Source organism: Sporosarcina sp. P17b (assembly GCF_002743115.1).
Lineage (GTDB): Bacteria > Bacillota > Bacilli > Bacillales_A > Planococcaceae > Sporosarcina > Sporosarcina ureae_C.
On record NZ_PDYP01000015.1, the window covers coordinates 1 to 57671 of the forward strand.

Genomic DNA, 57671 nt, shown 5'->3' on the forward strand with positions numbered 1-57671 from the left:
TAAGCGCTCTATCTACTGCGTTGACCGCTCTATTGGCATCGCTGAGTGCTCTATTGGCATCGCTGAGTGCTCTATTCCTCGCCGTGACCGCTCTATCCACCGTGCTCACCGCTCTATCATCCCCCACAACCGCTCATAGCCTTCAATATGTAGCTAATTTCCACCAATAATTATGTGTCGATCAATCTTTCACCACAAGCGCTCTATCCGCTGCGTTAACCGCTCTATTGGCGTCGTTGAGTGCTCTATGCGTCGCCGTGACCGCTCTATCAACCACGCTCACCGCTCTATAGCCCTCCACAACTGCTCATTAGTCCCCCATCGCATAAACCTTTTTAAAAAGTAGAATAAAAAAACCCATGTTAGAAAAGCCCATGGATTAAATAATAAATACCTATTAATTTTTGTTTGCTTTGGTTTTACTACTCACACAGAGTAGTAAATATCATCTTCACTCTCGTAGCGCACAGCAATGGACTGTCCATTATCTGATTGGAACTGCAAGGCAGCGATGTCTAGTTGGCCAGTAAGAATAGAAAATGAATGATGATCATGCTGTGTAGGTAGAAGAGAATAGTGGATAATATCATGAATAAGAGAAGACATATCTTCAAATGAAGTAAAAATATAATACTCATTAACCATATAAGCCGGCATATTGCTCATCTCCTTGTAATTAGCTAAAGAACGGATCGACGGAGGGGCCGAAGCGAATAACTTTCAGGCTAGCAGGTACTTTGCAGCCGGCTTCAAAATGAGCCTGAATTATATTATATGCTTCAAATAGAATATTTGTGAATATAAAAATCATTCTACCGTTATTATAAAGTAGAATGATAGAAATTACTATTGAGTATTGTTAATTTATTGAAAAAGGGTAATTAGATTATTTTCTCAAACTAAACATAGTTTGCATGAAGGCCAACAGTGCATTTTTATCTGCGTCAGATAAGTCTATTCCGTTAAAAGATACTTGTCCGCGTAAAATATTCTCAAGAGCAAGATCTTTAGGTTGTCTCTTGTTTTTTGAAGAAGAGATGGCTTGATCTACTGTTTCGTTAGGTAAGTAACCTGCCAATATTAGTAACTCGTTTTTATCCGTCTCTAACGCAGCTGCCAATGCACAAATCGTTTCACGAGAAGGATTGTATCTACCTTTCTCCAGTGAAGCAATGAAGGAGTAGCTCAAGTCAGCGCGATCTGCCAAATAACGTAAAGTCATTTCACGTTGTTCACGTAATTTCCGTAGACGATTTCCAAACTCGTTCAATAATATCCCCACCTTATCTATCTACAGTTTTTAGTAAAAAGTATGCATTACTATTATAGCCTATTTATATAAAGATAAACAGAACAAAGTCAAAAGTCTAATAGGTAAAAAGACTATTTTATTAAAAAAATTACACTATTCAAATAAACCTTCGATAGATCTCGTCTGATGATAGCTTAGATAAATATAGTTAAAGCGGATACAGCACTGTATTTGAATTTTTGCCTATATAGTTATTTTACTTTATTGAGTGGTGAACTTCTATACTCCATATCCCTTAGTTTTTAAATAGTTTACTTTCTATATGTATTTTTAACGAGCCTACAAAGAAACTCATGTATTAAAAATTCATTTTATTACGCGATAGAATTATCTGACAAATGTGTTGACAAAAAGAACAAATGGGTATAATATGTGTTGTAAGGCTAAACAAAACGTTTTTTTGCTCTCTTTGTTTAGAAAAACAACACAAAATAATTCTTGATATAGAAAGGGGAGTAGAAGGGGTTCCGATGTATACGGCTACCCACATTATATATTCCACAGTTTACCTTTGCATCTGCTTACGTTTATCTTGTGTAGCATTTTAGCTTTTGTATTAGTTTGCTGGACAGTAATTATAAGGATGATTGTAGTGATAGGCGATAGTAAAAACATACGTAACGAAAAGCAGTAGAACTTTTATGTAGTCAGCGAACAGGTCTGAACTTCTTATTAACACGGGTCGTTCGGAATACTTAGTGTAATCTTTGTACTTTATACTAACAAATTTGACTAAAAATGTGGTGACACAGAAAGTGCAGGTGTTGAGAATGCGTTATGAATCTAAGGAATCTCGCAACAAGAGCAAAATGAAGTCTACCACTCTTCTTTTATTTCTAAGTTCTATATTGGTAGTAGGAGGGTGTTCACCTCTATTTGGAAATAGAGCAAATAATGACTCTAATGCAGTCGCATTAGCCAGTGAAAAGGTAGACCACTATGTCGGTGAGAAAAGTGAGGCTCTTTCTTTTGTATGGACTACTAGAAAGGAGTTATCCCTAACATTTAACGGAATGGCTGATAAAAAGACGATGTTGGAACTTTTGGATGCATTAGAGGAAAACAATATTCCTGCTACATTCTTTTTACCTGGTATTCGGGTAGCAGAAGAGCCTGAAATTGCTAAGTTGATTTTGGAACGTGGTCATGAAATAGAAAACAACACATTGAATCAAATGGAAATTCGGAATATGAGTTATGAACAGCTATATAAAGAAGTGAAACTGAGTAATGAAGTAATTCGAAATGAAACCGGCGTTACACCTCGTTATGTAAGGACTAGATCTGGTGATTACAATGAAGAACTGCAAGCAGTCACTGCACAACTGGGAATGGATGCAGTCATTAATTACACAATCAATCCACGTGAAGGGGATATGCAAGGGGCTAAATCAATTGGAGACTATATTGAAAGATATATAACACGCGGGTCCATCATTTCTATGCATACGGACATCAATCCCGAGGTAGTAGGATCCATTCCATATATCGCAAAAGCTGTAGAAAAAACAGGCTATAAATTGGTCCCGCTAAAAGAACTGGTCGATAGGGGAACTGAGCGCAAATCACTGGAGCAAATTACAGGCTATGATCGAATCAAAATCAATCCAAACTATAAAGACATCAAACCCAACATCTTCTACGACGCTCAAACGGAAGAAAAAGTTATTGCACTGACATTCGATGACTGGGCAAGCGACTATACAGTGTCCAAGATTCTAGACATTTTAAAAGAGGAGAAGGTTCCGTCCACGTTCTTCCTGATTGGTAAAGGTGTAGAGAAGAATCCAAACCTAGCACGAGCAATTTATGAACAGGGCCATGAAGTAGCAAGTCACTCATACGGTCATGAAGTTGTAACAGGGATGACCCCTGAAAGGTTACAAGAGGATTTGGTGAAAGCCCATAGAGCGATTACCGAAGCTATTCAAGCAAGGCCCACAATGTTATTTCGTCCTGCTACAGGAGAAATAGATGAAGAAACTGCAAAGATTGCTATGGCTACAGGTTATAAAAGTATTGCATTATATGATGTCACACCGTTTGACTGGGACCTGGAAAATGATGCAGATGAAATTGTAAAACGCGTCATCAATAAACGCGGAGATGGAAGCGTCATCGTACTTCACATCTTAGATGGCACACATACGATCGAAGCCCTACCTAAGGTGATTCATACATTACGCGAGGAAGGCTACACATTTAAACATATGTCCGAATTAATGCGAATGAAGAATAACTAATAGATGGAGATGGTATCAATGGCGAATACATTATACGAGCGAATCGCAGATAAACAGGAAAAGATTGCGGTAGTTGGTTTGGGTTACGTAGGACTACCGGTGGCTATCGCATTTTCGGAAGTGGCTGACGTCATAGGTTTCGATGTTAGTGAAAAAAAGATCGATCAATTATTCGCTGGAATTGACGTGACGGGCGATGTAGGAGACGAACGAGTACGCGATACAAGTATGCTATTCACTTCAGATGAAAAAGACTTACAAGATGCAAAGTTTTTCGTTGTCGCCGTTCCCACTCCTATTCAGTCAGGAAATCTCCCAGATTTAAAATTTCTTCAATTGGCCAGCCAAGCTGTGGGCCGAAATATGAAGAAAGGATCGATCGTAGTCTATGAATCAACAGTTTATCCAGGGGTTACAGAGGAAGTATGCATACTCGAACTTGAAGCAGCATCCAACCTGAAGTTTGGAACAGATTTTACGGTTGGCTACTCGCCAGAGCGAATTAATCCGGGTGATCAAGTACATCGTCTTGAAAATATTGTGAAAATCGTCTCGGGTAGTGATAAAAAAACACTGGATACTGTGGCAAGCGTCTATGAAATGATTATTGATGTCGGTGTATACCGTGCGGAATGTATCAAAGTAGCAGAAGCGGCAAAAGTTATTGAAAATGCACAACGGGATATCAACATTGCGTTCATGAATGAACTTTCCATGCTGTTCAATCAAATGAAGATTGACACACAGGCAGTCTTACGGGCGGCGAAAACCAAGTGGAACTTCTTACCGTTCTCACCGGGCTTAGTAGGAGGACATTGTATCGGAATTGACCCCTACTATTTAACATATAAAGCAGAAGATTGCGGTTACCGATCTAGGATATTACTTGCGGGGCGTCATATCAATGATTCCATGGCAATATACATTTCCCAGCAAATCCTTAAAAATCTGGCGCAGCAGAAAGTGAATATGAACGATATTAAAGTAGGCGTACTGGGCCTAACCTTTAAAGAAGATTGTCCCGACTTCCGTAACACGAAAGTACTCGATATTATCAATGAATTAAAAGAGTATGGAATCGAACCTATTGTAGCAGACCCATTAGCAGATCCCCAAGCAGTGAAAGAAGAATGTGGTATTACACTAACGTCAGTTGATGAATTCAAAGACTTGCATGCGGTGATTGTGGCAGTACCTCATGAAACATACAGGGGACTTAGGCTGGAAGATTTCCAGCAAATGTTCAAGTCAGAGACTACGCAGCTATTAGTAGATATAAAAGGTATCTACAATAAAAAGGAGTTTGAAGAGCAAAATATTCGATATTGGAGTCTATAAGAAAGGAGTGGAATTATGGTGAAAGAAAAACTAACGACCAAAACAGTAGTCAGACACACTAGTGAATCGACACTTCTTCCGAACGTTCCAATAGTTCGAAGAGATGAAGAAGGCAACATGGTCGAAACAAATCGCCTGTTGAAAGATTCCTGCTCATGCGACTTCAACGTCATAATGAAAGAAAAAATGTTCGGCACTAAAATGAAAACAAAAGCTATCGAAATATCTAAAACTGAGCTGATTGTGGACTTCGATTCATCTATGAATGCACTGAAAGCCGGTGATGTTGTAAACTTACGCTTTAAAATTCCCGAAGGAACATTGGGCGAAGGGTACGAGTCGACAGTGAGAATCCAAGGAACAGTTAGCTGGCAAGAAGTGAAGATGCCAAATGGTGAAGTAAGCTGGAAAATGGTATTCAGATTTGTTGAATCTTTGGATACGTACTTCCAAAGAACGAAATGGAGATTTATTACGACTATCACTCTTGCCAGTCTACTGCTCGTATCATTCTTCATTGTATTAATGCGTGTTGAAAGTTTAGTCTACTTTAAATTCAATAAATTCATTTACTTCTATAGTCTCATTGCAGCTACCTTCTTGCTGACTCGTTATATATTTGGAGCCTTATATAAAAATGTCCCAATTAACCCAAATTATCGTCCGGGTGTTTCCATTATCATTCCTGTCTTCAATGAAGAGGAATGGATTCATAAAACGATTTACAGCTGTCTAAATCAGAACTATCCTATCGACAAGCTGGAAGTAATCGTTGTAGATGATCAGTCTACAGATCTCACGGTAGAAAATGTTTGGAAAGCGGTAGAAAAGTTGGGACAAGAAGATGAAGTTTACAAAATAAAAGAGCGATTACAAGTATACGTTATGCCGAAAAACGGTGGGAAACGCGAAGCTTTGGTTGATGGTGTAGCAATGGCTAAGCACGACCTCGTAGTATTCGTTGATTCTGATAGTTTTCTAGAACCAAACGCCATTTTGAATTTAGTCCAGCCGTTTCAAGATCCTAAAATGGGTGGCGTTGCTGGTCGAACGGATGTTGAAAATAAATATGCAAACAGTATTACTAAATTACAAGTTGTACGTTATTACATTGCCTTCCGCGTCATGAAGGCAGCTGAATCATACTTTGATTGCGTTACTTGTTTATCGGGTCCGCTTTCTTGTTACAGAAAATCCTTGATTCTCGAACACCAGGAAGATTGGCTCAATCAAACCTTCTTAGGCCAGCCAGCAACATTTGGTGATGATCGCAGTATGACCAACTTTATTTTACAAACACATCGCACAGCATATCAAGATAAAGCAATTTGTTCGACAGTTGTACCTGATAAATTTGGTGTGTTTTTAAAACAACAAATGCGTTGGAAACGTTCGTGGTTACGTGAATCACTACGTGCAGGAACTTTTATTTGGAAAAAGGAAGTATTCATGGCTTTGTTCTTTTATGTAGGACTGATTGTACCGATAGCCGCGCCAGTAGTTGTACTGTACAACTTAGTATATGTACCGCTGTATCACGGTATATTCCCAGCGACATTTTTAATGGGACTATTCCTAATGGCCTTCATGATGAGCGCGGCTTACTTGTTCTTTAAAAGAAGCAGCTTGTGGATCTTCGGATTTGTCTTCGTGTTGATGTATGAAGCAGTTCTTTTGTGGCAGATGCCGGTTGCCTGGGTAACCTTCTGGAAATCTACTTGGGGAACACGTGATACACCACAAGACATCGAAGCACGAGAGAAGAAATTGGGGAAGAAGTTGAAAAAAGATCCTCTAACTATCAAATCATAACTATATGAATTTGTAGACAAGGAGAATGGCGTATGAAACAAAAAAATAATGAAGTATTAGATTATGAAATGAAGAATCGTAGGAAAGTAAGACGTTCGATTTTTCAATTAGCTATCTTACTGATCGTAGTCTTCCTTGTATTCCAAACGTTTGTCGAAATGAATCGTTATGATGCAACAGATAGTAAGGAATGGAAAAACAAGAAAGGCTTTATTGCACTATCCTATCCTGGTGTATCGAGGGATGGTTCAGATTCACTGTTTGCTAAGAAGCAATTGCAACAGCAGCTGCAAGCGTTAACAGACCAAGGATTCGTGACCATCTCTCAACAAGATGTCTTAGACTTCTATAAGAAAAAGAAACCATTACCCGAAAAGGCATTGTTTCTTGCTTTTGAAGATGGCCGTACGGATACGAGTGTATTCGTCAATCCATTGTTGAAGAAATATAACTACAAAGCAACGTTACTATCCTTTGCCAATAAATTGAATGAGAAGGATAAACGGTTTTTGCAGCCTTCACATTTGAAGCAGATGCAAAAAAGCGGTTTTTGGGAATTAGGCAGTAATGGCAATCGCTTAACATATATCAATATCTTCAATAAAGCAGGCACATTCCTGAACATACGCAATGATGAAGAAGTACTGAGTAAGGATGAAATCGATTCGTACAATCACTTTTCGATGGACTTTATCCGCGATCAGTACTTGATCCCTAGTGAAAATCGTGTAGAGATGGAGCGACGAATTACAAAGGATTACGAAGAGATGCGTCAAACATATCAAAAACAGTTGGGTTCGACACCGGGTGTCTACATGATCATGCACGCCAATGGGCTCTACAATACGGCAAACAATTTGGTTACCGAAGTAAACGACAAGGAAATTAGAAAGACTTTCGATATGCACTTCAATCAAGAAGGAGACGCGTACAACACAAAGGATAATGAATTATATAATCTTACACGTGTCCAGCCCGTGCCTTCCTGGTCAACCAATCATTTGCTAATGAAAATTCAAAAAGATACCAACCAAAAAGTAGAATTTGTAAAAGGGAATGAAAAACAAGCGAAGCAATGGAAGGAAATAGAAGGCGCGGCTGAGTTCAACGAGAACACCATTACACTTACATCAAAAGCAAGAAAGCAAGGGAAATTGATATTGACAGAGAGTAATGACAAAGACATTCAATTTACTGGCAAAGTGGGCGGGGATGTTGAAGGTCAACAATCCATTTTCTTACGGCGTAGTGATAATGGTGATGGATATGTGAAAATAGCATTTGAAAATGATCAAATAATTATTGAAGAAAAAGTAGAAGGTCATTTGAATGAATTGCTTGATACTCAGTCAATAGAGATAATCAATCACGCTCAAGCGACTGATAGTGATGAGTCCACTTCAAGAAATGAAAATGAAGTGCAACAAGAAAAACTACCCAACGAAAAGTATATAGAAATGAAGCTTCAAGATAATAAGTTATCCATTTGGATAAATGACAAAAAAGTTATCAATAAGCTAGCTATCAATCCAGATATTCAAGCTGGCAAACTAGCACTTGGTTCTACATGGATAACAGGTGACTTTAATGATCCAATCCATGATGCACACTTCAGTGATATCACAATCACTTCATTAGCAAATAAAGACGTTGCGCAAACTACATTATTCACAAATGAAATACAAAAACCACAGCAAGTCATGTATACGTTTGTCGGTTCTATCAAGTCTGCAATGAACTGGGTTGTTGATAATTTCTAATGACTGGCATGAGCTGAAAAGGCGGAGATTTCAATGCTAACTACTAAAAACATCATATTCATTGTGATTTCCTGCCTCTTTTTCAGTGGATGTCAGGAAAAGAAACAGCAAACTATGGATTTATCAGTTCTAGATGAATTGAAGTTTTCAGCTTGGGTTACAGAATGGCAATGGCAAAGCGGAGTGGAGGATCTACGACAAGTTGAAGGTCTTGATAGAGCGCAGGTTTTTGCAGCATATTTCGATGGGGAAGATCACATTTACTTCCGCGATAAAATGGACGATGCCATTGCTGGTATGAAGAAGCTATCAAAAGAACGTAATATCCCGCTGGATTTAACGATTGTGAATGATCTGTTTCTACCCGATGGAACAGTTGTCCACAAAGATTCAGAGTTAATTGGACGATTGATAGAAACGCCTGAAAGTCGTAAACAACATATTGATAATATTTTGGAGTACATCGATACCTATCAATTTGAAGGTCTTGAAATAGACTACGAAAATATAAACGAAGAGGACTTGCCGAATTTGATCCAGTTTTATCAAGAACTGCATGTCGTTCTTGAAGCACAAGGAAAACCATTGCGTATTATATTGGAGCCTAACTTACACGTGGAACAATACAACTTTCCAACAGGACCGGTTTACGTCATGATGGCTTATAACTTACATGGGGGGCATTCCGAGCCGGGCCCAAAAGCGGATGACGAGTTCATCCGTAAAGTAGTGAATAAAATGAATACTCTTCCTGGGCAACCGGTTATCGCCTTATCAGCTGGCGGTTTTAGTTGGCAGCACGGAAATGGGGAAACGAAAACCCTCACAGAGATGGATGCAGAGGGTCTTGCTGAAACAGCGGATGTTGTACCTATGCGAGATCCATCGAGTGGCAGCATGTACTTTGATTACCAAGATGCACATGGTGATACGTTTACTGTTTGGTATGGAGATCAGCAAACCTTGTATCAATGGATGAAGATTTCAGCTGAAGAGGGACAGACGAGGGTTTCTTTATGGCGAATGGGGGGAATGGAAACATCCACATTGGAATTCCTGAATAAAGCCGTCAATTATAAAGCGAAGGCGAGAGGAGAAAACGAGATGTTTGCCAATCATATAAAAGAACTCAGGAAACAAATGAATCTGACGCAGGCAGAGTTGGCCGAGCGAGTGGGGATCGGACGTACAGCCTTATCCAAAATAGAGAACGGTGCGTACTATCCAAGTGCCAAAACAATGAAAAAGATTTCGGATGTACTTAATAAGCCAATTGGGGAAATATTTTTCAATACAGATATATCTTCATGACAAGTGAACAGTATGTACCGTCCATATCCTAGTGTGAGTCGTAAAGCGACCGAGGGGAGAGAAGATTCATGAAAGTACATGGAGCAGATGAAAAAATTAAAACGCCACTAGCAAATGAAGAAATAATCTTCAGAAAAGACATAGAGGTTCCTATTCATATGAGGGTAGTGCGACTTACTATTATTCGTGCACCAAAGGGATACGGAAAGACGATGTTGCTAAGTAAATCCCTCTTCGAGACAAAAGACTCAACGGCTTGGCTCACATTGGATGGAATGGATAATGATCCGGTTCGGTTTTGGACGTACGTGATTACCGCACTAGGTGGAATTGGGAAAGCGTTCGATACAGAAAAACTATTGTCATTCGTTAAAACTAGCCCACCTCATTTCATGATCGTCGATATGTTGTTGAATGAACTAACTAACATGCATGGTAAAACCGCACTTATTCTAGATGATTATCATATGATCACGAATCCAGTCATCCATAAAATGATGAACAGATTCATCGATTACTTACCACATCACGTAAAGCTGTTCATAGCGAGTCAAAATGAAGTACCACTAACTGTTTCAAAGTGGCGGACAAAAGGTTGGGTATATGAAATTGGTATTCAACAACTACAATTTCAACTGCATGAAATTCGAGAGCTATATAGCAAGCATTCATCTGAAATGAGTCATTCTATATTTTTTTATCAGCAAGTATTACGTATTACAGAAGGTTGGGCTTTAGGGATCCAATTAATCCACTTGGCGGGAATAGAGGATGATCGTCAATGGGAGTCAAAGGACTCTTCCATATTATCACCCGTGGTAGCAAATCACTTACTCTATGAAGTTTTATCGAGCCTCAAGCCTTCGATGCAAGACTTTCTTATACGTACATCCATGTTGAATGAATTAACACCTGAAAAATGTAATCAGGTATTGGGTCGTAGTGATAGTGAAGATATATTGAAAGATATAGAAAAAAGAGGGCTGTTTATTCATCGGTTAGATAACAGTCATTTGACATACAGATATCATAGTCTATTTTCAACTGCTTTACAAAACGAGATGCATCAACGTTTTTCCAAAGACTCTATCACTGAAATTTATACCAAAGCAGCGTACGTCGAATATGAACAAGGTAATTATGCTCTAGCAATAGAGCTAGCGATAAAAGGAAAACTCTTCACCGTAGCGGATCATTGGATCGAAGAGAATCTAGTAAACATCGTTTTATCTAAACAAATAGAAATGTTTATGTGGTGGGTTAAGACGCTTCGTAAAAACTCCTTTGAAATTCATGTCGAAACGCTTACCATATACGCATTCAATCTAGCCATGCAGTTTGAGATGGAAAAGGCAGGATCGATTGTTAGAGAGCTTGATCGTAGACATGAAAAAGATGGTTGGAAAAATGAGACCGCATTGGATGATGCATCACTAATTTTAGAGGTCGTAAAAGTCTTTATGTTGTGTACGCAGTGTGGACCGACAGATAAGAGAGTCCTGTATTTACAGCAAAAGATTCACAATCACCCATTTTCAACAGATTCTCGATGGAAACATGTGTCCATCATTTATAACCACTTTGAACCACAGTTGTTACGCACTAGTTTAGGCAACAGAGGTAAACTGTGCTCCATCAAACAATTATCTATATATAATGACACGTTGCGAAGTGATAAATTCCTCGCCCACAATTTAGCCGGGTATAGTTATGGTCTGCAAGCCGAAGTTCTTTATGAAATGAATCTACTGCCCGAATCAGAGCAATATATAGAAAAGGCAATGGAATATACTTACCGTCATGCCGACGCAGGCTTGTCTGTCCCCATGTACATTTTACAAGCGAAGATTTATCTAGACGATAAACAGTTTATCAAAGCACAAGCCATACTCAACCACGCGATAGAGTCAGCGGTTAATCCCAACTGGCAATGTATTTTAATTACAATGAAAGCACTTGGTTATATTCGGGAAGGGTCTTTAGATCGGGCGGAATTTGAATTGAACAGATCATCAAGTCTAACCTACAAGCAGGCAGAGCCCCGCTTGGAATTCTGGATTCTCGTACGAGCAAGATGGCATATGGAAAAAGGCAATATCCGAAGAGCTCTTTATTATATTGATCAAGTGGCGCAAGAAGCTAAAGAAAATTTTCAATTGACAACTTTAATAGAAGCAAAGGTATTGCGATCAATCTGCATGTGGCAAACCAATAAGAGAAAACTGGCGGTGGAGACACTTCATGAAGCACTCGAATTGGCAGTGAAGTCAGGTTATAAAAGACTATTCATGGATGAAAAAGCATTAAATTCAGTGCTGATCAGTTATATCAAAAGTCGAATGAATTTTGAACGGGCAGAATGGGAGACGGTCCCGCTTGTTTTTGCACAGTCGTTACGCACAGACCATATCACTCGTCCCACAACCACTCATCATAGTAAACCGAAGCTAACTCCGCGAGAGGAAGAGCTGATCAAAGCACTTGCGACAGGTTCAACAAATAAGGAAATAGCTGAACAACTATTCCTTTCAGAGGGAACCGTTAGAGTGTATTTATCGAAGGTGTATAAAAAGCTCAATGTCAGCTCACGAACTCAAGCTATATTGCAAGTGAAGGATTGGCAGTAGAACTACTATCGACAAAGGGGATGGCTATAATGGTTGTATTAGTAGAATCGAAAATACAAAAGCCTGTTCATTTTGAAAAGTGGATTAGCAGGGAGAGTATGTTCACCGTCCGACATGAGGCGGTACAGTCAAACGTACTATTTATCAGCGCTCCAACGGGTTATGGTAAGACGACGTTTTTAACTCGTTGGTCAGAAGAACTTGATGAACATATTGCATGGCTATCAGTCGATGAAAGCGACAATCAAGCACTTCATTTCTTTGGATATATTATCTATACCGTTTATTCAGCGTGTAATTTGCTACCCAAAAAGAAATTACAAAAGAAGTTAGCCAAAGCAGACCGGAATGAACTGGATGCTATGTGGAGCTACTATAAAGAACTAGACAGAGGTAAAGAAAAGTCGGTACGATTGATCATCGATGACTTTCATCATATTAATGATCCAGAACTATTGGAAATGATTCAATACTTTGTAGTAAATTTACCGGAATCATTAAAAATTTGCTTCGCCAGTCGCCATCTTCCCCCCTTTACACTCGCACTATGGCAATCCTTATTAACTGTCACTGAAGTTAGAATGCAGCAATTGCGCATTACGGATGATGATATGAAAAGCTACTTGAAACAACACCCTCAACAGCAAGGATCAGTATGGCAAGAGTTTCTTCAAACGGAAGGGTGGCCTGCGGGACTTCAAGAGGTTTTACAGTCACAAGGAATATCTCATCAATTGAGGTCTGACAGGCATCGACAATTCACAATGAATGTCCTAACAAATGATTTATGGAGCAATTTTTCAGGCTCCGCACAGCATTTCCTCTTAGTGACATCCATCTTGGACACAATGAATCAACAGATATGTGATGCCTTACTCGAAAGTAAAGAGAGTCTTATTCATTTAAAGAATCTAGAAGAAAAAGGGTTTTTCATAGAAAGTGATTCAGAAATAGATACACAATATCGCTATCATCCACTTTTTGCTGTAGCGCTACGGCAAAACTTGCAGAAAAACCATTCCAAGGAATTTGTATCTGCCTTGCATAGGAAAGCTGCAGGGATATACTTTCGGCAAGGTAATGTTGTGGAAGCCATTACCCATGCCTTAAAGGGGCAAGCGTACCCACTTGCAAGCACTTGGATGATGCATTACGGTGAGGATTTTATAAAAGATAAAAAAACTGCATCTTTTATCTCCTGGTGTAAAGAATTTGAAAAAGTTCATATTCCATTGGCTTTTGATCTTCAACTGCTCTTTGCTTTTGCCCTTCTAGCTGAGCATCAAGTGGATGAAGCAGATCACGTCATGAACCAAATGACGGCGCAAGGGAATCGGAAAGAATGGAATGCTTTTACCGAAAGAAGTCGATCTGCTGCATACGACTATTTCTTAATCAAGTCCTACATCACAATCATTCGAATGGGTGGCGTGACAGAAGTAGGACAGTGGCTGCAAAAGGGCTTTGATTTACATGTAGAAAAAAGCTCCAAACTATACGTGCTACCACTTCAATTTAATAAAGTAGAGCCTGTATTATTACGAACGCCACTAGGTTCGGCCAAAAAATTAGGCATACAGCAAACTCTACTAGAGATACAATCTTGCCAGACAAATAAACTGTCCATAATAGGTTATTATCATGGGATTCAAGCTGAAACATTGTACGTGACAGGTTCAATAAAAGAAGCTAGACAGCAACAAGTAGAAGCGCTACTTCTAGCACATCATTTCCAAGATCCAGGTCTGTTGATACCTATGTATGTATTGAGTTGTAAATTGCATATAGCGAATGGTGAGATGGAAAAAGCACATGAGACGATCCGAAGCGCTTTACTATATACCGAAGACGGCTATTGGAAAGGGTTTTTATACGCATTCGAAGCGTTCCTGCACTTGAAACAAGACCATCTAGAAGATGCAGAAATGGCGCTCTCGATGATACAACGTGACTATGCAGAAGGTATACAGCAACATCCTTTTGTTGCGCTTGTAGAAGCAAGACTGCTTTTGAGAAAAGGGCAATGGGAAGAAGCATTGGAGAAAACATTGTGTGTGAAGTTCGAAGCTTTAGAAGAAAGGCAAGTAGTAACATATATTGAGGCTACGATCTTAGAAAGTTCTTGTTACGCGCGTATGGCATACTGGCCCGAAATGGCTCAGTCCTTACAAGATGCAATGGCTTATAGTAAAGAATATGGCTATACGCAGTTATTCGTGGAAGAAGACAATATGGAGGATATGCTAAAAGAATATGTGAAATTACGTAAGCAACAAATTGATAGGGAATGGACGCAGGTTCCACACTTCTACGTAGAACGCTTGATACAGGCCACAAAAGAAAGGAACCCTGTCCTAGAGTTGCTAACACCACGTGAACAGGAAGTGTTCTCACTTCTTGTGCTAGGTGAAACCAATTATAAAATAGCAAAAAACCTAGCTTTGACGGAAGGGAGCGTGCGGATCTATTTAACTTCTATATATGAAAAGCTATGTGTCAATTCTAGGAAGCAAGCCATGTTAAAGGCGTATAAATAATATAGGACGATACAAATGGCGATACTTCTTACATCAGAAGTGTCGCTTTTTGCTATACTGAATGAAAGTAAAGGAGTGTAAAAACACATGAAGTATCGAGATCGCCCACTTGTACAGGCGTTGCAGGATTTTAACGACAAAAACCCCATTTCACTCCATGTACCTGGCCATAAAAATGGGATGTTATCTGATTTGCCAGAGGCTCTGCGTCAAGCACTTGCATATGACGTAACAGAGCTGACAGGACTCGATGATTTGCATGAGCCGACAGAAGCGATTAAACAAGCTGAAGATAAGCTGTCCAATCTTTATGGAAGTGACCGTAGTTTCTTTTTGGTGAACGGTTCGACAGTAGGGAATCTGGCTATGCTGTATGCGACGGTTCAACGGGGTGACTCAGTTATTGTGCAACGCAATGCACATAAATCGATATTTAATGCACTGGAACTAACAGGTGCCAATGCGGTATTTCTTTCCCCAGATTGGCATGAGCAAACACAAACGGCTGGAACGGTATCGTTGAGAAGTATAAAAGAGGCACTCGCGCAGTATCCGAATAGTAAAGCAGCTATTTTAACTACGCCTACGTATTACGGAATGGTAAATAAAGATCTGAAAGCGATTATAGAAATTTGTCACAGCCATAACATACCGGTTTTAGTGGATGAAGCGCACGGTGCGCATTTTATAGCGAGTAAAGAATTTCCAAAGAGCGCACTAGAACTCGGAGCGGATGTTGTCGTTCAGTCTGCTCATAAAACACTACCTGCTATGACGATGGCATCTTTTTTACATGTTCGTTCGCAATTTATAGAGTTGGAACGAGTGGCTCATTACCTACAAATGTTGCAGTCGAGTAGCCCGTCCTATTTATTAATGGCATCTTTAGATGATGCAAGATATTATGCAGAGATGTATGATGAGGATGACTTTGAAAGTTTTCAACTATACAGAAGTAGTTTAATTCGAGGTTTATCTACTATAAATCACGTCGAAGTAGTGGAGACTGACGATGAACTAAAGTTGCTTATACGTGTAATAGGTCATACCGGGTTTATCTTGCAGGAAGCATTGGAACAACAGGGTGTGTATACGGAGTTGGCGGACTTATATCAAGTGCTACTAATACTGCCTTTAGTAAAAGCGAAACATGTAGAATCATGTGCTCATATAATCGACAAATTTAGGCGAGCAGTGGATAGTGTAACAGATCGAGAAGATACGTCAGTAGAAATCCATAACTTCTTGCCAATTAGTACTCCGACATCGGTAGTCTATACGGCAAACCAAATTCATACGATGGATACAGAGTGGGTAGATATTGAGAAGGCAACAGGAAAAGTGGCGGCAGATGCCGTTATTCCCTATCCACCAGGCATTCCTCTAGTATGTGCAGGGGAGCGCATTAGTCGCGAGCACGCTGAACAAATGCATAAACTCTTGACGGCTGGCTGTAGATTTCAGGGAGCATTCAATATTGAGAGGAAACAAATAATAGTAGTAGTCGAATAGATGGGGGATAAAAAGATGGCGGGATTATTCATTAGTTTTGAAGGACCAGAAGGAGCTGGAAAGACGACTGTGTTAGAAGAGATTACAGACCGTCTGAGAGCACAAGGACAAGACGTCGTGATGACTCGAGAACCAGGTGGAATTCCTATTGCAGAAAAGATCCGTGAAGTGATCCTAGATTCGAATCACGATACAATGGACAGCAAAACGGAAGCTTTGTTGTACGCAGCCGCGCGTAGACAACATTTGGTGGAGAAAATCATACCAGCACTTGAGCAGGGTAAAATTGTTCTTTGCGATCGTTTCATTGACAGTTCATTGGCTTATCAAGGTTTCGCACGTGAACTTGGTATTGAAAATGTACTGGCGATTAACTTATTTGCGATTGAGCAATATATGCCAGATTGTACAATCTTCTTCGACGTGCCACCTGAAGTAGGACTAGCTCGAATATGGAAGGATAAAGACCGTGAACGAAATCGTCTAGATTTGGAAAAACTGGATTTTCATAAGCAGGTATACAAAGGCTATCAAGAAGTGATGCGACTGGATAGTGAACGGATTCAGGTGGTGGATGCACAACAAACACCAGAACAAGTAGTTGAAAATGTTTGGCGAATTGTAAGTTCTGAAGTCAACATACACAAGGATTCATGATATAATAAAAAGGAAACAAATTTTCACAAGAAATCGGAAAAGGGGAGAGTACATTGAAACTGATTGTAGCAGTGGTACAGGACCAGGATAGTAACCGATTATCTTCTGCATTGACTAAAAGTGATTTTCGGAATACAAAATTAGCCAGTACAGGTGGATTTCTTCGCGCAGGGAATACGACGTTCCTGATGGGTGTGGAAGATGATTTAGTCTCTAAAGCATTGGATTTAATTCGCGATAATTGTCGCTCTCGCGATCAGATGGTGGCACCCGTTTCACCGATGGGTGGTAATGCAGATTCATATATTCCGTATCCCATTGAGGTAGAAGTGGGCGGAGCTACTGTATTTGTCTTGCCAATTGAACAGTTCCATCATTTTTGATATAGAGGTGAATGCTGATGAAAGTCAATGGTGAATTCCGTACAGGTATGGATAAATTACCGCCAGATCCTCTTCGGCATGCACAAGGTAATAACAAATTTGGACAAATGGTAGAAAAGCAAGGGGCGCGTCTGCAAGGAGAACAGATCACAAGGTTGTTTGGGGATATCTCAAATGCTGGAGATCGACTCGCTAGGTCGCGAAACTTACGTGATATGGCAAAATACAAGATGCTCATCAAACGCTTTTTGAAAGAAGCGGTAGATTCGGGTATCGAGTTAACACAATCCCATACATGGAACCAATTCGGTGAAGGTCGCCGATTGAAACTTGTTCAAACAATAGATGAAAAACTAATCGCGTTGACGGAGGCACTTTTGGATGAAGAAGAATCATCCATTGATTTACTCGCCAAAATAGGGGAAATCAAAGGTCTTCTAATCAATTTATATACGTGATCCCGTGCTGCACTCACATGTAGCACGGGGTTTTTTGCAACATGTTTACTAACTAAGGAGGAGCTTGCATGTCAGAGAAGTCGCACGACCATGCATTGCAGTCTCAGAAACAAGTCGTTGATAAGTTAACGAGGATTCACGAAAGACAGCGTATCGGACATGCTTATATATTTGACGGTTCGAACGGTGCTGGCAAGGAAGCGATTGCGCAATATTTTACGAAACTACTGTTATGCATGGAGCCGATAGAAAATGTTCCATGTGAAACATGTCACTCGTGTAAACGTATAGAGTCGGGTAATCATCCGAACGTAGTAATGATTAGACCGGACGGACAAGACATTAAAAAGGATCAAATGTCCGAATTAATTATGAAGATGACGAAAAAAGGATATGAAGAAGGACGAAAAGTATATGTGATTGCGAATGCAGAACGAATGAATACCTCGGCGGCTAATACATTACTGAAATTCCTCGAAGAACCAGAAGGTAGCGTTACGGCCATTTTATTAACTGATTCCTATTCGGCCATTTTGCCAACCATTCAATCACGTTGCCAACGTATTTCGCTACAACCAATGAATCGTCAAGATAGCATAGAAAGTCTTGTTGAAAAAGGAGTTACTGCCTCAATGGCAGCGACAGTAACGATGATGACAGCCAATGTCGAAGTAGCTTATGAAATGGCTCAAGAAGATTCCTTTGTACAGAGACGGAAATTAGTGTTAAAATTAGTAGAGGCAATCGAACAGCGATCGCAAGTTGAGTCGTTACTGTTCATTCAGACAGATTGGATGCCTTTCATGAAGGAAAAAAGTGATTGTGAACAAGGGCTGGATTTGCTTCTCTTTGCATACCGTGATATTGTGGCGGTAAAAGCAGGATTGGAGTCCACTATAGCCTATCCCGATCAATTGGAACTCTTCACAGGACATTCTGTCAAAAATACTTATAGCAGTTTAACTGTTAAAATAGATGCCATCTTGCAGGCGAAAAAACGATTGCATCAAAATATGAATCGTACGCTTTTACTAGAACAATTGGTGCTTACTATGCAGGAGGGGTTATTGTTTGTTTAAAGTCGTAGGCGTCCGCTTTAAAAAAGCGGGTAAGTTATATTATTTTGACCCATTGGATATGCCAATTGAAATTGGCGACTATGTCATTGTAGAAACTGCGAGGGGCGTAGAGTACGGTAAAGTAGCCAGTCGAAGTAATGAAATAGATGATGAAGATGTTGTCTTGCCACTGAAGAAGATCATTCGCCTTGCAGATGAGGGTGATCGTGAACGTGTCAAAGAGAATGAGCAAGAAGCAAAACAAGCATTTGATGTCTGTGTTGGAAAGATTACAGAACATCAATTGGATATGCGTTTAGTAGATGTAGAATATACATTTGATCGAAATAAAATCGTCTTTTACTTTACTGCCGAAGGACGTGTCGATTTCCGTAATCTTGTGAAAGATCTAGCTGCGATATTCCGTACGAGAATTGAATTGCGCCAGATTGGTGTACGGGATGAAGCAAAGATGCTTGGTGGTATTGGTCCATGCGGTAGAATGCTTTGTTGTTCAACGTTTTTAGGTGATTTCGAGCCAGTATCCATCAAGATGGCAAAAGATCAAAACCTATCATTGAACCCATCGAAGATTTCAGGTCTTTGCGGTCGCTTAATGTGCTGTCTGAAGTATGAAAATGATGCGTACGAAGAAGCGAAAGCACTCATGCCAGATCTAGGTAAACAAGTCGTTACGCCAGATGGAGTAGGGAAAGTGGTTGGGCTAAACCTATTGGAGCGTGTGCTTCAAGTGAATATGCCAGTATTTGAACGAGTAGTGGAATATGCGTGGAGTGAGATTGAGGATTTACAGAAGGAAATAGCTCAATTGACGAAATAATGATGAGGTGGAACAGTTGAAAGAAGTGAACTTTCTTGACAGAGTAATGGATTTTGAACAACAGTTGGATTCTATGCAAAAACAATTCAGAGAACTCATTGGTTTTGTAGCAGAGATGACTGAAGAAAACCACTCGCTTCGTCTGGAAAACCATCATCTGCGAACGCGACTCGATGAAATCGATAAGATTACACAAGAAATAGAAGAGGCCGCGCGTGATGAACGTCCAAAGAAGCTAGATGTGGGCGAAGGCGTAGACAATCTGGCACGCTTGTACAATGAAGGTTTTCATGTGTGCAATGTACATTACGGCAGCAGTCGTAAAGGCGAAGATTGTCTATTCTGCCTATCATTTTTAAATAAACAGAACGGTTGAAAGGTCAATTCCTATTTTTAGGTATTGGCTTTTTCTTTTGATTGAAGGAGTGTAGATTGTGAACCTACAAGGCGATGAACGACTAGATTATTTATTGGCAGAGGACTTGCGCATCATTCAGAGTCCTTCTGTTTTTTCCTTTTCCTTAGACGCGGTGCTATTGGCGCGTTTTGCCTACATGCCGATTCGTGGAGGAAAGATTGTGGATTTGTGTACGGGTAATGGTGTAATCCCACTATTCATGAGCGCCCGAACTAAAGGCAAGATTATCGGTATTGAATTGCAAGAGCGTCTAGCAGATATGGCGCAAAGAAGTGTAGTGCTTAACCATTTAGAAGAGCAAATCACGATTAAAAATGGAAATGTCATCGGTATTGCAAAAGACATAGGCTACGAGTTGTACGATACAGTTACATGCAATCCACCTTATTTCCCGGCCAATGAAGCAAGTGCTAGAAATAAAAGTGAGCACTATACCATTGCTAGACATGAAGTGGAGCTAACGCTCGATCAAGCCGTCAAGTCTGCAAGTGAGTTGTTGAAGCAGGGCGGGAAAGCTGCATTTGTTCATCGTCCTGGTAGGCTTCTCGATATCGTTACATCAATGAGACAGTACCGTTTAGAACCAAAGCGCATTCGTTTTGTTTACCCGAAAGAAGGAAAAGAAGCGAATACACTTTTAATCGAAGCCATTAAGGATGGGAAACCTAATCTGAAAATCCTTCCACCTTTATACGTCTACCGCGAAAATGGAGAGTATACAGAAGAAGTGAGGCAGTTATTGTATGGAGAAGAATGAACACTTTTTCTATGTACTAACATGTAATGATGGATCGTATTATGCGGGGTACACGAATGATTTAGAACGTCGCTTGCGTGTACATAATGAAGGAAAAGGTGCAAAGTATACAAGAGGTCGCTTACCGGTACAATATATTTATAAAGAATCGTTTGAAACACAGCGACAAGCAATGCAAGCGGAATATCAATTTAAGCAATTAACTCGAAAACAAAAAGAGCACTTTCTAAAAAAGGAGCGATCCACATGATTACATCTCAAAAAAGTGCCGAAACTACAGATCTAGGGAAGCTGTTCATTGTAGGCACACCAATCGGCAATCTGGAAGACATGACATTCCGTGCCGTCCGGATCTTACAAGAAGTAGATTATATCGCGGCAGAAGATACACGTAATACAATCAAACTATGTAATCATTTTGAGATTCAAACACAAATGATCAGCTATCACGAACATAATACGCGGGTGGCTGGGGATAAGATTATAGAACTACTTCAAGATGGGAAGGATATTGCTATTGTCAGTGATGCCGGAATGCCATGTATTTCAGATCCAGGCGCAGATCTTGTGGAACTGGCGATTGAACACGGAGTTGCTGTTGTTCCTGTTCCAGGACCGAACGCAGCGGTTACAGCGTTGGTAGCCTCAGGCATTACACCGCAACCATTTCTATTCTATGGGTTTTTATCACGGCAAAAGAAGGAATTGAAGACACAGCTTGAGAAATTGCAAGGCTATGAGGAGACATTGTTGTTTTACGAAGCTCCACATCGTCTAAAACAAACATTACGTGGTTTAGCGGAACAATTTGGTAATGAACGAAAGATTGTTATGGCACGTGAATTGACGAAACGATTTGAAGAGTTGTTGAGAGGGACGCTTGCAGAAGCAGTAGAATGGGCTGAAACGAATGAAGTCAGAGGTGAGTTCTGCTTAGTTGTGGAAGGAAATCAACATGTACAACATACTGTTGCAACTGCCTGGTGGACAGACTTGTCTATGAAGGAGCACGTAGAACATGTAATAGAAGAAAAAGCGATTCGTTCGAAGGATGCTATCATGGAAGTAGCGGAAGCACGTGAAGTAAGTAAACGGGATGTCTATCAAGCATATCACGTAGAATAAGACAAAAAAATCCTGAGCGGATAACCGTTCAGGATTTTTGCAAATTAATTGATTTTGTTTTGAATTTCATCCATCAATTGTTTTGCGCCTTCAGGACTCAAAATTAGCTTACCGTCGATCAAACGAAGATTATCGTCTGATACTTCTCCAGTAATAGAACATGTCATATTAGGCAAGTACTTTTTCAAGATAATTTTGTCATCGTCCACGTATATTTCTAACGCGTCTTTTTGCTCAATACCAAGCGTGCGACGCAGTTCAATCGGGATTACAACGCGGCCTAGCTCGTCAACTTTCCTTACAATTCCAGTAGACTTCATGAGAAGAATTCCTCCTACACTATAGATTTAACATTCGTCAAAATTCGACATATTTCTTTTGTCTATTAAACATCATACCAACTCTTCCAATAACCGTCAATCATCATAACTTAAATAAACACTATTATTTTTTATTAAATTTTTGACAGGTAAAAAATGAGAGATGTTGAATGTATGAGGATTACAGACAGTGAGCAAGCTGAAAGAAGTTATAGGAAGTATAGGGTTCGGATGATAACATGGCACTTTTGTGCAATATCCGATAAAATGAAAGTACACATCAAATATTTGGAGGAATTACACGTGGAGAATCAATCTAAAACATTTTATATTACAACACCCATTTATTATCCAAGTGGGAAATTTCATATAGGAACGGCATATACGACAATCGCTTCTGACGCTATGGCGCGTTATAAGCGTTTGCGCGGATATGACGTCAGATTTCTAACTGGAATGGACGAGCATGGACAGAAGATCCAAGAAAAGGCAGAAGAAGAAGGTCTATCGCCCATTAAATATGTTGACGGTATTGCAGACGTTGCGAAGGACCTATGGAAACTGATGGATATCACGTACGATGACTTAATCCGTACGACAGAAGATCGTCACAAGACAGTCGTTGAAAAGATATTCAAGAAATTCCTTGATAATGGAGACATTTATAAAGGAAAGTATGAAGGATGGAAATGCGTGCCATGTGAATCATACTTTACCGAGTCGCAACTTGTTGACGGGAATTGTCCGGACTGCGGCCGCCCCGTTCACCGCGTAGAAGAAGAGTCGTACTTCTTCAACATGAAGAAATACGCAGACCGCTTACTTGCGTATTATGAAGAGAATCCTACATTTATTGAACCAGAATCACGCAAAAATGAAATGATCAATAACTTCATTAAACCTGGACTTGAGGATTTATCCGTTTCTCGTATGTCATTTGACTGGGGAATTAAAGTGCCTGGAGATCCAAAGCACGTTATTTACGTATGGGTCGATGCATTGACAAATTATATTACTGCTCTTGGTTATATGTCCGATGACGAATCTTTATTCAATAAATACTGGCCAGCGGATGTTCATGTAGTAGGGAAAGATATTGTTCGTTTCCATACAATCTATTGGCCGATATTCTTGATGGCACTTGATCTTCCTTTGCCAAAAAAGGTATTTGCACATGGATTCATCATGATGAAAGACGGCAAAATGTCTAAATCTAAAGGTAATGTAGTGTATCCAGAAATGCTTGTTGAACGCTATGGCCTCGATGCTACACGTTATTTCTTGCTTCGTGAATTACCGTTCGGACAAGATGGTGTATTCTCACCGGAGGCATTTGTCGAGCGTATTAACTATGACTTAGCGAATGATTTAGGAAACTTATTAAACCGAACGATCTCCATGATCAATAAATACTTCGATGGAGAAATTTTAACAAAGGATCTTGTGCCGACGGAGTTTGATGCGCCGTTACGTGATATGATTCAGCATACAGTGAAGAAATATGAGACTTCTATGGAAAAAATGCAGTTTAGTGTCGTACTTTCTGACGTGTGGGCATTGATTTCCCGCACAAATAAGTATATTGATGAGACATCTCCATGGGTATTGGCAAAATCAGAAGAAGATCGCATGAAACTAGCGTCCGTTATGTATCATTTAGCGTTATCTCTTCATCATACAGCAATACTCTTGCAGCCATTCATGACAAACGCACCTAAACAAATGATAGAACAACTGGGTCTCACTGAAGATTCATTGAACTGGGCTTCATTAGATGAAGGCTATGCTATTCCTGCAGGTACAAAAGTTATCAAAAAAGGTGTTCCCATCTTCCCGCGTCTTGAAACAGAAGTAGAAGTTGAATATATTCGTCAGCAAATGGCGATTACGGCACCTGCTGAAGTAGAAGAGAAGGTAGAAGAAGTGAAAGAAGAAACAAATGAAATTACGTTTGAGGCATTCATGAATGTAGATATGCGTGTAGCAACTGTCACAGCATGCGAAAAAATGCCGAAAGCTGACAAGTTGTTGAAGTTGCAAGTGGACTTGGGTTACGAGCAACGTCAAGTCGTGTCTGGTATTGCGCAACATTACAGCGCTGAAGACGTAGTAGGCATGAAAGTAATAGTTGTTGCGAATTTGAAGCCGGTTAAACTGCGTGGAGAATTATCACAAGGTATGATCTTGGCGGGCGAAAAAGACGGTGTGTTAAAACTTGCAACAGTCGATCCTTCATTAGAGAACGGCGCACAAGTAAAATAAGTTAATAAAATACAAAGCTGTCATCAGAAGTCGGAATTAACGATTTCTGATGACGGCTTTTTTCATTTTGACATGAATTGAGTGAGTGGAGAGTAAGATGCGTAGGGTAATAGTGCTGAGTACTAGTCAGGAAAAACTAATAAGGACGCTATCAGCACTACGGTTTCTTAAAATCTTGAAGGGAGAATACAGCACGAGTTGATCGGAGTGGAACGCGTCGCACTAGAATGCAGATCAACGGCTCACACCCACTACCCAAGTTTTATGTCATAAATGTTACAACAAACCTATAAAAGCCAATAGTTTGCCATATACACCCCAATGGTTCAGCATGTCTACTAGTAAAGCATTCCTGGTTGACTAGACAGAATTAACAAACAACTTGTTACACAACTGTAATACAAATGAGATGAAAGACACAAACAAAAATTATAGAATAGGAAACAGTGTTAGGAGAGATACTATGTTTATTGATACACATGTTCACTTAAATGCAGATCAATACGAAGAAGACGTGGAAGAAGTCATTCAACGTGCAATTGATGCAAACGTAGAAAAGATGGTTGTAGTTGGGTTTGATACAAAAACTATCAACAAGGCCATGGAATTAGTAGAACAATATCCATTCATCTATGGCGTTATTGGCTGGCATCCTGTTGATGCAATAGATTGCACAGAAAGCGATCTACAATGGATCAAGGAATTAGCAGCGCATCCAAAGGTGGTCGGAATCGGAGAAACCGGTCTCGATTATCACTGGGATAAATCGCCGAAAGACATACAGCAAGAAGTATTTCGCAAACAAATACAGTTGGCTAAAGAAGTAGATTTGCCAATCATCATTCATAACCGCGACGCAACAGGCGATGTAGTTCGCATTCTACAAGAAGAAAATGCGGCGGAAGTCGGAGGGATCATGCATTGTTACGGCGGCAGCGTGGAAACAGCTAAACAATGTATAGATATGAACTTCTTCATCTCGCTAGGTGGACCTGTAACATTTAAAAATGCTAGAATGCCGAAAGAAGTAGCGACACAGATTCCGCTTGACAAGCTACTGATCGAAACGGATGCACCATACTTAGCGCCGCATCCTTATCGAGGGAAACGTAATGAACCTTCTTATGTACCACTGGTGGCAGAAGAAATTGCCCGCTTAAAGGAAGTATCGGTTGAGGAAGTAGCCAAACAAACGACTGCAAATGCATTACAACTGTTTAAGATTCAGTGAACGATTTATGGCGATTATTTGTCTTACACGTCTGAAAAGATTCTAGTTGGCAAGGATAGGTAGTTTAATAGTTTGACAGTGAAAAATAAACGCTATATACTCAGCCGAGTAATGAAAGGGGAAACTTTTACATGTCTCAGAAGAATAATAAGGGTATGCGTATTGCAGTTTTATTCATGGCAATCGCATTATTCGTAGCAACAACGTCACTCGTATTGATTGACGGGAAAAAGAAAAACGTCTCAATGGATCTTAATGGAAAGCAAATAGAATTACGTACAGCAGAAGCTACGGTTGGAGAAGTATTAGCGGCAAATGACGTAAAAGTAGCAAAACATGACATAGTAGAACCGGCAGTCAACACGCCAGTTGAAAACGATACAGCAATCAAATGGCAAAAAGCTAAACAAGTTATGATTGATGTAGATGGCAAGACACAAGAGCTATGGACAACAGATGCTACAGTAAATGATGTCTTGAAGACAGCGGGAATTGAAATCACTACACATGATGAAATCGAACCTGCTCTAGAAACGAAGATTACAGACAATCAGCCAATTGCGATTGCAAAAGCATTTCCTGTTACGGTTAAAGACGGTGGAAAAGAAAGTACTGTATGGTCTACTCAAACTACAGTGAGAAAGTTTTTAACGGATCAGAACATCCGTCTTTCAAACTTGGATAAAGTAGAAGGTGACACAAGTGCGAAACTAACAGCATCAAATGCAGTGGTAAACATCGCGCGTGTTGAAAAAGTTACTGATGTAGTAGTAGAACCAGCAGATTTCAAAACAAAGAGAAAAACAGATATGACAATGCTTAAAGGTGAAGAGAAAGTCGTCACGAATGGTAAAAAGGGTAAGTTACAAAAGAAGTTCCAAATCACGAAAAAGAACGGAAAAATCGTTTCACGTGAATTCGTTGGCAAAACAATGGTAGAAGAACCAACGGCCAAAGTAGTTCACGTAGGAGCTAAAGCACCTAAAGTAGAAGTAGCGGCTGCACCGGCAAAAGCGGCTACAAGCGCGTCGGCAAAATCTTCAAGCACGCCAGCAAAAGCACAAGTTGCAGTATCACGTGGCAACAGCGGGGAGCCTAGCGGCGGAAAAGAATTCTACGCTAATGCAAGCGCGTATACAGCTTATTGTAACGGATGTTCGGGAATCACAGCTACAGGCGTTAACTTGCGCGCAAATCCAGGTATGAAATTGATTGCAGTAGATCCAAGAGTCATTCCACTAGGCTCTAAAGTATGGGTGGAAGGCTATGGTTACGCAATTGCAGGAGATACAGGGGGCGCTATTAAAGGAAACCGTATCGACTTGCACATGCCTACAAAAGAAGCGGCTTATGCATTTGGTCGCCGTCAAGTAAAAATCAAAGTTATCAACTAATAAAAGCTAGCCGATAAGGAGAAGAAAAACTCTTCCTCTTATCGGTTTTTTCTGTTTCCTATCGGTAAGGTTGTATAGAATAGAAAAACGCAGTAAAATAGTAAGAATGATATCGTGAGAAAAGAGGAATGTTGTGAATATAGAAGAAGTAGTCGTAGTTGAAGGAAAGTCTGACACAGTGGCTGTGAAACGTGCAACAGGAGCAGATACGATTGAAACGAATGGTTCAGCAATCTCGGACAAGACCATCGAGCGGATACGTCATGCACAACAGACACGTGGGGTCATCGTCTTCACTGATCCAGACTTTCCTGGACGACGTATTCGGGCCATAATTGAAGAACAAATCCCTGATGTTAAACATGCGTTTTTACCGAAGAAGGAAACTATAGCGAAAAATGGTCGTGGTTTAGGGATTGAACACGCGAATGATGAAGCGATTCGTCAAGCGTTGGCTTCTGTTTATACAGTGAGCGAGCATACAATAGAAGAGATACCGATGGCTGTATTATTAGAGGCAAGATTGATCGGTCACAGTGATTCGAGAAAGCGCAGAGAACGTTTGTCAGAATTACTGCATATAGGACAGGTAAACGGCAAAGGATTGAAGAAACGACTGGAGATGTTCCGAATTTCTATCGCAACATTCAATGAAGCGATACAAGTTCTTGACGAGGAGGAAATGACAACTGATGTATAAAGACATAGCAACGCCAGCGAGAACGAAAGAAATCTTGCAAAAGCATGGTTTTTCATTCAAGAAGAGTTTAGGTCAAAATTTCTTAGTGGATTCAAACGTACTGCATAACATCGTCTCGCATGCAGCGATCACGAAAGATACAGGGGTAATTGAAGTAGGACCAGGAATCGGTGCGTTAACAGAGCATCTTGCACGGCAGGCAGGTAAGGTTGTGGCGTTTGAAATAGACGGTCGACTGTTACCCGTACTCGAAGATACGATGTCACCTTATTCGAATGTCACCGTCATTCATCAAGACGTATTAAAAGCGGATATTCATCAAGTGATTGAAGAACAATTTGCAGACTATGAAGACATCGTAGTTGTCGCCAATTTACCGTATTATATTACAACGCCGATCATAATGAAATTCTTGATGGAAAAAGCTCGCGTTAGTCAGCTTGTTATTATGATGCAAAAAGAAGTAGCTGATCGAATAACGGCAGTGCCTAGCACGAAGGCATATGGTTCATTATCAATCGCTGTCCAGTACTATATGGACGCAGAAGTATCTATGATTGTGCCGAAGACAGTGTTCATTCCGCAACCGAACGTGGAGTCAGCCGTACTTAGTTTGACGCGCAGAGAAGAGGCACACGCTCCTGTAGCGGATGAAGACTTCTTATTCACTGTGACGCAAGGATCGTTCTTGCATCGCCGCAAGACGCTGTGGAACAATCTTCAAGCATCGCTACCTGAGGGGAAAGAAAAAAAGGAACTGATTCAACAAGCATTTGAACAATCAGGTATAGATCCGATCCGACGAGGGGAAACATTATCGATTGCAGAGTTCATTAAACTGGCCAATGCACTATACCCTCACTTTGGCAAGCTAAAACCGGAATAAAATTAATGACAATTTCATATGAAAAAATAGTGAATTTCATCATAAAGTAATTGACAAAGACATAGACAAACTGTTAAAATAAAAATTTTATTGACAAACGCATGTAAAAATGTTATGCTTATATTTAGTGAGGTGTAAGTAACATGCCAAAAACATTAGCAGACATTAAAAAGTCACTGGACGCTCATTTAGGGAAACGTCTTCACTTGAAAGCAAATGGTGGTCGTAAGAAGACGATCGAACATGCTGGAGTGTTGCGCGATACGTATCGTGCCGTTTTCGTAGTAGAGTTGGATCAGGATGACAATGCGTTTGAAAGAGTTTCTTACAGCTATGCTGATATTTTAACCGAAGCGGTTGAAATAACAGTTCTTGATGGTTCGGACCAAACAGCGTTTATCATCAAGTAATTCATCATGCTATTTTAATTTATTTCCTAGTGAATCCGCCAGAACTTCTTGGCGGATTTTTTATTATTTTGCATAAACGAAGTGTGATTTTCTCTAAATGGCTCATATTACATATGTCAGCCGAAAAGGAGGAAACTAAAATGGCGAGAAAAGGCGTCATGTCAGATCAATTGAAAGTAGAAATCGCGAAAGAGCTTGGCTTCTATGACGTTGTTCAGAAAGAAGGCTGGGGCGGTATTCGCTCACGTGATGCAGGAAACATGGTAAAACATGCAATTGAAATGGCAAGTAGACAAGTGGAGGAAAAGAAATAATCCAACCAATGTCCGTAGAATCCAAAACAGGCTGACAGATAGAACTGCAAAGGCATAATTGCTTTGCGGTTCTTTTTTTGATAAATGAGAAGGCTATATACCGGTCATATTGACTGGTATATAGCCTTTCGATCATATTAAATTACTTACGCTTCCACTGTACACTGTCACTAGGGACATTCGCACGTGTCCACCATTTCGCTTCATATAGATTGCCGTTGTACATCACATGGTCGCCAGTAACGTATACATTTGTAGTACGCCATTGTGGCACGCCTGTAGCAGCGGATTTTACTAATGTCCAAACCGCTGAATCGCCAGGAAGATCTCCACGTGTCCACCACTTCGCTTCATATAAATCGTTATTATATAGAACTTGATTCCCTACTAGATAGACTAGTTTCTTTTCCCACTTCTTCACGTCAGCATTGATGATCTTGATGAATTTCCAAACATCCTTTTCCCCTGGAGTATCACCGCTCGTCCACCATTGTGCTTCGTAAACGATTCCTTCATGTAGCACTTGATTCCCTACCGTATAAACGTTCTTCATCTTCCAGTCGCGAATCTCCGAGGTAGAAGACTCAAGTAGCTTCCACACGGCTGAATCACCAGGGAGATCACCGCGAGTCCACCATTTCGCTTCGTATAAGCTGCCTTCAAATCGTGCCTGGTCTCCTTCTACATAGACAATACCTTGATCCCATTTGACTGCGGGTTGAGTTGGTTTGTCCTTATCGGGGCTTGGCTGTGTTTCAGGTGCTAAGCTTGGTTTGCTTGGTGTTAGAGGTATCATGTCCACAGTTTTGTCGGGCTCAGTTGGTAGTGCTTGTTTGCCTCCGAAATCAGCATCAATCACGTTGTAGAAAGCATTCTTTGTATCACCAATGTTCCATACGGCTAGAATTACATGATAACCGGTCCGTTCAGGTATGTTACAAGTATGTTTTACTTCGGAAAGCGGTCTTTGTTTCTTCCCGTCTACTGTACAGAACTTTTGGAGATCAGCCCGTTTTAATGGCTGATTCGTATCCCATCCTGTCCGTGTTATGTAATATTCCCATGAAGCAGTCACATGTGGTGCTGTAAATTTCCATTTGAATTGATTGGGACCTTTTTTCATCGGTACCTTTTGCCAACGAAGGCGTGTTTGTGTATCTAATTCGAAGAAAATATTAGCACTGGCAATTTTCCCGTCTGCTGGACCGCCTATCGGGAAGTTCCCGGGTGCTTCCAAGCTTTGTGGTTCATAAATTATTTTACCGCAGTTCTTATTATCTCCTTGCTTGCATAAAAGTGCTCGACTTTCGGGTTGGCTTACATATCCGTGCGCAGATGCTTGGTTGGTAAATGAAAAAGTCGAAAGCAGGACAATTAGCGCACCAAAGAAGATAGGCAAGACCGCTATGCGGGACATTCGTAACCACATTTGTTTCTTCCTCCTTATAGTTTGGAATAACTATGTTTTATATGGCTTCATCATAGAACCATTTTCCGTAAGAATCAATGTTTGAAATACAGCACTATTATAGTAAATTCAATTAGTAATTAACAAAAATGTGTCGCGAAAGAAATATTTGACAGTAATAATGGATAATAAGTATAACTATATACCTGTTAAGAAAAGTCTATATATACAGGAATTCGGTGTTTAATTGATGGCAAAATAAGAATTTATACTTATCAATATTTATAACGTTGTGTTGCACAGCACAAAGTTGATAGTCTATTCTGACTAACCATTACATATTCAGTAGTGATATAGCGTTGATGTCTTTGGAAAATAGTACTGTATGTATATATATGTACAAATGGGGTGTATACAAGTAGCGAATTTAGTACGTTTGTGTAGTAAAACAACATGTTTTAACGTTTTCATCTTATACCTAAATTAACATGATATAGTCAGTACATATTATGGGAAAAGGGGACCAATACGTATGAAAAAGATTTTTACAGTAATTTTGCTACTTGTTTTGACACTATCGTCAGCTCCTACAACACATGCTTCTACTAAAGTATTTACAGATGTTCCGAAAACTCACCCGAACTATACGGCTATTATGTATTTATTGGAAAACAAAGTGATTGAACCTACTGCGCATTTTGGGTTAAACGATAAAGTGACACGTGAAGAAGTAGCAATTATGGTGGCTAAAGCGACAGGGCTTGATGGAAAGAAAACGAAGACGAAGTTTAAAGATGTTCCCGCCAGCAGATACTCATCTGGCTATATCAACTCTGCGGTGAAAGCAGGAATTATAAACGGCTATCCCGATGGTACATTTAAACCGACGCAAAAAGTAACACGTGGACATATGGCTGCATTCATTGCGAATGCGTTTAAACTGACGAAAGAAAAAGATATTCGATTTAAGGACGTACCGAAGGGTTCTACTGCGTATAATGCGGTGCGTAAGCTAGCTTTTGAAAATATTACCTCGGGCTATCCGGACGGCACGTTTAAACCGAATGAAACACTGACTCGTTCGCATATTGCTGCATTCGTAGCAAGAGCTATGGATCCCGCATTCCGACCTGTGCCGCCTGTCATGGTTACAAGAGGTATTCATTTTGGAATGGATCCTGCACAAGTAATGAATGTCGAATCAAAGTCACCAGCTATATTGCTGTCCAATTTACGTGAAGGAAATAAACGATTATTGATCTACCGGACTACAAAGTATAATTACTATACAGATCTAATTTACTACTTTGAAAATAATAAGTTGCAGTTCATAAGTTATGACTTTATGGGTGGCGAAGACTACTATCATACTTCAGGTGAGATGTTTGCAATATACAATGAATTAAACGAACAGGCACAACGTGAATTCGGAGCAGACTATTACTCGGACACAGATAATGAAACTACATTCAATTCAGGATGGGAAAAGACCGGATACGTAGTAATTCTTACAGTGAATGATGACAATGTAAGTACTGCCGCTAATTTAGTGTATTTGCCGCATTCAATGTTAAAGTAACAGGTTGTTTATTGGAGTTACAAAGTGAAATATCTTTGTAACTTTTTTCTATTACACAAAACGAACGTGGAAACTTCAAATTTTTACAATTTACGTTATGCTAGAGTGAACAGTCACTATACGTTTTAGAATTCTCTGGGCTGTTTTAGTCGCCCGAAATGGTAGGAGGGGAAATGGTGAAGAAAGGCAATTTAGGACGAGCTCTATTTGCAGGTATCTTTGTCGGTATGATCAGCTTCATCAAAGAGTTGTTTTTTCCAGAACTGAATTCTTTTATATCTATTGCGCTTATGGTAGTCGCTGCTTTAATAGGTTATTCGTTGGGAAATAAAATATGGGTCAGACGTGAAGAAGAGAGAAACACTAAAACTACTACATAATCTTTTAAAGGGAGGTTAGTAAAGATGTGGAATCAAAATGACTTAACAAAAGAATTGGGTATTACCTATCCCATTATACAAGCAGGAATGGCTGGCGGTACGACCACGCCAGAACTGATAGCGGCTGTATCCAATGCGGGTGGTTTAGGTACACTGGGCGCGGGCTATATGAAAGCAGAAGACATGAAAGCAACAATAAAACAGATTAAGGAATTAACGAATCGACCTTTTGGTGTCAATTTATTTATTCCCGAGACATCTGATCTATCCAAAGAAAAGATTAAGAAGGCTAATGATTTATTACGACCATACCGTGAAGAGTTACATGTTTCAGAGCCAGAAGTGAAAATGATATCTACAGCAAACTTTGAACAGCAAATAGAAATTATTATACAAGAAAAAATAGCAGTTTGTAGCTTCACGTTTGGTGTTCCGACTAAGGACATAGTCCAACGACTAAAAGCAGATAACATCCTCGTCATGGGGACTGCCACGACAGTGAAAGAGGCAATGATCAATGAAGAGTCGGGTGTGGATATGGTCGTCATGCAAGGTAGTGAAGCAGGTGGTCATCGAGGTACGTTTTCGGGAAGTTTCGATGATTCTATGATCGGAACGATGTCGCTTGTACCGCAAGCTGCGGACGCAGTGCAAATCCCGGTTATTGCAGCCGGAGGAATAATGGACGGAAGAGGCGTTTTGGCAGCTCTTACACTTGGCGCGCAAGCTGTTCAAATGGGGACGGCTTTTGTAACGGCTATTGAAAGTGGCGCAAAATCACAGCACGCCGACGCCATTTTACATAGTACGGAAGATCAAACTGTCATCACATCGGTATTTAGCGGCAAGCCAGCTAGAGGCATTCAGAATGAGTTTATAACGAAAATGAAACCTTATGAAGAAAGTCTGCCTGATTATCCTATAATGAATACATTAACAACAGGAATACGCAATGAGGCCGCTAAGCAAAATCGTCCTGAATGGATACATCTTTGGAGCGGACAATCGCCCCGTTTGAGTAAGAAGCAACATGTTGCGGACTTACTAGCGGAAATCGTTTCCCAAGTAGAGAAGATCATACGCAATAGATGATAGGAGGATGGATGATGGTTAAACATAAAATCTATACAATGAGTTTCGCGAGTGTGTATCCATTGTATATTAAAAAGGTAGAGAGAAAAGGACGTACAAAGTCGGAGGTCGATGAAATCATTCATTGGTTAACGGGATATAACCAACAGGAGTTGGAAGCGCTAATTGAAAAACAAACAGACTTTGAGACCTTCTTTTCTGAGGCTCCTAAGTTGAACCCTTCTCGGACGTTGATTAAAGGTATTATATGCGGTATTAGAGTAGAAGAAATTGAAGAGCCAACGATGCGAGAAATTCGTTATTTGGATAAGTTAATTGACGAGTTGGCGAAAGGGAAATCGATGGAAAAGATTTTGCGTCAATAAGAACTGAAGTTGCAGTTGAACAATCAAGTTGTAGTAAAGCAAATGTCTAATGACTGCCTTATCAAAATTAGAGTAAAGAACCGTGTATTTCTTTGCGGTTCTTTTTTTTATTAATCCTCCTATGTTCTATTCATTCTGTGGTAATATATGAGCAAGAACAATGCTGTGGGGAGGGAGCTTTTATCATGATTTACGAAAAGGCGCCTGCGAAAATCAACTTAACATTAGATGTGTTAAGCAAAAGACCGGATGGCTATCATGATGTCGAAATGATTATGACAACGGTTGATTTGGCAGACCGTATATGGCTTCGTCCAACGACGGATCATGCTATTACAATTAAATCGTCTCATCGATTTGTGCCGAATGATCGCAAAAACTTGGCGTATCAGGCAGCGGATTTATTGCGTAAGCGCTATAGCTTGGATTATGGAGTTGAAATTACTCTGGATAAGAATATACCGATTGCCGCTGGACTAGCAGGTGGTAGCTCAGATGCAGCTGCAGCTCTTCGTGGATTGAATCGGCTGTGGAATCTCGGGCTATCACTTGATCAATTAGCGGTGCTTGGTTCCGAAATTGGCTCAGACGTGTCGTTCTGTGTATACGGTGGCACGGCTATTGCAAGGGGACGTGGAGAAGATATCACTCATCTACCAGCTCCACCTAATTGCTGGGTCGTGCTGGCGAAGCCGACAATTGGCGTATCGACAGGCAATATCTATGGTCAGTTGGACTTGTCCTCCATTTCGCATCCCCAAACGGAGCGTATGATGGAAGCTTTGCAGGCAAGTGATTATGACAAGATGTGTGCTTCGCTAGGAAATGTACTGGAGCCCGTAACGATGGGTCTCCATAAAGAAGTTGTCATACTTAAAGAACAAATGGAGCGTTTTGGGGCAGATGCTGTTTTAATGAGCGGTAGCGGTCCGACAGTCTTTGGATTAGTGAAGCATGAATCGCGTGTACCAAGAATCGTCAATGCCTTGAAAGGGTTCTGCCAGGATGTACATGCCGTACGTATGCTTGGTGAACGTATTGTAGTTGATTAATACCGGACGATTATGATAGTCTACTTATAAATCATTCGGATTTAGGAGTCGGTATTATATGAAATGGAAAAGAAGTGAAAGGCTTGTCGATATGACGCGTCATTTGCTGGAAAATCCACACACACTCATTTCTTTGACGTTTTTTTCGAACCGGTATTCAGCCGCCAAGTCCTCAATTAGTGAAGATCTTGGTATTTTGAAAGAGACATTTGAAGAAAGCGGTACGGGTCGTTTAATCACGATTTCAGGTGCTGCTGGCGGTATTAAATATATTCCGTTAGTCAGTCGTGAGGAGATAAAAGAAGTCATTCATTCATTAATGAACGAACTTAGAAAGTCAGATCGACTACTTCCAGGTGGTTATTTGTATATGACTGATCTGTTAGGAAATCCCAGGTTTCTTGATCGAATCGGCAAAGTAATTGCGACAGCTTTCTATGATAAAGAAATTGATGCAATTATGACAGTTGCGACAAAGGGCATTCCTATCGCCCACGCGATTGCGCGGCATTTGAACGTACCTGTCATCGTCGTTCGAAGAGATAGCAAAGTGACGGAAGGTTCTACTGTCAGCATTAATTACGTTTCGGGTTCTGCGCGCAGGATCCAGACGATGGTGCTGTCGAAGAGAAGTATGCAGAGCGGTCAGAAAGTATTGTTGACAGATGATTTTATGAAAGTGGGCGGCACGATGCAAGGTATGAAGAGCCTGCTTGAAGAATTCGACTGTGAACTTGGCGGAGTGGCGGTTTTGGTGGAAGCTGAACATCTCGAAGAAGTTCTGGTAGATGATTATCTTTCATTGGTGAAACTGCATGCGGTTGACGAGAAACACCGTAAGATTGAGCTGGAAGAAGGAAATTATTTCACGAGAGGCGGTAATGAGTTATGGAATACGTAAAAACAGAACAAGCTCCACAAGCAATTGGACCGTATTCACAGGCAGTAAAAGTGAACGGAGTAGTGTACACGTCTGGACAAATTCCTCTGACGCTTGCTGGGGAAGTAGTAAGCGGCGGAATCGAAGAACAAACGAATCAAGTTCTTCACAATCTAAAAAAAGTACTTGAAGAAGCAGGTTCAAGTTTACAACAAGTCATTAAAACGACAGTATTCATTCAGGATATGAATGAATTCGGAGCGTTAAACGCCATTTATGAAGAACACTTCGGTGAGCACAAACCGGCTCGCTCGACAGTGGAGGTGGCACGCCTTCCAAAAGACGTACGAGTGGAAATAGAAGCAATCGCGCTTTGTCCATAATAGAAATTGAAATCCGCCATGATCAGCATAAGATCATGGCGGATTTTTCTCGTTATGGCATAATAATTAGGCTAAAAGTAGCCTGACATTTGAAGTATTATACAAAAATTTAAAAATTCACAAAAAATTCTATTTTCATTTGACGGGAAAACTAGTATTATAGAATCAGCACAAGTATTATGGTTAAAATGTAATCATACCAACTAACCTAGAATACGTTCAGTGTCAGTAGACAACAAGGGAGTGGGGAAAATGGAGATCACAGATGTGAGATTACGCAAGGTAGACACGGAAGGTAGAATGAGAGCAATTGCTTCCATTACGCTTAACGATCAATTTGTCATCCATGATATCCGAGTCATCGAGGGGAATGACGGATTATTCGTGGCAATGCCGAGCAAGCGCACACCGGATGGGGAGTTCCGCGATGTGGCGCATCCGATTAATTCGGATGCACGAACGAAGGTACAGGAGTCCATCCTGGCAGCATATCATCAAGTAGGCGAGCAGCAAGGGGAATTGCAAGAGGCTGTTCTATAATTTTATAAAGTAAGACAGCGTTTCCATATGTCGTATCCACAAAAAAGCCATCTATTCGAGTAGATGGCCTTTTTGTTGTTTTGAAATAGTAATGGAAAAGCTAGAAATGGGATAGGGGATGGGATTTTCGTTGCGAGCGGACGCTTTCCCATGGGCTCTCGGTGAGCCAACCAGGTCGCAAGCTCCCTTTTGGTTGTCTCTCCTTTCGAGCTGATCCATCGGGAGTCGCCGCTCGCAACGAAAATCCCTGCATTGTAAGTAGATAATACTTATTATTGTCCATAGAAGTTAGGTTTGTATTTTTATGTACTTGAACTTAAACAAGTTAAAAGACAACAATAAATTACACATTACCGCTAGTGAGTGATCTATACCTTTCCGCTATCTATGTAGGATTGAAGCGGAAGCTGGGGCGACTCCGAGTGGATCAGCGTGCGCCTTGAGACCCTGGACGGAGCTGAAAGCGGAGGAAGCGGCTCAAGCGGCTCAAGCCACGCCCACCGGAAAGCGTCCCCAGCTGGAGCTTCAATCCCCTTGTACTCAAAACGTAACTCTCCATTTCAATGACACTTTGGTTAAAACTTTTATTCCTATACCAATATATTCACAAAAAGATTAATAATCATAAAATAAACCTATGTAATTGTCAAGGGGATATGCTTGAAAAAGTCAGTCATTTCCGATATAGTCAATTATGAATTTATCAAATAAGGATGGAGGCTGACAGATGGAAAACACATATGCGATCGTCCTAGCAGCAGGACAGGGCACGCGAATGAAGTCGGATCTTTACAAAGTACTTCATCCAGTCTGTGGCAAGCCGATGGTGGAGCATGTGATCAATCATATTCGTGATCTTCAAGCAGATCGGATTGTCACGATTGTCGGTCACGGCGCTGAAATGGTAGAGCAAACATTGGGCGACAAAAGTGAATACGCCCTGCAGGCAGAACAATTAGGCACTGCCCATGCTGTGCAACAAGCGGAGGCCGTACTTGCAGATCTTGACGGCACCACACTCGTCGTCTGCGGTGATACACCTCTAATCAGCACGGAAACGATGGCAGCACTCCTTGCACACCATCACGAAACAGAAGCGAAGGCAACGATACTTACTGCAATTGCAGATGATCCGACGGGATATGGTCGAATCATCCGCGCAGAGAACGGCGACGTAGTACGGAACGTTGAACATAAGGATACAAATGATGGAGAACGCCTCGTCAAGGAAATCAATACAGGTACGTACTGCTTTGATAATCGTGTGCTATTCGACACGCTGAAAAAAGTGAACAACGATAACGCACAAGGCGAATACTATCTTCCAGACGTATTAGGAATCTTGAAATCTGAAGGGCAGAGAATTTCAGCTTACACGACGCCAGACTTCCATGAAACGCTAGGTGTCAATGATCGTGTAGCATTAGCGAAGGCTGAAAAAGGCATGCGTCAACTGATAGCAGAGAAGCATATGCGTAATGGCGTCACAATCATCAGTCCTGAGCAAACAGTGATTAGTGCAGAAGCTGAAATTGGACGTGACACGATTATACAACCTGGCGTAATCATTGAAGGCGCTACGAAGATCGGTTCACAATGTATCATTGGTCCGAACAGTCACATTCAAAACAGTACGGTGGGCGACCACACGACAGTTCATTCTTCAGTTGTCCGTGATAGCGCTATAGGCAATCAGACGGCAGTTGGGCCATTTGCTCACTTGCGTCCTGAAACACAGCTCGGGGATCATGTGAAAGTTGGAAACTTTGTCGAGGTGAAAAAATCACGACTTGGTGACAGTAGTAAAGTTTCACACCTCAGCTATATAGGAGATACGGAAATAGGCAAGAATGTTAACGTTGGCTGTGGTACGATTACAGTGAATTACGACGGTAAAAACAAACACAAGACAGAGATAGAAGATTATGCCTTCATTGGATGCAATGCCAATTTAGTCGCACCAGTGACGATAGGAAAGAATGCGATTGTGGCAGCGGGATCCACAGTCACAAAAAATGTCCCTGAAAATTCACTTGCAATTGCACGCGTTCGGCAAGAGAATAAAGAAGGATACGTAAAAAACTAATCTTACCCAACCAACAGGAGGGCCATCATGGCAAATCATTATCCAAACGACAAACTGAAAATCTTTTCTTTAACTGCGAATGAACCACTTGCACAAGAAGTAGCAGAGCAAATCGGGCTTCCGCTCGGCAAACTCTCAGTCAAACGTTTTAGTGACGGAGAAATCCAAATCAATATCGATGAAAGCATCCGTGGCTGTGAAGTATTTGTTATTCAATCCACTTCTAATCCGGTCAACGATAATCTAATGGAGCTTCTCATTATGCTAGATGCCTTAATGCGTGCTTCCGCGCGTACGATTAACGTGGTAATGCCATATTACGGCTATGCACGCCAAGACCGTAAAGCGAGTTCACGTGAACCTATCACGGCTAAATTAGTTGCGAACTTACTAGAAAAAGCAGGAGCTGACCGCGTAATTGCAGTAGACTTGCATGCACCACAAATTCAAGGTTTCTTCGACATTCCAATCGATCACTTGATTGCAGAGCCGATCTTAACTGAGTACTTCCAGAGCGAAGGACTAGGGGGCGATGACTTGGTTATCGTTTCACCTGACCACGGCGGTGTAACACGAGCGCGTAAAATGGCTGATCGTATGAAAGCGCCAATTGCGATTATTGATAAGCGTCGTCCACGTCCTAACGTAGCGGAGGTCATGAATATCGTTGGCAATGTAGAAGGAAAGACCGCGATATTGATCGATGATATTATCGATACAGCTGGTACTATCACGATTGCTGCGAGCGCCTTAATTGAAAGTGGAGCCAAAGAAGTGTATGCTTGTTGTTCACACCCTGTTTTATCCGGACCAGCGATTGAGCGCATTAATAATTCTCAAATCAAGCAATTAGTGATTACGAATTCTATTAAATTGCCGGAAAGTAAACAATCTCCAAAAATCAAACAGCTATCCATTGCGCCATTATTGGCATCTGCAATTATTCGTGTGTTTGAGAACAAATCTGTAAGTACATTATTTGAGTGATGACAAGTTAACACTTGTCTTCTGATATTAAAAATCCCAAAAAAATATGATAGGATAGGTGACTTGACAAATGAGCACAATTCAGTCGAAATCAAGAGAAACTGACAAGAAATCAGTAAGCGAATTACGAAAAAACGGATGGATTCCTTCCGTAGTTTATGGTTACAAAACGGAAAGCACACCAATCGCAGTAAAAGAACGCGATCTTCTAGACACACTTCGTGAAACAGGAAGAAATGGCGTAATCAAATTGACTGTTGAAGATAAAGATGTAAACGTTGTACTAAACGATTACCAGTCTGACGTATTGACTGGTTTCCTTACACACGCTGACTTCTTAGCGATCAACATGACAGAAGAGCTTGAAGTAGACGTAGCAATCAACCTAGTTGGAACTTCTCCAGGTGAAAAAGAAGGCGGAACTGTTCAACAACCAGTATGGGAAGTTACAATCCGCGTAAAACCTTCTGATATTCCTGATCATATCGACGTTGACGTTTCTGAACTTCAAATCGGAGAAACGATTCTTGTCAGCGATATTCGCGACAAAGTGAAGTTTGAAATCCTAACCGAAGATGAAGTAGGATTAGTAACAATCTCTGCACCACGTACTGAAGCTGAACTAGAAGCATTGGATGAAGCTACTGAAAGCACTGAAGCAGAGCCGGAAGTAATCGGTGAAGATAAAGAAGAAAAATAAGTTACAAAATGGGCGCACGAGTGTAAACCGTGCGCTCCTTTTCTATGTATATATATCGTTTAGAAAAGGAAGAGAAAAACATGAAATTACTAATTGGTCTCGGAAATCCCGGGAAGAACTATGAAAACACGCGTCACAATATTGGATTTCAAGTCATTGATGAATTAGCTAAACGCTTTCAAGCACCAGCGTTCCAGCAAAAGTTTAATGGGCTATTTACAACCGTCCATACGTCTGAAGGAAAAGTGATTTTACTGAAGCCAATGACGTATATGAACTTGTCTGGAGAATGCGTTCGCCCTTTAGCGGATTATTTTGAAGTGAATGATGAAGAAATTGTTGTGTTATACGATGATTTAGATTTACCTGCAGGAAAGATTCGACTTCGACAAAAAGGAAGTGCTGGCGGCCACAATGGCATGAAATCGCTCATTGCACACCTAGGCACGTCTGAATTCAATCGTATCCGTATCGGTGTTGACCGTCCGACTGGCGGTATGAAAGTCGCTGACTATGTATTATCCCCGTTTAGCAAAGACGAGCAGCCATTGATTGAAGATGCGATACAAAAAAGTGCAGATGCTTGTGAAGAATGGACGACAAAAAAGACACCATTCCTCGAAGTGATGAATAAATTTAACGGATAAGCATAATACGGACACTCTTTGCCTATACTTTGAAAAAGGAAGGTGAAGAGAGTATGATCCGTTATTCTTGCAATCACTGCCAGACGGAAATGGGTTCCATTCCATTTGAATCAGCCAAGGAAACTATTAGTCAGTTAGACGACGCAGATAAAAGTTCATATTTATCCGTAGATCCGGATGGTGGCTTGCACATACGATGTATTTGTGAACACTGCGAGCAATCATTGCAGACGTTCCCGGATTATTACACCTTAAAGAAATGGTTACAATAAGTAACAGATGCTTTGGCGCTGATTGCCAAAGCTTTTTGTGCATAAAGTATTCTGAACGACATAAATAAATGCACTAATTTAATAGATAAGGAGGAGGAGTCGAGTGGGAGTAATAGAACAACTTTTTCTGGAAGAGAAAGAGATTCAAGGCTTGCTGAACGATTTAGAAGATGGACAGGATCAGCAGTTGATTACAGGTCTTTCAGGTGGTTCCAAAGCGATTTTCTTTAAATTAATTCAGCAGTCACTGACACGTCCTGTCTTGATCGTCTCACCCAATATGCTGCAGGCACAACGAACATATGAAGATTTAAGTAAATTGGTTAGTGATGAGCATATTCACTTGTATACAGCGGAAGAATTAGTTGCCGCAGACTTTTCATTCGCTAGTTATGAACTGCGTGCAGGCAGGATTGACACGTTAGATCACATGGCGCGTACAGGCAGTGGTATATATATCACGCCAGTCGCGGGCTTGCGCAAGTTATTGCCGTCAAAGGAGCGCTGGTTGGCGCACTATGTAACGGCTACGACAGATGACGAGATTGATATAGGGATTTGGCTCGAGAAGCTGGTATCCATGGGCTATATACGAAAAGACCTGGTGAGTGCACCGGGTGAATTTGCGTTGCGTGGTGGAATATTAGACGTCTATCCGCTGACGATGGCAGAACCTGTACGTATTGAGTTATTCGATACGACGATTGATTCGATCCGAACATTTTCGGCAGAAGATCAGCGTTCTACAGGTAAATTGAATTCAATTACTTTGTTACCAGCGACCGAATTTATCTGGACACCTGATGAATTACAACAAGTTTCACAAAAAGTGGAGCAAGCGTTGGGCGAAAGTTTAACTAAAATTAAAAGTGAAGAATTGCAACAGCAATTATTGATGACGATTATGCAAGATATAGGCATGATGAAAGATGGTATTGTGCCAGAAGCGATGAAGAAATACGCGTCATTTTCCTCTGAAGCAAGTGCGATGTTAACTGATTACTTGCCGACAAACGGTCTTATCATTTTTGATGAATTGGGCCGCATACAAGAATCGGTGGCTACGTTGGAGTCAGAAGAGCAGGAGTATCAGCTTTCGATGCTTGAAGACGGGAAAATGCTACATGATACGAAACTAGCGTGGAAATACGAACAAGTTCTTGAGGGTATTAAGCAGCAACGATTCTATTTATCATTATTTACCCGTGCGGTACCTGGATTTACTATTAAGAAATCTATTTCAATTTCTTGTAAGCCAATGCAACAATTCCATAGCCAGATGCCACTGCTGAAAAGTGAAATAGAACGTTGGAAGCAAGGTAAATATAACGTCTTTCTATTAGCTTCTTCAAATGAAAGAATGCATACGATCCAAGAGATTTTACGAGAGTATGATATAGAAGCAGTAATAGATGGTAAGCCTAGTAAAGAAGGTATGTTGTCGATTATAGAAGGGGATTTGTCTGCGGGATTTGAATTGCCGTTTCAGAAACTTGCGGTTATTACAGACGCAGAACTGTTTACAGGCAAGCCGAAACGTAAAGCACGAGCCCCTAAACTAACGAACGCGGAGCGGATCAAAAGTTACTCGGAAATCAAGCCAGGCGACTATATCGTCCACGTTCATCACGGTATTGGGAAATATTATGGCGTCGTTACACTTGATGTCAAAGGCATCCAGAAAGACTATTTAGATATTCGTTACCGCGGTGAAGATAAACTCTTTGTTCCTGCTGATCAGATTGATTTAATTCAAAAGTATGTCGCGTCCGGTGAAAAAGAGCCGAAGCTACATAAACTTGGCGGTACCGATTGGGTTAAAACAAAGCGCAAAGTGACAGCAGCCATACAAGATATTGCAGATGACTTGATCAAGTTGTACGCAAGGCGAGAAGCAGAAAAAGGATTTGCTTTTGGTGAAGACGATGATTTGCAACGTTCATTTGAAAATGCTTTCCCATATGAAGAAACGCAAGACCAGTTACAATCCATTGACGAAATCAAGAAAGATATGGAACGTATACGACCAATGGATCGACTGTTATGTGGGGATGTAGGGTATGGAAAAACGGAAGTTGCGATCCGTGCTGCATTTAAAGCGGTAACGAACGGTAAACAAGTGGCCTTTTTGGTTCCCACTACTATTTTGGCACAGCAACATTTCGAAACGATGAAAGAACGTTTCGCAGATTATCCTGTAACCGTTTCATTACTTAATCGTTTTCGCACGAAGAAAGAACAAGATGAAACGATCAAAGGACTGAAAGCGGGAACTGTCGATATTGTGATCGGAACACATCGATTATTGTCAAAAGACGTAGTGTATCAAGATCTTGGGCTTCTCGTTGTCGATGAAGAGCAACGTTTTGGTGTAACACATAAAGAAAAGTTGAAGCAGTTGAAAAATAACGTAGACGTCTTGACGTTGACTGCTACACCGATCCCAAGGACTTTGCATATGTCGATGATGGGCGTACGTGACTTGTCTGTCATTGAAACACCACCAGCCAATCGCTTCCCTGTCCAGACATATGTCATGGAACATAACGGTGGTTTGGTACGAGAAGCAATTGAGCGAGAGATGGGCCGCGGCGGACAGGTCTTCTATTTATATAATCGCGTAGAAGATATGGATCGCAAAGTGCAGGAAATCCGTGACTTGGTACCTGAAGCGCGTATTGCCTCTGCACACGGTCGTATGGGGGAAGCTGCCCTGGAAGCGGTGATTTTGAGTTTCCTTGAAGGGGAATTCGATGTGCTTGTTACGACAACCATCATTGAAACAGGAATCGACATCCCGAACGTCAATACGTTGATTGTTCATGACGCGGATCGGATGGGGCTATCACAGCTCTATCAATTGCGTGGACGGGTCGGCCGTTCAAACCGTGTAGCATACAGCTATATGCTCTATCAGCGTGATAAAGTGTTGACTGAAGTCGCGGAAAATCGCTTGCAGGCAATTAAAGAGTTCACTGAACTTGGATCTGGCTTTAAAATTGCGATGCGTGATCTATCCATTCGGGGGGCAGGAAATTTACTTGGCTCACAGCAACATGGATTTATTGATTCAGTCGGTTTCGATTTGTATTCGCAATTGCTACAGGAAGCGATAGAAGAAAGACAGACCGGTGTTGTCAAAGAAGACAAAGTGGATGTCGAAATTTCCTTGCCTATTAATGCATACTTGCCTGAAACATACATTCAAGATGGTTATCAAAAAATCCAAATGTATAAACGCGTAAAAGCGATTACGGACGATGAGGATTACTTGGAGCTCGTCGACGAGATGATCGACCGCTTTGGCGATATGCCATTTGAAGCTGACCTATTGCTACGCGTTGGACGCATGAAGGCTTGGGGACGTGATGCTGGCGTGGTCTCCATCAAAAATGTGCAAGGTATAGTAGAAATTCGTTTATCTGAAGAAGGAACAGCTCGTGCTGACGGCGCAAAACTGATGGAACGCTCGTTGAAGTTTGGCCATGCGGTTGGACTAACGATTGATAACGGACAAATTACTGTAACCGTGAATGAAAAGAAGTCCAATCAGTTCACAGAGTTCGATATGGTTGAAGATATGGTACACACGATGCAGGAAACGGCAAAGGAAGTTGAATCTTCGGATGCCTTGTAACACCTTGATTGCATAAAATGACCAATGTTGATGCATACTACTCTCAGAAATACATTTCATTTCGAGAAAGTGAGGCATTATACATGAAAGCAACGGGTATTGTCCGCAGAATTGATGACTTGGGTAGAGTTGTGATACCAAAAGAAATTAGAAGGACACTTCGCATTCGTGAAGGTGACCCTTTGGAAATATTCACCGATCGTGAAGGGGAAGTCATATTAAAGAAGTATTCACCTATATCAGAGCTTGGTGAATTTGCTGTGGAATATGCGGAATCACTTTACGAAACAATTGGTACGCCGGCGTTGATCAGTGACCGTGACGAGATGCTCGCGGTGGCGGGTCTTGCCAAGAAAGATTATATGAACCGCCAATTGTCACCCATTTGTGATGAGATTCTTAATGGTAGGTCCACTATCATGGAAAAACACGAAAAGACGGTCGAATGGGTGCCTGGTCAAGTGGAGCAGGTTAAATCCTATTGTATAGCACCAATTATTACAAATGGTGATGCAATAGGCGCGATCTATTTGCTGTCAAAGGTTCACTTTGTTGGTGAGGTTGAACAAAAGGCTGCAGAGACAGCAGCCAACTTCTTGGCAAAACAAATGGAAAACTAAGCGAGTTTGATAAATGTGTAAAATTTTTAATGGAAACTCACAGTAGATGTATCTACCGTGAGTTTTTTTATCGTCTAATTTATTGTTGGTTGAATGTTTTACATTATTTATAGATTGAGAGTACGTATAGGGTGGTCACAATACCTATAATTTATTAATGAAATATTGAAAACGATCGCATAAAAAACCTACATTACCCCAAATATATCTTCCGAAAGCTTCAATTTTTTTCTTCATTTAAAAAGTGAAATACTTCACATACTGACTGTATAATTCCGTTTTTAAGTATAAAATTTTTACGTGAAGGATTTCACAAAACCGCTTAGTGAAGGGCTTCACAAGCCATAAAATCAAAAGTGAAAAGTTTCACATACTACTAAAAAGGGCAAATGTCAAAACTTTTTTAACTTTTTTTAAAACCAGTATAAAACCTTTGACAAAGGGAATGTAACCGCTTACGAATTTTCAATTTTTTGATTTGAAAGAATATTGGTGCTTGTAATTGGTTTGCGTTTGCGCTTATAATCACTACCAACACGAAGGAACAATAAAAAAACCGGACAGGGAGAGCGATATTATGAACAGGAAGTATAAATCTTCTTTACACATGCATCAAATTCACAATGGAAAAATGGAAGTCGTTTCGAAAGTACCGTTAGAGAATAAAGAGGATTTGAGTTTGGCGTACTCGCCAGGAGTGGCTGAACCATGTGTAGAGATCGCTCACGACCCATCACTAGCGTATGAATATACAATTAAGGGGAATTTAGTTGCAGTTGTAACAGATGGAACGGCTGTACTTGGTTTAGGAGATATCGGCCCTGAGGCTGCTTTACCGGTAATGGAAGGAAAAGCACTATTGCTGAAGCAATTTGCAGGGATCGATGCATTCCCTATATGTCTGGATACAAAAGATGTGGATGAAATCGTTAATATTGTAAAAGCAATTAGCCCAACATTTGGTGCGGTAAATCTGGAAGATATCTCTGCTCCCCGTTGTTTCGAAATTGAACGTAGATTGCGTGAAGAATGTAGTATTCCAATTTTCCATGACGATCAACATGGCACAGCGATCGTAGTAGGAGCTGGATTGCTTAACGCATTGAAAGTAGTGGGGAAACTAAAAGAAGAAGTTAAAATCGTCTTGAACGGTGCCGGTGCCGCTGGAGTGGCGATTACAAAACTATTGTTGAGTATGGGCTTCGAAAACATTATTATGTGTGATTCAAAAGGAATTATTTATGAAGGCCGAGAGAACGCAATGAATAGTGTGAAGCATGAAATGTCACGCGTCACGAATCGAGAGAAGATTGAAGGTTCATTAGCAGACGCAATGAAAGGTGCAGACATTTTCGTTGGTGTATCCGTTGCAAACTTGCTAACGAAGGAATTGATTGCGCTAATGAATACGGATCCAATCGTATTTGGTCTTGCGAATCCAATGCCTGAGTTGAAGCCTGAGTTGGCTGAAGAATACGGTGTGCGCATTATTGCAACAGGCCGTTCCGATTATCCTAACCAAGTCAACAACGTCTTGGCATTCCCAGGAATATTCCGTGGAGCACTAGACGTTAGAGCGACGGAAATCAATGAAGAGATGAAGCTCGCAGCAACGTACGCGATTGCGGATTTGATCAAGGATGAAGATCTACGTGATGATTACATCATTCCGGATCCATTTGATGATCGTATTCCAACAATTGTTGCACATGCGGTAGGTAAAGCCGCCATGCGCTCAGGTGTATCCGTTGCAAAGGAACTGATTTTGCCCACACCCAGATGAAGATGAATAATGACCCGTCTTTCCTAACAAGTATAGGGAAGACGTTTTTTTATGGAGTGAGTGGATGAAAAGGATAGAGCGATGTTCGACTTTCGGGCTGAACTCTTTATCGAAGGCTTCCGAATTACTGATAACAGTCGGGCGCTCATTAATTCCTGCAACTGCTCATAGTTCCTAGTTAGCCGCTCTATGGCGCCCGACTTCCGCTCTATCTACATGCGCGAGTGCTCTATCGTACTCCCTAAGCGATCATAAACACTGTGCAACCGCTCTAAGGTTTGTTCCTCTATGCGCCTAGCGCACACACGCCGGCCTCGTTGCGCACGTATAGTATGATAAAACCAAATAGGCTGGAGGGAGCGGAATGACTTGGCTACTGATCATAGGCTTTGCAATTTCATCTAGTATCGACAACTTTGGAGTCGGACTTTCTTACGGTGTACAGCGAGTTCGAATTCCACCCACTTCAAATGCACTCATTGCGGCAATTTGTTTCATTTTCAGTTTAATCGGCATCGTCTCAGGCGCATGGTTAGCTGTATTGTTACCAGGAATATTGCCTGATCTCATAGCGTTTGCTGTGCTCAGCACCATCGGAATACGCATCATGGTGATCGCATTTCGTCAACAGAGAAAACATCAAGCGAATGTGTTCAGTGAACCCGAAAAAATGGACTTTGACGGTTCTTCGCATATTAGTCTGGGTGAAGCTTTGTTACTTGGGATTGCGCTTTCCGCGAACGCTTTGACGAACGGAGTGGGTGCGGGGCTTTTGGCATTATCACCGTTAGCTATCGCGCTGTCGGCGGCTGTGGGTAGTTACATCACATTATCGATTGGTGTAGGATTGGGCGCAAAACTGGCAGGTGTGCGAATTGGCAAGATGTCAGTTGGCCAGTTCGGGACATTCATGAGTGGTGTCATTATTTTATTGATTGCGGTCACACGCCTATTCTAATGAAATGGTATACTAGGAACCATCATCAAATGAAAGAGGCGCATATATGGCGTTGACTAAATGGAATATGAAGTCGTTTATGAAGGGTGCGTCGATTCTGACGATTGCCGCCGTCATTGTCAAAGTGCTGAGCGCGGTCTATCGAGTCCCTTTTCAAAACTTAGTTGGAGATAAAGGTTTTTATATTTATCAGCAAGTGTATCCGTTTATCGGAATATTTATTGTATGGACATCTTCAGGTTTTGCTGTCGCAGTCTCTAAAATGCTCGCAGAGAGTAAAGGTCCTGGAGAGTCACGCGGAATTTTACGAATATCGCTCGCTTATCTTCTCGCGTTATCAGTAGGGATTTTTCTATTGTTACGATCGGGATCATCTTTCTTCGCAGATTTAATGGGAGACCCTGCTTTGGCGCCTGTTTTGCAGACTGGAGCGTACATCGTGCTCATGTTGCCATTCCTTGCTGTGCTGAAGGGCGTCTTTCAATCAGAGGGGCAAATGATACCTGTAGCCATCTCGAATGTCTCAGAGCAGCTGTTCAGGGTTGTGATCGTGTTGGCAGGTACGTGGATTGCGTTGCGTGCAGGATCTTCGCTTTATAAAGTAGGAGAAATTACGATGTGGGCCGCAGTGGCAGGAGAAGCGGTAGGTGTATTGATTCTAACAAGGTTCTTTCTACAGCGGGAGCGTATGGCGATAGCGACTGTAAAGCCGTGGCGGGTAATTAAAGATCTGACCAAAATCAGCATTGGTGTCAGTGCGAGTTCATTAATTTTATTGGTGTTTCAGTTAGTGGATTCTTTCACGATCTATAATGCATTAGTCGAGGCTGGTGTGATGAGTGAGACTGCCATGGAAATGAAAGGCGTCTATGACCGAGGACAGCCGCTTGCGCAAATGGGTATTTTACTTGCTTCTACATTAGCGTTAGCACTTGTTCCTTTAATTGCGCATCACGCATCCAAAAGGGACGGAAAAGGTGCATTGCCGTTTATAAGTCTGACATTCAGGACATCTATTTTATTCGGGTGGGCTGCGACAATAGGATTGGTTCTGGTACTGCCTTTCGTCAATGAAATGCTTTTCCAGACGCGAACAGGCTCTGTCGCGCTGATCATCTTCTGCATCCAGATCTTCTGGTTGTCGATTATTTTACCACTAACCGCTATTCTTCAAGGAAGCGGAAAAGTACGAGCGCCGTTATTACTCATGTTGCTTGGCATCGCAATCAAACTAACGACTACACCATGGATGGTACGACGATATGGAATTGAAGGTGCAGCCGCATCAGGTGCCATCGCGTTTGCGATCGTTGCCGTGTTATTGATCATCTATTTCAAAAGGTTTTGGAAGTTCCCGTTAGCACCGCGCCGTTTTTACGCCGTGTTGCTTATTGCAGGTGTGGCCATGACAGGAGTACTGATTCCGTGGATGTTCACCGCTGACTATTGGCTATTTGCTGGCCTGTCACCACGTATTAGCTCAACATTAACAGCCGTATCAGCTGTCGCAATTGGAGCGATCATATTTCTTTTCGTCGTCTTGAAATCACGTATAATGAAAGAAAAAGAGTGGTATTTACTACCTTTCGGAAAACGATTGGCGACTGCTCAACTATGGCTAACTAAAAATAGAAGGTGAATGATATGAATAAAATAACTGTGATCGGACTGGGCGCAAGTGATTTGGAACAATTGTCACTTGGCACGTATCGCCTATTAAAAGAAGCGGACCATCTTTACATTCGGACGGAAGAGCATCCCGTCGTTGCGGAGTTGCGTTTAGAAGGGGTAGAAATGGAAAGCTTCGATTCAATTTATGAAGCGAATGATTCATTTGAAGCCGTCTATCAGCAAATCGTCGACAAACTTCTTGAAATGAGTGCGCATCAGCCAATTACATACGCTGTGCCAGGACACCCGCTTGTGGCGGAACGTACAGTTCAACTATTAATTGAAAAAGAACGTACAGGTGAAATTGAACTTCATATCGCGGGGGGCAGCAGCTTTCTTGACCCGATTTTCACGGCACTCCGTATCGATCCAATCGAAGGGTTTCAGCTACTAGATGGCACGGACTTGAAACGTGATGATGTACGCATGGATCAGCACGTATTAATTGGACAAGTCTACGATGCATTCATTGCATCGGACGTGAAATTGTCTTTGATGGAGAAGTACCCTGACCATCATGTTGTGACCATTGTTACATCAGCGGGTTCCCAAGATGAAAAACTGACTGAAGTACCGTTGTTCGAGCTTGATCGCACAGTGACATTGAATAACTTGACGACAGTTTATGTACCACCCATTCTGGATAATGAACAGCGACTAAAAGAGTGGAGTTCATTCAGAGAGATCATTGCCATTTTGCGTGGACCGGATGGTTGTCCTTGGGATCGCGAGCAAACGCATGAATCATTGAAGCGTTATTTAATCGAAGAATCCTTTGAGTTGATTCAGGCGATTGATGAAGAAGATGATGACGCGATCATCGAAGAGCTAGGAGATGTATTACTACAAGTCTTCCTTCATGCGCAAATCGGCGAAGATAATGGCTATTTTGCGATGGAAGACGTACTTGAAACAGTCGCGGCTAAAATGATTCGTCGCCATCCACATGTATTTGCGCAAGCTAAAGCTGACACTACAGGTGAAGTGTTAAAGAACTGGCAAGCGATCAAGGACCAAGAGAAACCGCAAACATCTACGTTGTTAGAAGGACAAGAACGATTGGCATCCTCTTTGCTGACATCTTATAATTATCAAAAGACCGCAGCCAAAGTAGGATTCGACTGGCCTTCTATAGAAGGAGCTTTCGACAAGTTCCAAGAAGAGTGGCAAGAGTTTCAGGAAGAAGTGCATAACGGCGGAGTGGAGCAACAACTGGACGAGCTAGGAGATGTCCTATTCACTATCGTCAACATCGCAAGATTCCTCAAGATCTCACCAGAAGAAGCGATGTGGCATACCAATAAAAAGTTCAAATCCCGTTTTCAATTTGTGGAGCAGTCCGTTAAACAAGGAAGCGGCAGTTTTGAAGACTATACATTAGAGGAACTTGAAGAGTTCTGGCAACAGGCCAAACGAAAGGAAGAATCCAAATGAGACTAGATAAATTTCTTAAAGTATCTCGCTTTATCAAACGCCGTACACTCGCAAAGCAAGTAGCGGACCAAGGGAGAATTACGATTAACGGAAAAGTAGCCAAAGCTTCATCAGTCGTCAAACCGGGGGACGAGCTATCCATCCGTTTCGGTCAGAAAATTGTCAATGCTACAGTTAATGAGCTGAAGGCGTCTACTAAGAAAGAGGACGCGGCAGGTATGTACACGATCACAAGTGAAGAACGCTTGGAGAAAGTGGAGCCTGAATTTGTAGACGACGAAAATTAAAACTAATTAACGAAGAGACAGCCTGTAGTCGGGTTGTCTTTTTTTAATAGCTAGACTAGGTAATGGATTTGTACTTCAATTAAAAACAGCTTGTCATGTTTGGCCAAGCCCCTGCATATGATATGGGGAACGTACTAGAGAAGGGGGACGCATATGCAGATTCAAACAGACAGCTCGATGTATACTATTCCATCAGGAGACCACGTAGTGACGATGCGCAATCGCAAAAGAATGGACCTCACATCCGTGAAAACGATCGACCGCTTTGATCAGGAGGAATTTCTCGTTAGAACATCGCTTGGCGTACTGCAAATCCGTGGGGAGGAACTGCGTATTGTACATCTAGATGTGGACAAGGGCTTGCTAACACTTGAAGGCACAGTCCAAACTTTGCAATACGACGACGAAGAAGCAGGCTCACGCAATTTCCTCCATAAACTATTCGGATGAGCCTATCCGTCCAGTTCTTCAGTCTGTTGGCGATGATCGGGACAGGGATTGCTGGTGGAATTGTAATGGATTTATTCGGAACGATTGTCGCCGCGTGCGATAAACGTTCGTTCATTAGAAGATGGGCATTCTGGCTTGAGTGCATCATCTGGATCATGTTAGGGATTGGAGCCTTTTTGGTATTACTTATGGTACGTGACGGGGCATGGAGAATGTATGACCCCGTTGCCCAGGTCAGTGGCTTGTTATTGTACGCTGCCATCTTCCATCGTCCTGTCAGATTCGTAGGTAGACTACTGTTACTTGTGGTGCTTAGGCCGATTTGGCTCATCATTCGTCTTGTCTACCTGACGATTCAACGTATTGTCTATGTAATAGTCTCTGTTTTGTCACTAATCATGTCTCCATTCACACGATTAATAAAGAACATAGGGAAATACCTTCAAAAAAAATGCAGAGTACTATATAATAGAGTGCAATAGTAGAATTACGCCAGAAAGGTGTGTGCGCCATGAAAAAAACACAGAAGCCCTCAACTAAGAATGTAACATCGATCGATACAGACTATGTGCGCTCCATGCAAAAAAAAGAAAATTTTAAAAAAGCACAACAAAAACGTCTGCGTAATCGACTAGCTGTATTTTTTGTTATCGTCTGTGTAGTTGCTGGAAGTTTATTCAATATGAATGCTGGACAGAAAGAAATTCTGGCTGCCAAACATAAGGAAAAAGAACAAGCAACGGCTATACTAGAGGATTTGAAGGAACAGCAAGACCAACTGAATACGCAATTAATTCGTTTGGATGATGATGAGTATATTGCTAAACTTGCACGCAAGGAATACTTTCTTTCTGAGTCCAATGAGATCATTTTTTCCATTCCAGATAAGAAAAAAGTTTCTGAAAAAGAGTCCGAAAAAGAGTAGTCAAGTTGACACTCTTTTTTTGTTGGCTATAATATAAGTAGGAGCCTGTAAAATACAGGCACTGCCAATATGGTTGATAGGCTTACGAGCCGCTTAAAACTTAAGGAGGAGCATTTTTTTTATGTCAATTGAAGTAGGCAGCAAGTTAGAGGGTAAAGTAACCGGGATCACAAATTTTGGGGCATTTGTTGAATTGCCAAGCGGATCCACAGGATTAGTCCATATTAGTGAAGTAGCTGACAATTATGTCAAAGATATAAACGATCATTTAAAAGTCGGCGATATGGTTGAAGTGAAGGTAATGAATGTGGGATCTGATGGTAAAATCGGTCTTTCCATCCGTAAGGCGAAGCCTGAGTCAGAACAACGTCCACAGCGTCCACAACGTCCAACGAGACCTCGTCAAGGAAGCAAGCCAAGCTTTGAACGACCAGAGAACTTTGAGCAGAAGATGGCAAAGTTCATGAAGGACAGCGAAGAACGTCTAACTACCTTAAAGAGAGCGACAGAGTCCAAACGTGGCGGTCGTGGAGCTAGAAGGGGATAACTTGCTGACTGTTTCAACTGTAAACTAAAATCAGATGACATCCTATACGTATGTTCCGCACTATGGAGCATGCGTTTTTTTGTGTCTAAAAATGTATTTGAATGTATTGACTGGGGTTGGGTCGTTGCTCGAATTTGGCTTGGTCATTGAATGTAGTGAGGGTCATGCTTTGGACTCGCGCAGGCACGTGGGGGATTGCCTCCAGCCATGAGCCAACTAGCGGTGGAACTGCTATCTGTCTCCTGGCCACGGCCGACCCCGCAGTTGTGCCTGCGCTGCTGAGTGGTTGACAAGTTAGATTGTGGTTTAGAAAAGATGAAGATCAGTGAATCGTGATAACTTTCTTCGGTGTTGGAAAAGTATATAACAGATAGATTGGATCGTTGCTCGAGTTTGGCTTGGTCATTGAAAATAGTGAGTGTCACTCTTTGGACCCGCGCAGGCACGTGGGGGATTGCCTCCAGCCATGAGCCAACTAGCGGTGGGGCTGCTAGTTGTCTCACGGCCACGGCCTACCCCGCAGTTGTGCCTGCGCTACTGAGTGGTTGACAAGTTAGGTTGTGGTTTATAGTAGATAAAACCAGTGACTGAGTAGTACCAGTTCCTATTCTTGCAAAAGAAGAATCAGAACTGCTTTACACACTATCTAAGGTAGGCGGAAGCCAACCACCACCGCCGAAGTGGGGCCAATGCCCGCCCCACATACATTGCTAGTCAAACCACTACCTAACATCGTATCCTACTGACTTGTACGAATACCTTGCCCATGTAATCACCAACACATAGAAAAACTCCCCTTGCCTAAGCAAGAGGAGTCTTCGTGTTTCTATTATAGCGGCGGAGGGATTCGAACCCACGACCTTTCGGGTATGAACCGAATGCTCTAGCCAACTGAGCTACACCGCCAAGACATTTGCACGTTGAAATTATACAACTTCAAACGCAACGTCTCTTATCATACTAGGCATTTAAACAACTGTCAACCTCTCTTTTGCTAAAAAATAAACATACGGAATACGTCGAAATGTTTTGCGAATATGCCGCCATGAACAGACAAAATTTCTCGCAACTCCCATGTATAGTTTTATGTAAGAGAACATAGGGGGTATGGGAAATGAAGATGATTGACAATATGGAGCGACCGTTTGTGCAGATGTTCAGGGCTTCGTGGCAAGAATTGATGAATCGAAAAGTCTACTTGCTGACGGCCCTTCTTTTCTTAGTAGGATCATTCTTTCTATCACAAGCAGTAGTATTTGATATGGCAGTTCCGTTTTTTTTACCAATCTGGGCGTTGGCCAGTATGCGCTACCGTCAACATATGATTTATGTATTTATAGGAGGGATGGCGGGCAGCGCATTTCTAGGGGTCGGACAAGCCGTCATTCATCTAACACAATTATTGCTGTTTCATTCAATTATTAAAATTCCTGTTGTGAAAAGGTCAATTCCAATCGCTGTAGCAGGGGCAATGATTATTCCGCAACTGGTCTGGCAACTCGTAAAGTACGGAGACGGGATGTTGCCTTTGGCAGTTCAGTTATCGATCGGATTAGAAGCATTGCTTGCGCTATTCATGACTATTTTCATGTTGCTTGCATTTCCTTCTATAGAAAGAATGCTATACGGACCATGGAACCCTGAGCAGATCAGTGCGATGTGTATAGTGGGAGCGCTTGCAGCAACAGGGATGGGCGGTTTCCAGATTGGGACGGTTTCAGTTGCGGGTGTGTTCTTGTTTCTCGCAATCTTTGTAGCGGCTGTCGTTGGGGGAGTGCCGTTTGCTACAACTGTCGGAATGATCATCGCATTGATTATAGGGGTATCAGAACTATCTTTCACTGGTATGATGGCGTTATATGGTATGACTGGTTTGCTCGCGGGTTCACTGAAACGGTTTGGGAAGCTTGGGATCATCACCGGCAGTGTCTTTGTTTCGCTCTTTTTCCTTCTTTATGATGCGACATTGCCTCTTGATACCGTACATTTTTCCACAGTCGGTACCGCGGCATTACTGTTTATATTGATTCCTTCACGTAAATTAAGTCAAATACGACAAGTTTTATTGCCGAAACAAGAAGGGATATCGGAAAAACGACAACAATGGTTGGCGGATAAATTGGATGGACAGTTAGCGGAGTTCCAGCAGTTCGCTCATTTCATGTCAACACTCGTCAATGATCGTCTGTCTCCTGAAGAGGAAGTGGCGGCAACAAGTCAAGTACCATCTATTTGTCAATCCTGTTTTCGTTACCGTAAGTGTTGGGAAAATGAAGAGGATGGCATTGAACCGTTGATTAATGAATGGGAAACCACCTATTCCGCAACAAAAAAAGCGGCACGAGTACGTGTGGAACAGCAGATGAAATATAAATGTCTGCGCTTTAAAGGATTATTGAATGAATTGGAGGAAAGAGGAGCTAATAAATTATTAATGGGGCAGTTACAGCATGGACGGAAGATGCTGGCATTACAATTGCGTGATATGAGTACCCACATTGAAAAGGTCATGCGAGAAGTGAAGGAAGATCTGACTACGTATAAGTTGGCCGAAGAAGAACTTGCGAATCGATTGCAATCACAAGGGATCGAGTTTTTCCAAATAGATATTTTATCCGAAGAACGCGGTGCTTGTAGAATTGTAATATCGGTACCAGAGAAAAAAGCGGACTTTGAAGCAGAGACAACTGTTGGGGAGTATTTATTATTGCCTATTTTAGAGGAAATGTATGACGAACCGATGCATATTTCAAAATCAACGTACCAACCATTCCCGTTCCCCCATGTCCAATTGACCTTTAGTTCTGCCGTTCGTTTTTCACTCGACTATGATATTGTCACGACAGCAGGGAAAGGATCGTTCAATGGCGGTGATGCGTATGAGTTATTCAAGATTCACGATGGATTGTCGGCCGTACTGCTCTCTGATGGAATGGGACAAGATATCAATGCATACCACGAGAGTAGAAAGGTTATCCGATTGATGAGGGAATGCTTGGGGCAAAAAATGGATCCTGAAACAGCAATTCACACATTACATTATATGATGGCGTTAAATGGGCTAGATGATATGTACGCAACACTCGACTTAGCATTAATTGATTTACAGGAAGGGCGGCTGTGGTCGTGGAAAGCGGGATCGATGAGTACCTATATTAAGAGAAGTGATGATTGTATCCGGTTGGACAGCAAAACGGTGCCATTTGGCTTCTTACCCTCATTTTCAATAGAAGCAAAAAATGAAAAGTTGAAATCTGGTGATATTGTTGTCATGATGACGGATGGTATATTTAATGGAGATATACCGCTTGATATTCAGGAG

55 protein-coding genes and 1 tRNA gene (1 of these 56 running past the window's edge) are annotated in these 57671 nt (G+C 41.4%); 51 read left to right on the plus strand and 5 right to left on the minus strand.

The features are described from left to right. Positions 1 to 426 precede the first annotated feature (426 nt). Both CSV76_RS13835 and CSV76_RS13840 read right to left on the minus strand, forming a co-directional pair. Entirely contained in the window at positions 427 to 657 is a 231-nt protein-coding gene (locus CSV76_RS13835; RefSeq protein WP_085427725.1) for a hypothetical protein, read from the minus strand. Positions 658 to 886: 229 nt separating this feature from the next. Beyond that, positions 887 to 1270: a helix-turn-helix domain-containing protein gene (locus tag CSV76_RS13840; protein ID WP_085427726.1), complete on the minus strand. Its 384-nt coding sequence runs from the start codon at positions 1268 to 1270 to the stop codon at positions 887 to 889. Positions 1271 to 2121: 851 nt separating this feature from the next. On the opposite strand from CSV76_RS13840, the gene CSV76_RS13845 reads away from it, so the two are divergent. The 17 genes from CSV76_RS13845 to rsmI all read left to right on the plus strand — a co-directional run bounded on the left by CSV76_RS13845 (position 2122) and on the right by rsmI (position 22149). After that, a complete protein-coding gene (locus CSV76_RS13845) occupies positions 2122 to 3555 on the plus strand; it encodes a polysaccharide deacetylase family protein (protein WP_099625974.1) in 1434 nt (477 codons plus the stop codon). 18 nt (positions 3556 to 3573) lie between these two features. Then, on the plus strand, positions 3574 to 4893 hold the full coding sequence (locus tag CSV76_RS13850; protein WP_085427728.1) for a nucleotide sugar dehydrogenase: 1320 nt from the start codon (positions 3574 to 3576) through the stop codon (positions 4891 to 4893). Between the two features lie 15 nt (positions 4894 to 4908). Next, positions 4909 to 6705: a glycosyltransferase family 2 protein gene (locus CSV76_RS13855; RefSeq protein WP_085427729.1), complete on the plus strand. Its 1797-nt coding sequence runs from the start codon at positions 4909 to 4911 to the stop codon at positions 6703 to 6705. A 32-nt stretch (positions 6706 to 6737) separates the two neighbouring features. Further along, a complete protein-coding gene (locus CSV76_RS13860) occupies positions 6738 to 8465 on the plus strand; it encodes a polysaccharide deacetylase family protein (RefSeq protein ID WP_099625953.1) in 1728 nt (575 codons plus the stop codon). Between the two features lie 33 nt (positions 8466 to 8498). After that, positions 8499 to 9776, plus strand: a complete 1278-nt coding sequence (locus CSV76_RS13865) for a helix-turn-helix domain-containing protein (RefSeq protein WP_085427731.1) — start codon at positions 8499 to 8501, stop codon at positions 9774 to 9776. Between the two features lie 68 nt (positions 9777 to 9844). Then, positions 9845 to 12403: a winged helix-turn-helix domain-containing protein gene (locus tag CSV76_RS13870; RefSeq protein ID WP_099625954.1), complete on the plus strand. Its 2559-nt coding sequence runs from the start codon at positions 9845 to 9847 to the stop codon at positions 12401 to 12403. A gap of 29 nt (positions 12404 to 12432) precedes the next feature. Beyond that, a complete protein-coding gene (locus CSV76_RS13875; RefSeq protein WP_158232814.1) occupies positions 12433 to 14940 on the plus strand; it encodes a winged helix-turn-helix domain-containing protein in 2508 nt (835 codons plus the stop codon). Positions 14941 to 15027: 87 nt separating this feature from the next. Further along, positions 15028 to 16452, plus strand: a complete 1425-nt coding sequence (locus tag CSV76_RS13880) for an aminotransferase class I/II-fold pyridoxal phosphate-dependent enzyme (RefSeq protein ID WP_099625956.1) — start codon at positions 15028 to 15030, stop codon at positions 16450 to 16452. Between the two features lie 15 nt (positions 16453 to 16467). Next, the gene (gene tmk, locus CSV76_RS13885; RefSeq protein WP_085427735.1) at positions 16468 to 17109 is read left to right on the plus strand and encodes a dTMP kinase; all 642 of its coding nucleotides are present in this window, start codon (positions 16468 to 16470) and stop codon (positions 17107 to 17109) included. 53 nt (positions 17110 to 17162) lie between these two features. Beyond that, positions 17163 to 17492, plus strand: coding sequence for a cyclic-di-AMP receptor (locus CSV76_RS13890; protein WP_029054849.1), 330 nt, complete (start codon positions 17163 to 17165; stop codon positions 17490 to 17492). Positions 17493 to 17509: 17 nt separating this feature from the next. After that, positions 17510 to 17950, plus strand: coding sequence for a YaaR family protein (locus CSV76_RS13895; protein ID WP_085427736.1), 441 nt, complete (start codon positions 17510 to 17512; stop codon positions 17948 to 17950). Positions 17951 to 18018: 68 nt separating this feature from the next. Next, positions 18019 to 19029, plus strand: coding sequence for a DNA polymerase III subunit delta' (gene holB, locus CSV76_RS13900; RefSeq protein WP_085427737.1), 1011 nt, complete (start codon positions 18019 to 18021; stop codon positions 19027 to 19029). Then, positions 19022 to 19849, plus strand: coding sequence for a PSP1 domain-containing protein (locus CSV76_RS13905; RefSeq protein ID WP_085427738.1), 828 nt, complete (start codon positions 19022 to 19024; stop codon positions 19847 to 19849). Before holB ends, CSV76_RS13905 begins: the two co-directional genes overlap by 8 nt. 16 nt (positions 19850 to 19865) lie before the next feature. Continuing rightward, a complete protein-coding gene (yabA, locus tag CSV76_RS13910; RefSeq protein ID WP_085132300.1) occupies positions 19866 to 20225 on the plus strand; it encodes a DNA replication initiation control protein YabA in 360 nt (119 codons plus the stop codon). 55 nt (positions 20226 to 20280) lie between these two features. Then, entirely contained in the window at positions 20281 to 21024 is a 744-nt protein-coding gene (locus CSV76_RS13915; RefSeq protein WP_099625957.1) for a tRNA1(Val) (adenine(37)-N6)-methyltransferase, read from the plus strand. Next, on the plus strand, positions 21011 to 21274 hold the full coding sequence (locus CSV76_RS13920) for a GIY-YIG nuclease family protein (RefSeq protein WP_085427740.1): 264 nt from the start codon (positions 21011 to 21013) through the stop codon (positions 21272 to 21274). Before CSV76_RS13915 ends, CSV76_RS13920 begins: the two co-directional genes overlap by 14 nt. Continuing rightward, entirely contained in the window at positions 21274 to 22149 is an 876-nt protein-coding gene (gene rsmI, locus CSV76_RS13925) for a 16S rRNA (cytidine(1402)-2'-O)-methyltransferase (protein ID WP_369823341.1), read from the plus strand. The genes CSV76_RS13920 and rsmI overlap by 1 nt, the downstream gene beginning before the upstream one ends. A 44-nt stretch (positions 22150 to 22193) precedes the next feature. Here the strand turns inward: rsmI and CSV76_RS13930 are convergent, their stop codons facing one another. Next, entirely contained in the window at positions 22194 to 22469 is a 276-nt protein-coding gene (locus CSV76_RS13930; protein ID WP_099625959.1) for a transition state genes transcriptional regulator AbrB, read from the minus strand. 267 nt (positions 22470 to 22736) lie between these two features. Here CSV76_RS13930 and metG point away from each other — a divergent pair, with 267 nt between their 5' ends. From metG to CSV76_RS13965, 7 genes are all read left to right on the plus strand, one after another. Beyond that, the gene (metG, locus tag CSV76_RS13935) at positions 22737 to 24731 is read left to right on the plus strand and encodes a methionine--tRNA ligase (protein ID WP_085429044.1); all 1995 of its coding nucleotides are present in this window, start codon (positions 22737 to 22739) and stop codon (positions 24729 to 24731) included. Between the two features lie 463 nt (positions 24732 to 25194). Next, positions 25195 to 25962: a TatD family hydrolase gene (locus CSV76_RS13940; RefSeq protein WP_085427742.1), complete on the plus strand. Its 768-nt coding sequence runs from the start codon at positions 25195 to 25197 to the stop codon at positions 25960 to 25962. Between the two features lie 131 nt (positions 25963 to 26093). Further along, entirely contained in the window at positions 26094 to 27356 is a 1263-nt protein-coding gene (locus CSV76_RS13945; RefSeq protein ID WP_085427743.1) for a G5 and 3D domain-containing protein, read from the plus strand. Between the two features lie 133 nt (positions 27357 to 27489). Then, on the plus strand, positions 27490 to 28056 hold the full coding sequence (gene rnmV / locus CSV76_RS13950; RefSeq protein WP_085427744.1) for a ribonuclease M5: 567 nt from the start codon (positions 27490 to 27492) through the stop codon (positions 28054 to 28056). Beyond that, positions 28049 to 28942: a 16S rRNA (adenine(1518)-N(6)/adenine(1519)-N(6))-dimethyltransferase RsmA gene (gene rsmA, locus CSV76_RS13955; RefSeq protein ID WP_085427745.1), complete on the plus strand. Its 894-nt coding sequence runs from the start codon at positions 28049 to 28051 to the stop codon at positions 28940 to 28942. Before rnmV ends, rsmA begins: the two co-directional genes overlap by 8 nt. A 143-nt stretch (positions 28943 to 29085) precedes the next feature. After that, positions 29086 to 29352, plus strand: a complete 267-nt coding sequence (veg, locus tag CSV76_RS13960) for a biofilm formation stimulator Veg (RefSeq protein ID WP_029054863.1) — start codon at positions 29086 to 29088, stop codon at positions 29350 to 29352. Positions 29353 to 29492: 140 nt separating this feature from the next. Beyond that, positions 29493 to 29666, plus strand: a complete 174-nt coding sequence (locus tag CSV76_RS13965) for a small, acid-soluble spore protein, alpha/beta type (RefSeq protein ID WP_085427746.1) — start codon at positions 29493 to 29495, stop codon at positions 29664 to 29666. Positions 29667 to 29808: 142 nt separating this feature from the next. Here CSV76_RS13965 and CSV76_RS13980 read toward each other — a convergent pair whose 3' ends face one another. After that, positions 29809 to 31095: a lytic polysaccharide monooxygenase gene (locus tag CSV76_RS13980; protein WP_233204499.1), complete on the minus strand. Its 1287-nt coding sequence runs from the start codon at positions 31093 to 31095 to the stop codon at positions 29809 to 29811. Positions 31096 to 31606: 511 nt separating this feature from the next. Here CSV76_RS13980 and CSV76_RS13985 point away from each other — a divergent pair. The 26 genes from CSV76_RS13985 to CSV76_RS17380 all read left to right on the plus strand — a co-directional run bounded on the left by CSV76_RS13985 (position 31607) and on the right by CSV76_RS17380 (position 54898). After that, positions 31607 to 32653, plus strand: a complete 1047-nt coding sequence (locus CSV76_RS13985) for an S-layer homology domain-containing protein (RefSeq protein WP_085427748.1) — start codon at positions 31607 to 31609, stop codon at positions 32651 to 32653. Between the two features lie 176 nt (positions 32654 to 32829). Further along, a complete protein-coding gene (locus tag CSV76_RS13990; RefSeq protein WP_099625960.1) occupies positions 32830 to 33033 on the plus strand; it encodes a hypothetical protein in 204 nt (67 codons plus the stop codon). Between the two features lie 24 nt (positions 33034 to 33057). Further along, complete coding sequence (locus tag CSV76_RS13995) at positions 33058 to 34125, plus strand: NAD(P)H-dependent flavin oxidoreductase (protein ID WP_085427750.1); 1068 nt, start codon at positions 33058 to 33060, stop codon at positions 34123 to 34125. Positions 34126 to 34139: 14 nt separating this feature from the next. Beyond that, positions 34140 to 34490 (plus strand): DUF2200 domain-containing protein, encoded by a 351-nt coding sequence (locus CSV76_RS14000; protein WP_085427751.1) that lies wholly within the window; start codon positions 34140 to 34142, stop codon positions 34488 to 34490. 185 nt (positions 34491 to 34675) lie between these two features. Then, positions 34676 to 35542 (plus strand): 4-(cytidine 5'-diphospho)-2-C-methyl-D-erythritol kinase, encoded by an 867-nt coding sequence (gene ispE / locus CSV76_RS14005; RefSeq protein WP_085427752.1) that lies wholly within the window; start codon positions 34676 to 34678, stop codon positions 35540 to 35542. 58 nt (positions 35543 to 35600) lie between these two features. Continuing rightward, a complete protein-coding gene (purR, locus tag CSV76_RS14010; RefSeq protein WP_085427753.1) occupies positions 35601 to 36443 on the plus strand; it encodes a pur operon repressor in 843 nt (280 codons plus the stop codon). After that, positions 36431 to 36805: a RidA family protein gene (locus CSV76_RS14015; RefSeq protein ID WP_099625961.1), complete on the plus strand. Its 375-nt coding sequence runs from the start codon at positions 36431 to 36433 to the stop codon at positions 36803 to 36805. The genes purR and CSV76_RS14015 overlap by 13 nt, the downstream gene beginning before the upstream one ends. A 252-nt stretch (positions 36806 to 37057) precedes the next feature. Beyond that, positions 37058 to 37345, plus strand: coding sequence for a septation regulator SpoVG (spoVG, locus tag CSV76_RS14020; RefSeq protein ID WP_085427755.1), 288 nt, complete (start codon positions 37058 to 37060; stop codon positions 37343 to 37345). 727 nt (positions 37346 to 38072) lie between these two features. After that, positions 38073 to 39431, plus strand: a complete 1359-nt coding sequence (glmU, locus tag CSV76_RS14025) for a bifunctional UDP-N-acetylglucosamine diphosphorylase/glucosamine-1-phosphate N-acetyltransferase GlmU (protein WP_099625962.1) — start codon at positions 38073 to 38075, stop codon at positions 39429 to 39431. A gap of 27 nt (positions 39432 to 39458) precedes the next feature. Beyond that, positions 39459 to 40418: a ribose-phosphate diphosphokinase gene (locus tag CSV76_RS14030; protein ID WP_085427757.1), complete on the plus strand. Its 960-nt coding sequence runs from the start codon at positions 39459 to 39461 to the stop codon at positions 40416 to 40418. 70 nt (positions 40419 to 40488) lie between these two features. Beyond that, positions 40489 to 41118, plus strand: a complete 630-nt coding sequence (locus CSV76_RS14035) for a 50S ribosomal protein L25/general stress protein Ctc (protein WP_085427758.1) — start codon at positions 40489 to 40491, stop codon at positions 41116 to 41118. 80 nt (positions 41119 to 41198) lie between these two features. Then, positions 41199 to 41765, plus strand: a complete 567-nt coding sequence (pth, locus tag CSV76_RS14040) for an aminoacyl-tRNA hydrolase (RefSeq protein WP_085427759.1) — start codon at positions 41199 to 41201, stop codon at positions 41763 to 41765. A gap of 53 nt (positions 41766 to 41818) precedes the next feature. Then, positions 41819 to 42037: an anti-sigma-F factor Fin gene (locus CSV76_RS14045; RefSeq protein WP_085427760.1), complete on the plus strand. Its 219-nt coding sequence runs from the start codon at positions 41819 to 41821 to the stop codon at positions 42035 to 42037. A gap of 103 nt (positions 42038 to 42140) precedes the next feature. Beyond that, positions 42141 to 45674 (plus strand): transcription-repair coupling factor, encoded by a 3534-nt coding sequence (gene mfd / locus CSV76_RS14050; protein WP_085427761.1) that lies wholly within the window; start codon positions 42141 to 42143, stop codon positions 45672 to 45674. 83 nt (positions 45675 to 45757) lie between these two features. Continuing rightward, positions 45758 to 46294 (plus strand): stage V sporulation protein T, encoded by a 537-nt coding sequence (spoVT, locus tag CSV76_RS14055; RefSeq protein WP_085427762.1) that lies wholly within the window; start codon positions 45758 to 45760, stop codon positions 46292 to 46294. 577 nt (positions 46295 to 46871) lie between these two features. Next, positions 46872 to 48077 carry an NAD(P)-dependent malic enzyme gene (locus CSV76_RS14060; protein ID WP_085427763.1) on the plus strand — a complete coding sequence of 402 codons (1206 nt, stop codon included), beginning with the start codon at positions 46872 to 46874 and terminating at the stop codon, positions 48075 to 48077. A 364-nt stretch (positions 48078 to 48441) separates the two neighbouring features. After that, entirely contained in the window at positions 48442 to 49035 is a 594-nt protein-coding gene (gene ytaF / locus CSV76_RS14065; protein WP_099625963.1) for a sporulation membrane protein YtaF, read from the plus strand. A gap of 46 nt (positions 49036 to 49081) precedes the next feature. Then, positions 49082 to 50674, plus strand: coding sequence for a putative polysaccharide biosynthesis protein (locus CSV76_RS14070; RefSeq protein ID WP_099625964.1), 1593 nt, complete (start codon positions 49082 to 49084; stop codon positions 50672 to 50674). A gap of 5 nt (positions 50675 to 50679) precedes the next feature. Beyond that, the gene (yabN, locus tag CSV76_RS14075; protein WP_099625965.1) at positions 50680 to 52140 is read left to right on the plus strand and encodes a bifunctional methyltransferase/pyrophosphohydrolase YabN; all 1461 of its coding nucleotides are present in this window, start codon (positions 50680 to 50682) and stop codon (positions 52138 to 52140) included. Then, complete coding sequence (locus tag CSV76_RS14080; RefSeq protein WP_085132328.1) at positions 52137 to 52427, plus strand: RNA-binding S4 domain-containing protein; 291 nt, start codon at positions 52137 to 52139, stop codon at positions 52425 to 52427. Before yabN ends, CSV76_RS14080 begins: the two co-directional genes overlap by 4 nt. Positions 52428 to 52580: 153 nt before the next feature. Beyond that, positions 52581 to 52877, plus strand: a complete 297-nt coding sequence (gene yabP / locus CSV76_RS14085) for a sporulation protein YabP (RefSeq protein ID WP_029054884.1) — start codon at positions 52581 to 52583, stop codon at positions 52875 to 52877. After that, positions 52874 to 53359 (plus strand): spore cortex biosynthesis protein YabQ, encoded by a 486-nt coding sequence (gene yabQ, locus CSV76_RS14090; protein WP_099625966.1) that lies wholly within the window; start codon positions 52874 to 52876, stop codon positions 53357 to 53359. Before yabP ends, yabQ begins: the two co-directional genes overlap by 4 nt. A 29-nt stretch (positions 53360 to 53388) precedes the next feature. Further along, positions 53389 to 53802: an FtsB family cell division protein gene (locus CSV76_RS14095; protein WP_099625967.1), complete on the plus strand. Its 414-nt coding sequence runs from the start codon at positions 53389 to 53391 to the stop codon at positions 53800 to 53802. Positions 53803 to 53923: 121 nt separating this feature from the next. Then, positions 53924 to 54349, plus strand: coding sequence for a S1 domain-containing RNA-binding protein (locus tag CSV76_RS14100; protein WP_029054887.1), 426 nt, complete (start codon positions 53924 to 53926; stop codon positions 54347 to 54349). Positions 54350 to 54483: 134 nt separating this feature from the next. Then, positions 54484 to 54639 (plus strand): hypothetical protein, encoded by a 156-nt coding sequence (locus CSV76_RS17375; protein ID WP_157129958.1) that lies wholly within the window; start codon positions 54484 to 54486, stop codon positions 54637 to 54639. A 58-nt stretch (positions 54640 to 54697) separates the two neighbouring features. Next, positions 54698 to 54898: a hypothetical protein gene (locus CSV76_RS17380; protein ID WP_143560818.1), complete on the plus strand. Its 201-nt coding sequence runs from the start codon at positions 54698 to 54700 to the stop codon at positions 54896 to 54898. A gap of 283 nt (positions 54899 to 55181) precedes the next feature. On the opposite strand, the gene CSV76_RS14105 is transcribed toward CSV76_RS17380, so the two are convergent. Then, positions 55182 to 55255, minus strand: a tRNA-Met gene (locus tag CSV76_RS14105). Between the two features lie 208 nt (positions 55256 to 55463). Here CSV76_RS14105 and CSV76_RS14110 point away from each other — a divergent pair. Further along, positions 55464 to 57671 carry the 5' portion of a SpoIIE family protein phosphatase gene (locus tag CSV76_RS14110; protein WP_085427769.1) on the plus strand. It continues 192 nt past the right edge of the window, so only the first 2208 of its 2400 coding nucleotides appear in the window; its start codon is at positions 55464 to 55466; its stop codon lies beyond the right edge, outside the window.

Bases quoted from the DNA above. Each gene is read 5' to 3' on its own strand.
- CSV76_RS13945 (WP_085427743.1), top strand. From the start codon at position 26,094: ATGTCTCAGAAGAATAATAAGGGTATGCGTATTGCAGTTTTATTCATG.
- CSV76_RS14080 (WP_085132328.1), top strand. From the start codon at position 52,137: ATGAGACTAGATAAATTTCTTAAAGTATCTCGCTTTATCAAACGCCGT.
- ispE (WP_085427752.1), top strand. From the start codon at position 34,676: ATGATTTACGAAAAGGCGCCTGCGAAAATCAACTTAACATTAGATGTG.
- CSV76_RS14035 (WP_085427758.1), top strand. From the start codon at position 40,489: ATGAGCACAATTCAGTCGAAATCAAGAGAAACTGACAAGAAATCAGTA.
- CSV76_RS14095 (WP_099625967.1), top strand. From the start codon at position 53,389: ATGAAAAAAACACAGAAGCCCTCAACTAAGAATGTAACATCGATCGAT.
- CSV76_RS13985 (WP_085427748.1), top strand. From the start codon at position 31,607: ATGAAAAAGATTTTTACAGTAATTTTGCTACTTGTTTTGACACTATCG.
- CSV76_RS13865 (WP_085427731.1), top strand. From the start codon at position 8,499: ATGCTAACTACTAAAAACATCATATTCATTGTGATTTCCTGCCTCTTT.
- CSV76_RS13930 (WP_099625959.1), bottom strand. From the start codon at position 22,469: ATGAAGTCTACTGGAATTGTAAGGAAAGTTGACGAGCTAGGCCGCGTT.
- CSV76_RS13880 (WP_099625956.1), top strand. From the start codon at position 15,028: ATGAAGTATCGAGATCGCCCACTTGTACAGGCGTTGCAGGATTTTAAC.
- CSV76_RS14030 (WP_085427757.1), top strand. From the start codon at position 39,459: ATGGCAAATCATTATCCAAACGACAAACTGAAAATCTTTTCTTTAACT.
- pth (WP_085427759.1), top strand. From the start codon at position 41,199: ATGAAATTACTAATTGGTCTCGGAAATCCCGGGAAGAACTATGAAAAC.
- CSV76_RS13995 (WP_085427750.1), top strand. From the start codon at position 33,058: ATGTGGAATCAAAATGACTTAACAAAAGAATTGGGTATTACCTATCCC.
- spoVG (WP_085427755.1), top strand. From the start codon at position 37,058: ATGGAGATCACAGATGTGAGATTACGCAAGGTAGACACGGAAGGTAGA.
- glmU (WP_099625962.1), top strand. From the start codon at position 38,073: ATGGAAAACACATATGCGATCGTCCTAGCAGCAGGACAGGGCACGCGA.
- CSV76_RS13850 (WP_085427728.1), top strand. From the start codon at position 3,574: ATGGCGAATACATTATACGAGCGAATCGCAGATAAACAGGAAAAGATT.
- yabN (WP_099625965.1), top strand. From the start codon at position 50,680: ATGAATAAAATAACTGTGATCGGACTGGGCGCAAGTGATTTGGAACAA.
- CSV76_RS14015 (WP_099625961.1), top strand. From the start codon at position 36,431: ATGGAATACGTAAAAACAGAACAAGCTCCACAAGCAATTGGACCGTAT.
- veg (WP_029054863.1), top strand. From the start codon at position 29,086: ATGCCAAAAACATTAGCAGACATTAAAAAGTCACTGGACGCTCATTTA.
- CSV76_RS13835 (WP_085427725.1), bottom strand. From the start codon at position 657: ATGCCGGCTTATATGGTTAATGAGTATTATATTTTTACTTCATTTGAA.
- CSV76_RS13965 (WP_085427746.1), top strand. From the start codon at position 29,493: ATGGCGAGAAAAGGCGTCATGTCAGATCAATTGAAAGTAGAAATCGCG.
- yabQ (WP_099625966.1), top strand. From the start codon at position 52,874: ATGAGCCTATCCGTCCAGTTCTTCAGTCTGTTGGCGATGATCGGGACA.
- CSV76_RS13845 (WP_099625974.1), top strand. From the start codon at position 2,122: ATGAAGTCTACCACTCTTCTTTTATTTCTAAGTTCTATATTGGTAGTA.
- yabP (WP_029054884.1), top strand. From the start codon at position 52,581: ATGCAGATTCAAACAGACAGCTCGATGTATACTATTCCATCAGGAGAC.
- purR (WP_085427753.1), top strand. From the start codon at position 35,601: ATGAAATGGAAAAGAAGTGAAAGGCTTGTCGATATGACGCGTCATTTG.
- ytaF (WP_099625963.1), top strand. From the start codon at position 48,442: ATGACTTGGCTACTGATCATAGGCTTTGCAATTTCATCTAGTATCGAC.
- metG (WP_085429044.1), top strand. From the start codon at position 22,737: ATGAAAGTACACATCAAATATTTGGAGGAATTACACGTGGAGAATCAA.
- CSV76_RS14000 (WP_085427751.1), top strand. From the start codon at position 34,140: ATGGTTAAACATAAAATCTATACAATGAGTTTCGCGAGTGTGTATCCA.
- CSV76_RS14045 (WP_085427760.1), top strand. From the start codon at position 41,819: ATGATCCGTTATTCTTGCAATCACTGCCAGACGGAAATGGGTTCCATT.
- CSV76_RS13855 (WP_085427729.1), top strand. From the start codon at position 4,909: ATGGTGAAAGAAAAACTAACGACCAAAACAGTAGTCAGACACACTAGT.
- CSV76_RS14070 (WP_099625964.1), top strand. From the start codon at position 49,082: ATGGCGTTGACTAAATGGAATATGAAGTCGTTTATGAAGGGTGCGTCG.
- rsmA (WP_085427745.1), top strand. From the start codon at position 28,049: ATGTATAAAGACATAGCAACGCCAGCGAGAACGAAAGAAATCTTGCAA.
- CSV76_RS14060 (WP_085427763.1), top strand. From the start codon at position 46,872: ATGAACAGGAAGTATAAATCTTCTTTACACATGCATCAAATTCACAAT.
- CSV76_RS13920 (WP_085427740.1), top strand. From the start codon at position 21,011: ATGGAGAAGAATGAACACTTTTTCTATGTACTAACATGTAATGATGGA.
- CSV76_RS13875 (WP_158232814.1), top strand. From the start codon at position 12,433: ATGGTTGTATTAGTAGAATCGAAAATACAAAAGCCTGTTCATTTTGAA.
- tmk (WP_085427735.1), top strand. From the start codon at position 16,468: ATGGCGGGATTATTCATTAGTTTTGAAGGACCAGAAGGAGCTGGAAAG.
- CSV76_RS13860 (WP_099625953.1), top strand. From the start codon at position 6,738: ATGAAACAAAAAAATAATGAAGTATTAGATTATGAAATGAAGAATCGT.
- CSV76_RS13870 (WP_099625954.1), top strand. From the start codon at position 9,845: ATGAAAGTACATGGAGCAGATGAAAAAATTAAAACGCCACTAGCAAAT.
- CSV76_RS13940 (WP_085427742.1), top strand. From the start codon at position 25,195: ATGTTTATTGATACACATGTTCACTTAAATGCAGATCAATACGAAGAA.
- CSV76_RS13980 (WP_233204499.1), bottom strand. From the start codon at position 31,095: ATGTGGTTACGAATGTCCCGCATAGCGGTCTTGCCTATCTTCTTTGGT.
- CSV76_RS13895 (WP_085427736.1), top strand. From the start codon at position 17,510: ATGAAAGTCAATGGTGAATTCCGTACAGGTATGGATAAATTACCGCCA.
- spoVT (WP_085427762.1), top strand. From the start codon at position 45,758: ATGAAAGCAACGGGTATTGTCCGCAGAATTGATGACTTGGGTAGAGTT.
- CSV76_RS14100 (WP_029054887.1), top strand. From the start codon at position 53,924: ATGTCAATTGAAGTAGGCAGCAAGTTAGAGGGTAAAGTAACCGGGATC.
- holB (WP_085427737.1), top strand. From the start codon at position 18,019: ATGTCAGAGAAGTCGCACGACCATGCATTGCAGTCTCAGAAACAAGTC.